This window comes from Actinobacillus ureae ATCC 25976 (assembly GCF_000188255.1).
Lineage (GTDB): Bacteria > Pseudomonadota > Gammaproteobacteria > Enterobacterales > Pasteurellaceae > Actinobacillus > Actinobacillus ureae.
Map to the genome: position 1 here is coordinate 1,275,747 of NZ_GL831080.1, position 57,671 is coordinate 1,333,417.

The following is a 57,671-nucleotide window of genomic DNA, read 5'->3' on the forward strand; positions in this document are numbered from 1 at the left end:
TTGTCTACTATGCCCTTTTTTTACGTACAATTTGCAAAAATAACCCCCAAAGCAAAACACTTTGGGGGTTTTTATTTAGTTTAGATTAAATATCTAACTGTGCATATAACGCATTGCTTTCGATAAAGTCACGACGAGGTTCGACTTCATCGCCCATTAAGGTGCTAAACAATTTGTCTGCTGCAATCGCATCGGTGATATTTACTTGTAACATCTTACGTGCCACCGGATCCATTGTGGTTTCCCATAATTGTTCCGGATTCATTTCACCTAATCCTTTATAGCGTTGAATAGTTAAACCTTTACGTGATTCACGTACTAACCAATCTAATGCTTCAGCAAAGCTGCTCACTTCTTGACGGCGTTCGCCACGCATTACATAAGCACTTGGTGATAATAAGTCATTTAACTGGTTGCCTAACGCGGTAATTTTTGCGTATTCGTTACTGCTGATAAAGTTAAAATCAAGACGATAAGTCGTATCCATACCGTGAGTCGTTACCACAATTTCCGGCTCATACACTTGACGCTCGGTATTGAAGAACACTTCACTACGGTAGAAACTACCACCGGTTTCTTTTTCCATTAACTTCGCCACAAACTGCTTATTCCAAGCGGTCACTTTTGCCTGATCTTTTGCAAATTCAGCCGAAAGCGCCGGGCTATAAATCAATTCGTTTAATAACGCAACCGGATAACGGCGGCTTAAGCGATCAAATAATTTTTGCACGCCATTATATTGTGAAATGAGGCTTTCAAGTGCCACACCGCTTAATGCTGGCGCACCTTCGATCACAAATAAACCTGCGCCTTCCAACGCAATATCAATCTCATATTGCGACATTTCATCATTATCTTGAATATAACGCTCTTGTTTGCCTTTCTTCACTTTATAAAGTGGCGGCTGAGCGATATAAATATAACCGTTCTCAATTAATTCCGGCATTTGACGGTAGAAGAAGGTTAATAGCAATGTGCGAATATGCGCACCATCCACGTCCGCATCGGTCATGATAATGATTTTGTGATAACGTAATTTCTCAATATTGTAATCATCACGACCAATACCTGTACCTAACGCCGTAATCAAGGTTGCGACTTCTTGTGAAGAAAGCATTTTGTCGAAACGTGCTTTTTCAACGTTTAAGATTTTACCTTTTAACGGCAGAATCGCTTGGTTTTTACGATCACGACCTTGTTTTGCCGAGCCACCCGCAGAGTCACCCTCCACTAAGTAAAGTTCTGATAACGCTGGGTCTTTTTCTTGGCAGTCCGCTAATTTACCCAGTAAACCGCCTAAATCCAACGCGCCTTTACGACGTGTCATTTCACGCGCTTTACGCGCTGCTTCACGCGCACGCGCCGCATCAATGATTTTGGTTACGATATTTTTCGCATCGTCCGGATTTTCCGCTAAGTACTCCGCTAACGCTTCGTTCATTGAACTTTCAACCGCGCCACGCACTTCCGATGAAACTAATTTATCTTTCGTTTGTGATGAGAATTTCGGATCCGGTACTTTTACCGAAATTACCGCCACTAAGCCTTCACGAGCATCGTCACCTGACGCATCAATGTTCGCATCCGCTTTCTTCACCACACCGCTGTTATCCATATAGTTTTTTAACGCACGGGTTAATGCACCACGGAAACCGGCTAAGTGCGTACCGCCATCACGTTGCGGAATATTGTTAGTAAAGCAGTAAACATTTTCGTTATAGCTGTCGTTCCACTGTAATGACACTTCAACACCGATGCCATCTTTCTCGGTTGAAAGATAGAACGGCGTGTTATGAATATGGGTTTTACCTTCGTTTAAATACTCAACGTACGCTTTAATACCGCCTTCATATTTGAAGTGTTCTTCTTTGCCATCACGCTCATCCACTAAACGGATCGACACGCCTGAGTTTAAGAAAGAAAGCTCACGTAAACGTTTTGACAGAATTTTATATTCGAATTCGGTTTTATTTTTGAAGATATCTAAGCTTGGCCAAAAACGCACCATCGTACCGGTTTTGTCGGTATCGCCAATGATTGTTAATGGCGCATCCGGCTCACCTAAGCTATAAAATTGCTCGTAAACATGACCTTCACGGCGAATGGTTAGCTGTAATTTTGATGAAAGCGCATTTACCACCGATACGCCCACACCGTGTAAACCACCCGATACTTTATATGAGTTATCGTCAAATTTACCGCCGGCATGCAATACCGTCATAATCACTTCCGCTGCAGATACACCTTCTTCCGGGTGAATACCAACCGGAATACCACGGCCGTCATCTTGTACAGAAACCGAATTATCTGAATGAATGGTTACAATAATATCTTTACAGTGTCCTGCTAACGCTTCATCGATCGCATTATCTACAACCTCAAACACCATATGGTGTAAACCTGTACCATCATCGGTATCACCGATATACATACCCGGACGTTTACGTACCGCATCTAAGCCACGTAAGACTTTAATGCTCGAAGAATCATAACTATTTGTTTGATTTTGTTCAGACATTCGTTATTCCTATACTTTATCAAATGGAAAAAGGCTCTATTTCTCATCAAAAAATTTAAAGCCAAAAAATTGTGGAGATTATAGCAGAAAAATGCGGAAAAGTATTGAAAACAAGCGGTTAAAAAACGGGAAAATTTTGTAAACCTAGCGAAAGAAAAGATTCGCTTGATGAATATAAAAGCGGCTAAATTTTCTGGTAAAAAGATCCGAAAATTTAACCGCTTGTATAAGCTACTACATTAGGCATAAATCCCGACTAAAATCGCTAAAAATACGCCTAAACCAAAATAGTGATTATTCAAAAATGCTTTAAAGCATTGTTCTCTGACTCGCTGCTTGGTCAGCCAACATTGATAACTAAACAAACAAGCACTCAAGCCAAGTACGACAAAATAGCCCCAGTGATATTCACTTATCCAGCCAAAAACAACTAACAGCACTAACGCAATAAATTGCAATAAGGCAATGATTTTATTGTCATATTGCGCAAATAAAATTGCCGTGGACTTTACTCCGATACGCAGATCATCATCACGATCAACCATTGCATATTGCGTATCGTAAGCGACTGTCCAGAAAATATTGGCAAAAAATAACAGCCAACATTCCAATGGCAACGATTCACTTACCGCGCCATACGCCATCGGAATTGCCCAACCGAACGCCATTCCCAGCACCACTTGCGGCAAATGAGTAAAGCGTTTCATAAACGGATAAATAATCGCTAACGCTACCGCAACAAACGACAATAAAAAAGTATATCGGTTAAGCAATAAATCCAAAACGAATGCGATACACAGTAATAACCCAAACAGTATTTTTGCTTCCATGGTCGTCACCCGTCCGGTAGCAAGCGGGCGCTGAGAAGTACGTTTTACTTCACCGTCAATATGACGATCGGCATAATCATTAATCACACAGCCTGCCGCTCGCATAACGATTACGCCTAATACAAAAATCACTAGCACAGACAAGGGTGGAACACCGCCGGCTGCAGCAAATAGCGCCCATAATGTCGGGTGAAGTAAAAGTAAAGTACCGATTGGCTTATCAAAACGCATTAATTGCGCATATGCCAGCCATTTATTCCGAGAAAAATGTTGTTGAAAAAAAATTGTCATTAATTACCGCAGATTTGTACTGCCACTTTGGTTGAGACTAATCGTTGTTGTAATTCTAGCGGTAACGGCAAATCTGTAAACAAATAATTTATTTCAGCAATATCGCCTAGGCGAACAATTGCACTGCGGCTGAATTTTGAATGATCGGTTACCAAAATTACTTGGCGCGAACTCTGCATTAATGCTCGCTTCACTTGTACTTCATGATAATCATAATCGAGCATTGAACCATCACTATCAATCGCACTAATGCCCAAAATGCCGAAATCTAAACGGAATTGGCTAATAAAATTCACGGTTGCTTCACCAATTAAACCGCCATCAGTCCGTAAATTACCGCCGGCTACCGTAATGTGAAAATCTTCCTTCTGCATTAAAATATGTGCCGCATTCAAATTATTGGTCACAATACGTAAATTTTGGTGAGATAACAATGCATAGGCTACCGCCTCAGAAGTAGTGCCGATATCTAAAAACAACGAAGTACCATTCGGGATCATTGCCGCTACGTGACGTGCAATTTCATTTTTTTGTTCTGAGAAAAACTGCTTACGTTCGCTATAATTGCTATTTTCACTATTAGACGGCATACCTGCACCACCGTGATGGCGGCGAATCAAATTCTTTTCGGATAATTCATTTAAGTCACGGCGAATCGTCTGGGAACTGACATTTAACTGAGCAACTAATTCTTCTGTACTGACATACCCTAACTGATTAACCAGTTCAATAATTTTATTGTGGCGAATAGATTGTTTCATTTGCTTATTCCTCCGCAAAGTTTTAAAAAAAATGACCGCTCACAAGCGGTCATTTTCAACTCAGATTTTACAATTTCTCAACAAGTTCTACCGCATAACCGATGTAGCTTGCCGGTGTCATTTCTTTTAAGCGGGCTTTTTCTTCTGCCGGAATCTCAAGTTTCTCAATAAACTCACGCATTGCGACTCCATCTACACGCTTACCACGAGTTAATTCCTTGAGTTTCTCGTATGGTTTTTCGATACCATAACGGCGCATTACGGTTTGAATCGGCTCTGCTAATACTTCCCAGTTTTGATTTAACTCATCACGTAAATGCTGCTCGTTAACTTCTAACTTACTTACGCCTTTTAAGGTTGCCGCATAAGCAATTAAACAGTAACCTAAACCGACACCTAAGTTACGCAATACAGTTGAGTCGGTTAAGTCACGCTGCCAACGAGAAATCGGTAATTTTTGACCTAAATGATTCATCACCGCATTCGCTAAGCCAAGGTTACCTTCCGAGTTTTCAAAGTCAATCGGGTTAACTTTGTGCGGCATAGTTGATGAACCGATTTCACCGGCAATCGTGCGTTGTTTGAAGTGATTTAACGCAATATAGCCCCACATATCACGGTCAAAATCAATCACGATCGTATTAAAACGTGCCACACAATCAAAGAATTCCGCAATGTAATCATGCGGTTCAATTTGCGTGGTGTACGGGTTCCAAGTTACGCCTAGCGATTCTACAAACTCTTGGCTGAACGTATGCCAATCCACATCAGGATAAGCCGATAAATGCGCATTATAGTTACCTACCGCACCATTGATTTTCGCAAGAATTTCTAAATTTTCGAGTTGTTTGTATTGGCGTTTGAGACGATATGCCACGTTTGCCATCTCTTTACCAATGGTTGTCGGGCTTGCCGGCTGACCGTGCGTACGAGAAAGTAACGGAATATGTTGATAACGTTTTGCAAGTTCTACTACCGCATCAATCACTTTTTTCCATTCCGGCAATAATACTTCTTCACGTGCCGTTTTTAGCATTAATGCATGTGAAGTATTGTTAATATCTTCCGAGGTACAAGCAAAATGAATAAATTCATTTACTGCTTGTAATTCAGGTAACGCTTCACATTTTTCTTTTAAGAAATATTCCACCGATTTTACGTCGTGGTTAGTGGTACGTTCAATCATTTTGATACGGTTTGCATCTTCAATTGAGAAATTTGCGACGATCTGATTTAAGTAATCGTTTGCTTTTTCAGAAAAAGCTGGAACTTCTTTGATTTGTGCCTGAGAAGCCAATTTTTGTAACCAACGAACCTCTACCGTCACACGGAATTTTAGTAAACCGAATTCACTAAAAATCGGACGTAATGCGGCAGCTTTGTCTTGGTAACGACCATCGATTGGGGATAATGCTGTTAAAGCGGTAAGTTCCATTGTTTTCTCCAAATAAATGTTCGGAACAGGTTCTCCATTACGGAGGACTTATTTAAATACTTTTGTAAAACTGTTGTGCTTGATTAAGAATCTTTCTACGGAAAAATAAAAATTGCCAGCGAGTTCCGCCTACTTGTTGCCATAAGATACCGGCACGAATACCGGCTAATAAACTTGCTCTGATTTTTTGCTGAATATCAGGGCGCACTAGGTAGTGTTGTAAACCTAATACGTGGATTTTTGAACCGAGCGGACTAATCACATCGCTGTAAATCGCCGCTAAATTCGCAATCATTTGATCCGCCATAATATCATTTTCATAGAGCGGTAATTGACGTTCAATTTGCTGTAAACGCTCTGCCAATTTTGCTTTGGCTTCAGGATTTTTATTTAGCTTTTGACTTAAGGCGAGGACGTTAATCCAATAACGACCAATTTCGGTATCCAATTTACCGTTTGGACTACCCATTTGCGCTTGAACTGTTTCCAAACCGGTTTTTAAGTGGCTAAGTTGATCGCCAAATACCGCTAATGTGGATTCTGGCTGAGTGACGAGTAGGCTTTTAATTGAATGGCTAAAAACATCGCGATCCGCACTGCCTCGGTGGGCAAATTGTTGAACTAAGCTAACCGCTTGGCAAACACCGGCGAAAGCGAGCGTAATATCGTGATAATTTGTAGACATAATAGACAATTATTTAAACCAACCAAAATTGGTTCTCAATATAACATTTTTTACATCTGTTTTGAATGGCAAAGCACAATTTATCTTGCTGAAAACAAAAAAGGAAATCTCGCTAAGATTTCCTTTTGCTAAAAATACTAGGTAATTTTCACAAATTCCGCCTTAAAATAGCCGATCGGTTGAGCCATTACTTCACGCCAATCAAGCTGAAAATAATGCCAATATATCGAACGGTAATACAGTTGCGGTACATCATGCCATGGTTTTATTTCACCGGTAAAATGGTAAACCAATGGCTCGCCATAAGCAATTGCGGGGTTATACATATGCATACATTGGTAATTATATGCCATAGGGAGCGCTTGCCATTGCTTACCAACTACTGCATTTAAAACATCTTGATCACCAAAACGTAGTGCCGATTGATGCTCGAGAGTAAAAGCAATTAATTTAGCTTCCATTCCCTTCCAATGCTCTGCATTGATATACAGAACCCCTGCATTAAAATAATCACCTTGCATAAATGGGTGGCTTGCAAGGTTCATCACATAAGGATCTCGTATAGCTAGCAGCATATTTTGCGAAAATGCTTCCATTTCAAACGGCTCCCCTAAATAGCCGTTAACAATTGTATCCGAATCCAAATATAACCACTTATTTCCGTTTCCATAAGGAAAGAGGCGTTCTATGTAGTAACATAGATAGGTACTGTTTGAAATATAGTCATTGCCTTTAAACGCTTGTAACATCTCTGCCGAAACATTTGCCAGTGTGACTTTAATTCCTCTCGCTCCCACAATTTGATTTAATTGCTCTACCCAAGTATGCGAGACCTGATCCGCATGCAACACAAAAATATTCATATTCTGGTGATGGGCAACCAGTGATTTTATCGTCACCTCCGCATGTACTAAATAATTGCTATCCGTTGCAAGTACAATATTCATATTTCACCTTAAATGAAGCGCCCGTTATCAATATGATAGCGCGTATCAAATTTATCTAAGCCATGTAGGCGGTGTGTAATCATCAATAACGTTCGATTTTGGCAATGAGTGAAAATAAGCGCCAAAATTTGTTGTTCGGTTTCTCGATCCAGTCCTTCGGTCGGTTCGTCTAATAACACAATTTCTGCTTGGCTTACTAATAAACGTGCTAAGCCTAAACGGCGTTGTTCACCACCGGAAAGCGGACGCCCGCCCTCACCTAGCCATAAATCCAACCCCTGTTCATCTAATAAATAGCTTAATCCAACTTGATCCAACACATTAGCTAATTGAGGATCTGTTGCTTGATCATTACCAAGTAACAAGTTATCACGTAAGCTGCTGTTAAAAATATGGACTCGCTGACTGAGTATCACAATATGCTGGCGTAAGCTTGATTCTGTATAATCGGCAATATTGCAAGAATTTAGCCAAATTTGACCGCTTGTCGGGCCATAGTTGCGATTAATCAGTTGGAAAATCGTACTCTTACCACTACCGGTTTTACCTAAAATCGCCACTTTTTGTCCGGCAAAGATCTCAAATGAGATATTCTGCAACACCGGCTCAACACGATTTGGATAAGCGAAGGTCACCGAGTCGAATTTAACAAGCGGTCGATTTTGATCCGTTTTTTGCCAATCGTTTTTATTGCCGAAATTCACCAATGGTTGCTGCTCGGTAATTTCATTTAAGCGTTCCGCTGCGGTAATCACTTGCCCTAAATGTAAAAATGCCAAGCCAATCGGCATTAAAATCTCTGCCGATGCCATCACACAAAATACCACAAGCGCAATTAACGCTTCGGGATAATCGGCAGAAGGAACATTAATTGCGGTGGAAGCTAAGTAAATCACCACACAAACCAATATACCGTTCGCAAAAGTCAATAAAGCATTGGATAAACCGGTTAACTGGCTTTCTTTACTTTGTGCATTGAGCCACTCTTTTTCCGTTTGATTCAGTTTATTACTTGCTTGAGCGACTACACCGAATAATAAAAACTCGGCGTGCATTTGGATCCATTCAATAAATTGACTGCGATAGTTTGCTCTAGCTTGAATCACTTTTGCGCCGGATTTTCGCCCTAAACGGTAAAACAAGGCTGGGAAAATCATTAATAAAGCGGTTAATGCGCCACAAATAATGAGCGCAAGCAATGGTGAAACAAAAGATAAACCGATGCCCATAAATGCAATCAGCATAATAGCACTGATAAATGGGGAAATCAGATTTAAATATAGCGTATCCAAAGTATCAACATCCGCCACTAAGCGATTGAGTAACTCGCTGTTTCTAAAGCGATTTAAACCGCTCGGGCTCAGCGGAATCAATTTACGGAATACGGTAACACGTAAATTCGCCAATACACGGAACGTAGCATCATGGGTGACTAAACGTTCAAAATAACGAGAAATGGTACGCCCAATTGCTAAGCCTCTTACCCCTGATGACGGATAAAAGAAATTAAACACGATTGCCGAACCAGCTAAAAAAGATGCCGATAAAAACCAACCGGATAAACTTAATAAACCAATGCTAGCGGTTAAACTGGTAATTGCTAACACAATACCTAGTAGCAAATGCCCCCAATGGGTACGATAAAGAGAAAGAAAAGGAAAAATTGATTTCATGTATCACCCATTAGTGTTGTTGTAATTCTGCAAAATAACCTTCTTTTTCGACCGCTTCAAAGCAACCTTTTTGCACAATTTCACCTTGTTTCATCACCCAAATTTCATCACATTGTTTGAGATCTTCAATACTGTGCGTGATCATCAAGGTGGTTTGTGTTTTGCTCAAATGCTGTAATGCGTTCAATACTTGTTGCTCAGATTGCATATCTAAACTCGCAGTCGGCTCATCTAACAGAAGCAATTTATACTCTCGCAATAATGCACGCGCAATTGCAATACGTTGCGCTTGTCCGCCAGAAATCCCGGCATTTGCATCTTGTACTTGGCTGTCTAAACCTAAGCGGTACACAAATTCATCCGCTTTTGATAAAGCTAACGCTTGTTCGAGTTGTGCTTCCGTTGCATTCGGATTACCCAATAAAATATTTTCTTTCAGCGATCCTTTAATCAGCTGCGGATTCTGCCCTACCCATGCGAGTTTTTGGCGATATTGCACTAAATTGAGCTCACGCAATTCCACGCCATTTACCGTAACCGAACCTTGATAAGGTAAGAAACCTAATAACATATTCATCAACGAAGTCTTGCCTGCACCGCTTTGTCCGACTAAAGCGATATGTTGGCGAGCAGCAAGAGTAAAGTTTAACGGTTTGGTTAACGCTTTGCCTTGTGGCGAAAGAATGACACAATCTTTTGCAACGATTTCAAGCGGTCGATTTGGCAAATCTTTTTGCAAATCGGTTTGTACTTGCGTTACTTGTTGATTTAAAAAAGATTCTATGCCATCTGCCGCACCGATTGCTGCTGCTTTATCATGATAAAACACGCCTAACTCACGCAGCGGTTGATAAAATTCCGGCGCTAACATTAAACAAAAGAAACCGATAAACAGGCTTACACCCGTTCCGTAATAACCGAAATCTAATTCACCTAAATAGATAAAACCGAAATAAACCGCCATCACTGCAATAGAAATGGCGGTAAAAAATTCCAATACTGCCGAGGAAAGAAACGCCATTTTCAGTACGTCCATCGTACTTAAACGAAACTCTTCGGTACTTTGATAAATTTGTTCGGTTTGCTTTTCCGTTTGACCAAATAAACGAATCGTTTCTAGGCCTCTTAGCTTATCTAAAAACTGACCGCTGATACGAGAAAGCACACTAATATTGCGTTGGTTCGCTTCCACCGCTTTAATGCCGGCTAACGCCATAAAGACCGGTAACAACGGTAAGGTTGCAAATAAAATAGCCCCTGCCGCCCAGTTAATTGGGAACACAAAACAGAGAATAATCATCGGCACTAACAACGATAAAAATTGCTGCGGCAGATAACGCGCGTAGAAATTATGTAAATTCTCCACTTGTTCTAACATTAATGTCGCCCAACTTCCCGCAGGCTTTTGTTGCATACTCATCGGCCCGATTTCAGCGAGTTTCGCCATAATCTGTTTACGTAAATGTAAACGCAATGTCTGCCCTACCTTAAAGCCTGTGCGCTCACGCAACCAAATTAGCAATGCACGTCCGCTAAAACAGGCAAGTAATAAGCCAAGCTCAAATAAGAAGGTTTGTGGGCTTTGATGCTCAATAATCATTTTATGTAGCATCTTTGCCAATAATGCCATTTGTCCGATCATTAATACGGCGCTTAGACTACCGAGCAAGACATTCAAGTACATCCATTTTTTAATGATTTTTTGCTGCCCTCTAAGCCATTTTTGCAACTGTTTTTGTCGTTGTTTTTCCATGTTTGTTCAATTTCTGTTTAATTTAGATAACACTTTGAATTAAATTGAATTTTAGCACGTTATCCGCCACTATTGGGCAGAATTTATAGAAAAAATAAGCGGTCTATTTTGCAAAAAAATTCACAAAATAGACCACTTGCTTACAAGTTTTGATGAAAATTATTCAAACATTTCATCAAATTCAAAACGATACATCAAATCCACCGCTTGATTTACACTTGATACCCATTGTAAATAAAGTCTTGGCGCTAAATTATAGCGTAGGGTTAATTCGGTAAGTGCTGCAAAAATACCTACCCCATATTTCACTTTAAATTTAGGGGTTAAACTCGCACTCACTTCTACTTTCGTGTTATCGCCAATACCGGCAGTTGTCACATTTAAATCATTCAGACCAAAGGTGCTGCCTACTGCGCCAACCGTTTTACTACTTTTCGATAAACTCATACCGATTAATGCCGCTGCCATAGAGTTACTCGAGCCGGTATCGCCACTATTGTCGAGCGATCGTCCGGTTAGCACGTATGAAAGCGTTTCATTCTGCGACATAGACGGTTCGGAAAACACTTTGACTTCAGGGCTATCGGCTAAACCAATTACTTTTACCCCTGCGGTAATACTTGGGTCTTCCATCGCTTCAGGGTTACGAATCGCTTCAATGTTTAGCGTAGGCTGTGACGGCAATCCAGCAAAGCTGATCACCCCTTTACGAATCAGTAGATCCTGTCCAAACGAAGCATAGCGACCGTTTTTCAAGTTTACTTGCCCGTATAAGCCTAATCCCTGTTTACCCTGACGTACTGCAATTGTGCCATTGATATGGCTTTTCAAACCATAAGCATTAATACTCACATCATTACCGATGTTGATATTAATATTTGACTTAATCGCCATACCGCTTGCAGTCTTTTGTGGAATTTGGCGTTGAGCTAACGGCACTTTTTGTTTTACAGAACCGTCCATAATCACTTCATCACTGCTCACACTCACCGCACTTTCCGGCAATGATTCAACCGCAATTCGAGCCCAAGGAATATCAATATTACCGCCTAAAATGAGTTCTATCGGCGTTGCTGTAACTTCAATATTCGGACTAAATTCTACTTTTGCCATATTCGGCACATTCACTCGGAAGCGGTTCGCTTGTGCATGTACTCTGGTTTTCCACGCATCTAAACGGCGCCAATCGGCATCACCGTCCAAACGCAATTCGCTTTCCGTAGTTTCCACACGGCCGGTAAGCGTTGAGGTTGCGCCATGGAAATTCAGCGCTAACTGACCACCGGTAACATCAAACGGCATAGCTGTCGCTTTAGCACGCAATTCGGTAAGATTTAAAGTTCCGTGTAATAATGGGGCTGTTACTGCGCCACCTACTGTAAGGCGTGCATTGATATTACCGTCAACCGCCTCACCACCACTTAATAACGGTTTGATCAACTTAAGCGTCAATTGATCAATTTGAATATTACCAGATAACTTACGAGCATTCGCCACATCATTCATCACTAAATCCGTACTAAGGCGACCGTTATTTTCTACCTTAATATCAGTTTTCAGCTTTAAATTATTATCCGCTAAAGTCGCATTCACGCTAACCGGTGCTAACATTGATGGAAAACTGTTACCACCCTCTAATTTTTGCACCAATTTTAATGCTTTTGAATCAAGCTCAACATTCACTTGTGGTTGTTTGTTTTTAAACCAAGCAGCATCACCCTTTGCGTTTACAATACCTGATAATTGCGTATTTTTATCTAAAAACTGCTGAACTGCTGCTAAATCAAATTGCTTAATTTCAAATGGCACTTTGCCTTCTTGTCCAGCATTAAATGCCTGTGGGAAACACAAATTAACGTTAGGATTGTGCCAACAATGAGCAGAAACATTCGCATTAATTTGCTTGTTATCGTAACTGATATTCACTGCTTGGTTAGTTTTAAATGACCCGAACTCTTTGCTATCAATCGCAACTTGGCTTAATTGACCTCGCCAAACTTGTTGCAAGCGGTCAAATTTTCCAGAAAGTTGCAAATTAGCACCGATAGGATTGCCTTTCGCGGTCAGTTTTAAACTATGATTAGCCTCACTGCCACTTGCCACAAGGCTCGCATTTTCCACTTTAACATCACCATAAGCTAACTGTGCTAGGCTGATATCCACATTACCTTGAATTGTTTTTTCCGTGGTTACCTTACCTTTTGCGATTAAGTTTTGCAGATTGAGCTGATCATAACTTAGGCTTTTAGCGGTTAAATCCAGATCTAAGTTAGGTTCAGCGACTTTGCCGGTCAACTTCACATTTCCTTGAATATTTGCCGCCAATTTAGGTAATAAACCGGTTAAATTCGGTGCATTAATTTGCGCAGAGAAATCCGATTTATCACTAAAGATCCCCTTAAGCGCAATATTATTTTCGCCATAAATCAGCGTTGCGGAAGGCACATCTAATAAGGTGTGATTATTTGATTTAATCTCACCTTTAAGTTGTAAATTTTTTTGCAACAGCGAACCGTTTAGATCTAAATTCGCAACTTCAACATGCCAATCTGAACCGTTTTCACCTCGCCCCACATAGCCTTTCGATTGCAAACCACCGGAAAGCACTGCCGCCCATTCCGGTGCAAGTGATTTGGTATTAAGCGTATTCAGCTCAGTTTTCGCATCCCATGCAACACCGTTTTCCCAATTTACATTCCCGTTTAGATTTGCTTTCCCTTCTAAAGCATTGAGCGCAAGTTGCTCAATATTAAATTGGGTCAGTTCACCCTGTCCTTTTAAATGCGCACGACTCGCCGGAATGCCCATCCCTGCCGCACTCACTTGCGTATCTAACAGATAATTGAGTAAATCACCGCGAAGCGATAGATCAATTTGCTCTAATTTCAGCGGTTCTTGACCCTTTTCCGGTATAAATGGATAAGAAATCGCATCACTGGTTAAATGCAGATTCAATGGTGTTTTCGGCTCGGCAAGCTGAACTTCACCCTTTAAATTTGCTTTCACTGCACCGCTTGTTTGAATATCCAGCGAGGTTTTACCGAATAATTCACCTTTTAGCTCTGCTTTTAGTTGACTCGCCGGAATTTTTAGATCCGCCAATAAAGGTGATTTTGCATTTACTGACCACTGAAGCGGATAATTTTCTGCGAGTGTTAACAAGCCACTGCCATTGACATTGCCTCGATCACTTTTCAATGATAATTGCGATAATTCGACCGATTGTTGATCCGCCTTGGCTTGTAATAAAAGCGATTCCACCTTCACAATAGATTGAGGTGTAATAAATTTTCCATCTTTATCTTTAACTTTCTGCTCAATGCGAATATTTTTGGCTTCCAATTGTGGAATTGCCGCATCTAAAGGCAATTTAATCGGTGCTTGTTTAGTCAATAACGGCTGCGCTAACTTCTCTTTAATTTTCGTCCAGTTAATGGTAGAAGCGGTCTGTTTTGCTGATTTTTTTGCAATTTCTTGTGCTTTTTCGACAGCTTGTTCCGCACTTGCCGGTGCAAGTGAAAGAGTTAAGCCGTCCAATTCTGTCGGTGCTAAATTCACCGCTCTACCTTTACCTGAAATGCCTGAATGGAAATGCGTTAAGGCAATATCCATCTCATCGACTTTAACTTGGATATTGTCTAAAGCAATCTTTTTAGCCGATATGCCTAACGGTAAATTCAATTCGGTAAAAGGCTCGCTTTGCTTATCCGATTGAGAAGGGGGTAATTTGGCAGTATCCACCACAGCGGTTGTATCCTTTAATGCGAGATTTTCGATACAGGTTTCTCGATCCAATAAACAACTAAAGCCAATATGTAAATCCGCTTGTCCGACAGAAACATCCACGCCATCCATTACAAATTTAGTATCGGATAAAGTTAATCCGTCTTGCAGGCTGCCTGTCACACTGCCAATAGTTAATGGTTCGAGAAATTTATCTGCCAGTTCAAAAGCGGTTCGTTGCCCTTTTCCCGTCATTAAAAACACAATAGAAATTAAAATTAGGTATAACAAACCACAACCGACATAATGAAACCAATGCCATTTGCGCTTTTTAATGGTTGTTTGTGTTTGTTGTTCCGATTGAACACTTTCTATTTGTTGCTTATGCTGTTCACTCATGGCAATCCCATTTATCCAATACAAATAAAGCGGATAAATTTATCCGCTTAAATCATTATAATTCTGAACCTAAACCAATATAAAATTGTACACCTTTGTCATTATTTGGTGCTCTTACCGGTGTAGCTAAATCAAATTTGATTGCACCGATTGGCGAAGCCCAACGTACACCAATCCCCGCACCGGAATGCAGATCTTTTGCTTTAAATTTATTCGATGCTAAGCCCGTATCATAAAATAGCGCAGCCCACCAATCCAGATAAACTTGGTATTGATATTCAACCGTTGCGGTAGCAAGGTGGGATGCACCGAGCAACTTACCGTTTTTAGGATCTCTCGGTGAAATATCCTTATAACCAAATCCACGTATACTCATATCACCACCGGCAAAATAACGTAATGCCGGAGGAATGCGAGTGAAGTCCTTTGAATGAATATAACCGACTTCACCACGTAAGAAGAAACGGTGATGATCAAAATAAGTTCTTACCCAAGCGCTCGATGCCTTCCAACTATAGAAATTTACATCGGAGGCTAATGCTTTCGCTCCCCAGTTAACTGTCAATTTTTGGCTATCGCCCCAAAGTGGGAAACGATTACCATCCGAACGAGTACGGTTTAATGAAGTGGTCGGATAAACTAACAGGGTACGATGAGACTCATTCGCTTGTGTAAATGAGTCGTAACGCGCTTTTACTCCAGCAGAAAAAGACCAGCCGGTTTCATGTGTCCAAAAGCGCTGAAAGCCTAATGTTGCAGCGGTTGACTTTGTATCATTTTGATCTTCGTTTTCTAATGCGCCTGAGAACTGATAATAATAATGGAGCGGATCTTCTCTTAACGGAATATTATAACCGAATTCAAAACGTTGCTCCGGCGCGGAAATATAGGTACGAGATTCAATACTGTGTCCACGGCTATTAATCCACGGCTTTTTCCAGTTTAACTGAAAACGAGGCCCCACATCGGTTGCGAAACCAATACCGACTTCCACGTCATTTTTCTTTTTAGGCTGAAATAGCACATTTAAATCAACTACTTTCTCTTTTTCATTTAAATGAGGCTCAACCAATACCGAGGTAAACCAATCGCTTGAAGAGTAATCCGAAGTCATTTGTGAAAGATCATTGGCATAATAAGGCTCACCGGACTTCACTTTTAAGATATTACGCAAATATTCTTCTTTAATTTGATTATAGGTAAACGTAATTTCGCCATAACGATAACGAATACCACTGTCATAACCTAAACGCCAATCCGCCGAATGTTCTTTCGGATAAATTTCTAAACGATGATACAACCAATGCCCGTCAAAATACCCTTTCTTAAACGCTAAGCTTTCAATATTACTTTTAAAGCCATCATATTGTTCATGGTCTAAATTCGTGTTTTTTTTCGGTACGGATTCAACTAATTTCGTAAAGTCTTCATCTTTACCTGCTTCGCCAATAATCCGAATATCCGTTTCGTCAATTTTTACTTTTTGACTATCAAGTTCAACATTTAACGTAAGTAAAGGTTTTTTACCTGCACGAGGCGTTTGAACAAATTGATATTGCGTATTGTAATAACCTTTTGCTCTCAAGGCCTTATCAACAGCAGTTTGCACCAGATATTGATGTCGCTCGGAACCATCCGCATACTCCTTTGCAATTTGCCCGAGGTATACCTTCACATTCGCCCAAGCATCTTTATCTTTTTTCTCAATACCTTTTACTTCAAGATCAACTAACGCTTCCTCTTTTTCCGAAGCCTCCGCATACTCAGCAGACTGTTCTTCAGGTGAATCAGCCTCAGAAACTTGCGGCTCAGTCGTTTCTGCTAAAGTAAATTGAGTAAAAGCAAGCAAACAGCTTGTCGTTAATAGACCTAATTTAAAATTCACTTCGTTATTATCCTAAACATTTAATCTTTCGGAATGCCTCTTAACAAAGGAACCGCATTAAACGGCGCAATTGAAGTCGGTGCCGGAGGATTATCAAATACCATAATTAATGTTCTTTCTGGTACTACCGTTTCATTTCGCCACAAGCTTCCCATGCTCACAAGTTGAATATCTTGAGGTAAATTAGCAATTCCTTGCTCAAGAACAGCAACGCTATTCTTTCTTGGGTGTCCAATTAAAATCGCACTACCGTGCTTACGAGCATATTCAATTGCGGCATTAAATTGGCGCTGAACATCACTTAGCGCATCACTGTCATCTAAAAATAAATTTCGTTCTAATGCTTTTACCCCGTATTCCCTTGCCACTTTAGCCGCCACACTCGGACCGGTTTTACTGTCTAGAAAGAACAACTGTTGCTGCGCCATCACTTTCATCAAATGACTCATCGTGGTTCTATCTGCCGTTGCTCCACTGCCCATATGGTTATTCAGCCCGATTGCATAAGGTACTTGATTACGTGCTGCCTGTATAAGCTGAGCAACTTTCACCTCACTAGCCCCAATCATCAATGCGCCCGACTCTATCGGTTGCTGCTTATTCTTCGGCTGCATCGGTAAATGAATCAGCACATCTCGTTTTTGCTCATAAGCTTTCTTTGCACGCGCTGTTGCGTAAGGCGCAACAGGAATAATAGCAACACTCACTTCTTTCGGCAATGCATAAATCGCGTTATCTTTTTTCATTCGATAACCGATATCATCAATCACAATCGCTAATTTTCCTGCATGGGCAAGCGGTGTAATTAGCAGTAAACTTTGCAAAAAAATCGCTAAAATAGACCGCTTATTTCCAAATAAATTCCACATTATTTCACCCAACCCATTGGATTTTTCGGATTTCCCTTGCGACGAATTTCAAAATACAGCGCTGAGCGATTTTGTCCGCCCGAATTACCAACACTCGCAATCTGCTGACCGGCTGAGACACGGCTGCCTTTACGAACGGAAACAGATTGGTTATATCCGTATAACGACATATCACCATTACCATGATCCACCACCACAACTTGCCCATAACCTTGTAGCCAGTCCGCCAAAATTACTCGCCCACCGGCAATTGCTCGTACCGGTGAGCCTGCGCTTGCTGCAATTACTACACCATGCCAAGTGACTTCGCCCATTTGACGAGAACCAAAACTATTCACCACTTTACCCGCCACCGGCATATTAAATTGTTTGTTCGGTGCACCTAAACCGCTACCGGCTCTAACTTGTTGTTTTTCTTGCTCGGTCGCCTTACGCTTCTCTTCATTATTTTTTTTCTGTTCTAATTTAGCAATTTCTTGTTTTTCTTGTCGTTCCGACTCTGCTGCAGCCTTAGCTAATTTATTACGTAATGCCGATTCATTACTTTTTAATGCTTCTAAACGACTTTCATCTTTTTCTAAAGTTTTATTGATTGAGAGTAAAGTTTTTTCACGTTCATTCTGAACTTTCTTTAAATCTTTTTCTTGTTTCTTTTGTTCTGTTAATTGTGTCTGTTGCCCTTTTTGTTGATCTCTTAGCTCATCACGACGATCTTTTAATTCCTTTTGGATACGTCTTAATTCATTAATTGCATCAATACGCACCCGATTAATATGTTCATAATAAGCCGTCATACGACCTGCATTTTTTGCATTCTCCGACATTAAATGTTCCAATACTGAAGGATGAATCCCTGAACGATAAGCCGAATCTAGTTGTTCTTTTAATTTCTCTTTTTGCTCTTTTTCTTGTTTTTCTAAACGTTGAATTTCTTGTTCTGTTCTTTTAATTGCTTGACGTGTTTCAGTTAAAGACATCTGTGTTTCCTTCAATTTATCAAGCACTTTTCCCATTTCAACTTCTTGTGTTTTTAATGTGGACTGAAGTGTATTACGCTTTTGGCGCTGTTCATTAATTTTGCTTTGTTGCTGCTTAATTTTTTGCTGAATATTTGACAATTCCGTAGCCATCACAGACGGAAAAGAAAAAGAGGCAACGCCCAAAAAGGTTAGCGTTAAATAAAGAGGTCGGAGCGCTTTCACAAAAATATACCTATATTCAAGAAACAATTGTCAATTACAAAATGGCTTATTCTAATAAAATATTTGAGTAAAATCAGCTTTTCTGTGCCTTTTGTAAAAAGAAATCATCTAACTATTTCAAAGTAAGCCGATTTTTGCTATAAATACCGCGTTTTCAAATCAACTTAAAAACATAGGAGTCTTTATGGAATTAGTATTTATTCGCCACGGTTTCAGTGAGTGGAATGCTAAAAACTTATTTACAGGTTGGCGTGATGTTAACTTAACAGAACGTGGTATTGAAGAAGCAAAAGCTGCAGGTCAAAAATTAAAAGCAGCTGGTTATGAGTTCGATATCGCTTTCACTTCTGTTTTAACTCGTGCAATCAAAACTTGTAACATCGTATTAGAAGAGTCTAATCAATTATGGATTCCACAAGTTAAAAACTGGCGTTTAAACGAGCGTCACTACGGTGCGTTACAAGGTTTAGACAAAAAAGCAACCGCTGAACAATACGGTGACGAACAAGTTCACATTTGGCGCCGTTCTTACGACATTTCTCCACCGGATTTAGATGCAGCAGATCCAAATTCTGCACATAACGACCGTCGTTATGCTCACTTACCAAAAGATGTGATTCCAAATGCAGAAAACCTCAAAATCACTTTAGAACGTGTTTTACCATTCTGGGAAGATCAAATTGCACCAGCATTATTATCTGGTAAGCGTGTACTTGTAACTGCACACGGTAACTCTCTTCGTGCACTAGCAAAACATATCATCGGTATTTCTGATGAAGAGATCATGGATTTCGAAATCCCTACCGGTCAACCGTTAGTATTAAAATTAGATGACAAATTAAATTTCGTAGAAAAATTCTACTTATAATTTAGTTTGTTACTCAAAACAAAAACGCTCGGGAAATCCCGAGCGTTTCTTTTTTTCAAAAACTTCTGTAAATTTAACCGCTTACCAAGCAAAGATTTGCTTAGCTAACTGGAAAGCGTATAGTACCAAACTTATCGCAACCACATACATAGTCACACCAGTAATAAAATCCAAGATTTGCCATGTCCTACGCTTTTCAAAATAAGGTGAAAGAAAACCTGCGCCATAACCCACGCCGAAAAACCATAAAAAAGAACAGCTTAGCGCTCCGGCAAGAAACTCCATTTTACCGATAAAGTCCACATTTCCACCGATTCCACCTAAAATCACCACCGTATCAATATAAACGTGTGGATTTAAAAAGGTAATCGCAAAAGTAATCATTAAAGCTTTTTTCAAACTTGTCGCATTTTCATTACTGGCTGTTAAGGCTTCACTACTCTTAAAAATACTAATAAACGAACGACTACCATAGGTAAATAGAAAAAATGCCCCGAGTAATGAAATGACTAAGCTTAAAGTAGGCAAATTCGCCACAATAGAACCTAGCCCTAACACACCTAATGTCATTAAAAATACATCACCTAAAAAGCAAAGTGATGCTACCCAAAAAACGTGTTGCTTTAAGATTCCTTGTTTAAGTAGAAAAGCGTTTTGTGCACCGATTGACACGATCAATCCGAAACAAACAATGAATCCCTGAATAAAAATTTCCATTTTTCCCTCAAATTAAGTCAATATGCAGTCAATTATACGCAAATTTTTACAAAAATGCGGTATAATCTCCCGAATTTTTTGTCCCTTTCTTAACGAATAGTATTTAGGAACCGATTATGTCTGAAACAATTGAAAACCAAGCTTGCATTGTCATTGCAATTGCCGGCGCTTCCGCTTCCGGAAAAAGCCTTATTGCATCAACTATCTATAAAGAATTAAAAGAAGAATTAGGTTCGGATGACATCGGTATAATTTCTGAAGATGCGTATTATAAAGACCAAACGCATTTAACCATGGATGAGCGTATCAAAACTAACTATGACCATCCTAACTCCATAGATCACCATTTACTGGTAGAACACTTACGTCAGCTCAAACAAGGTCAAGCGATTGAAATTCCGGAATACGACTACGCAGAACATAACCGTAAAACGACAACTAAACACTTTGCGCCGAAAAAAATTATTATTTTAGAAGGTATTTTGCTGTTAACCGACGAAGAGATTCGTAACGAAATCAACGTTTCTATTTTCGTGGATGCGCCGTTAGATATTTGTTTTATTCGCCGTTTACAGCGTGATTTGGTGGAACGTGGGCGTTCAATGGAATCGGTAATTACCCAATATCGTAAAACTGTGCGTCCAATGTTCTTACAATTTATTGAGCCGTCAAAACAGTATGCTGATATTATCGTACCGAAAGGCGGTAAAAACCGTATTGCGATCAATATCTTAAAAGCGCAAATTAAACAATTATTGGCGGTAAAAAAATAGGATAAACAACTATGCGTTTATGTGACACAGATATAGAACGTTATTTAGATGAAGGCAAAATTGCGATTGAGCCTCGTCCATCAAATGATAAAATCTCAGGGGCGACTGTTGATGTTCGCTTAGGTAATTCATTCCGTGTATTTCGTGAACACGCAACGCCTTATATTGATTTAAGCGGCCCTCGTGAACAAGTCACCGCCCAACTGAATAAAGTGATGAGCGATGAAATTATTATCGCTGATGGTGATGCGTTTTTCCTGCACCCTAGCGAACTCGCACTTGCGACGACATTAGAGTCGGTTACCTTACCGGATAATATTGTAGGCTGGCTAGACGGGCGCTCTTCTTTAGCTCGCTTAGGCTTGATGGTACACGTAACCGCCCACCGAATCGATCCGGGTTGGCACGGCAAAATCGTATTAGAATTTTTCAATGCTGGTAAATTGCCGCTTGCTTTACGCCCTAATATGGCAATCGGTGCATTAAGTTTCGAAGTGTTAAGCGACCATGCGGCAAAACCTTATAATACCCGTAAAGACGCAAAATATAAAAATCAACAAAGTGCGGTTTGTAGCCGTATCAATCAAGACGATTAATGCGATAAGCGGTCAAAATCTCCAATTTTTGCAAAAGATTAACGAAATTTAACCGTTTGTAAACTTATCAAGCATAAAAAAGAGATCCGAAGATCTCTTTTTTTATTATCGCTAGATTAGCTATTTAATGCTCTCAAAATGTCATCCACACGCTCTTTCGCATCACCGAATAACATTTGGGTATTTTCTTTAAAGAAAAGAGGGTTTTGAACGCCTGCGTAACCAACCGCCATTGAACGTTTGAATACGATAACGTTTTGTGCTTTCCACACTTCTAATACCGGCATACCTGCGATTGGGCTTGACGGATCATCTAATGCCGCTGGGTTTACCGTGTCATTTGCACCGATAACCAATACAACATCGGTTTCTTCGAAATCATCATTGATTTCATCCATTTCAAGCACGACATCGTAAGGTACTTTCGCTTCTGCAAGTAATACGTTCATATGACCCGGTAAACGACCCGCAACAGGGTGAATACCAAAGCGTACATTCACACCTTTCTCACGTAATTTCGCGGTAATTTCCGCAACCGGATATTGTGCTTGTGCCACTGCCATACCGTATCCCGGTGTGATGATCACAGAACTTGCATTTTTCAGCATTTCTGCCACTTCTTCTGCTGTTGTTTCACGGTGTTCGCCTTGTTCTTCATCACCTGAGCTTGCTTTAACTTCTGTACCGAAGCCACCTGCAATCACACTGATAAATGAACGGTTCATTGCTTTACACATGATGTAAGACAGAATCGCACCTGATGAACCGACTAACGCACCGGTTACAATGAGTAAGTCATTGCTTAACATAAAACCGGCTGCCGCTGCTGCCCAACCTGAATACGAGTTCAGCATTGAAACCACTACCGGCATATCCGCACCACCGATAGATGATACTAAGTGCCAACCGAATACTAATGCGATTACCGTCATAATCAACACAGGGAAAATATTGTGCGGATTATTTAGGAATACCACCATTAATAACGCAGAAACGATTAATGCCGCTAAGTTCCATTTGTGTTTGTGCGGGATATTTAATGCCGCCGAAGACACTTTACGACCGAATAGTTTGCCGCTTAATTTACCGAATGCTACTAATGAACCAGAGAAAGTCACCGCACCGATAAAGATACCAAGGAACACTTCAACGTTATGAATGTTAGCTAGTATTGCTTGTTCTGCGTGGAATGCCGCTAATGCAATTTCATCTAAATTTGCCGGCGGAATCGCATCTACGTGTAAACCGTAGCTGTTAAAACCAACTAATACCGCAGCTAAACCTACAAAGCTATGCAGAATCGCCACTAACTCCGGCATTTCCGTCATTTCAACTTTTAACGCTTTTTTGACACCGATAAAGCCACCGATTGCCATTGCGATTAAGATCCAAAGCGTGCCGTGTGATTGTGGACCGAAGATAGTTGCGACTAACGCAATCGCCATACCGGCAATACCGTACCAACAACCTGCTTTTGCCGTTTCGTGTTTAGAAAGTCCTGCTAAACTCATAATAAAGAGAATCGCAGCAATAATATATGCAGCTGTTACAAATCCAAAAGACATGAGTTTCTCCTTAACCTTTTCTAAACATTGCAAGCATACGTTGCGTGACTTTGAAACCACCGAAGATATTAATGCTTGCCACTAAAATCGCAATAAACGCAAGAATATCCACGAAGAAATTACCGGTCGGTTGCGCAATTTGTAATACCGCACCCACAATGATAATGCCCGAAACCGCATTGGTTACAGCCATTAATGGGGTGTGTAATGCGTGGCTGACGTTCCAAACCACATAATAACCCACCACACAGGCTAAGACGAATACAGTGAAGTGAGATAAGAATGCTGCCGGTGCAACAGAAGCTAACCATAAGAATAACGCACCGATACCTGCCATTACGCCGTATTTAATACGTGGATCAGTCAGTTTTTCTTCTTTTTTCTCAACCGGTGCCGCAGTCGCTTGTTTTTGCGGTTGAGCCGAAACTTGAATCGGCGGAGCCGGCCAAGTTAACTCGCCGTCACGAACTACAGTTACACCACGTAAAACCACATCTTCAAAATTGATATCAATTTGACCGTCTTTATTCGGTGCAAGTAACTTGAGTAAGTTAACTAAGTTTGTACCGTAAAGTTGTGAAGATTGGGTTGGTAAACGTGCTGGGAAATCCGTATAACCAATCACTTTTACTTGATTCTCGGTGATAACTACTTCGCCCGCTTTAGTGTAATCACAGTTACCGCCGGTTGCCGCCGCTAAGTCAACAATCACAGAACCCGGTTTCATTGAATCAACCATTTCTTTAGTGATTAAACGAGGTGCAGGTTTACCCGGAATCGCAGCCGTGGTGATAATAATATCCACTTCTTTTGCTTGTTCAGCATAAAGTTCCATCGCACGACGGTTAAACTCCTCCGACATCACTTTCGCATAACCGTCGCCTGAGCCACCTTCTTCTTCAAAATCGATTTCTAAGAAGTCTGCCCCCATAGATTTAACTTGTTCTTTTACTTCCGGACGTGAGTCAAACGCACGAACAATCGCACCTAAGCTGTTTGCCGCACCGATTGCCGCTAAACCGGCAACACCCGCACCGATAACCAGCACTTTCGCTGGAGGCACTTTACCTGCCGCAGTAATTTGACCGGTAAAGAAGCTACCGAAAGCATTAGCTGCTTCGATAACTGCTCGATAGCCTGAAATATTCGCCATTGAGCTTAACGCATCGAGCGCCTGTGCTCGAGAAATACGAGGCACTGCATCCATTGCTAACACATTGATCTTTTTAGCGGCCAATTTTTCCATTAATTGTGGATTTTGCGCTGGCCAAATAAAACTCACTAGCGTTGCGCCTTCTTTCATTAATGCAATTTCTGCTTCTGTCGGCGCATTTACTTTAAAAATAATGTCCGCATTCCAAATTTCTTGTTGAGAACCAACATTTGCACCCGCATTCAAAAATGCATTATCTTCAAAACTTGCTTTAAAGCCTGCACCGTTTTCTACGAGCACTTCAAAGCCAAGTTTTTTGATCTGTTCAACGGTTTTTGGCGTTGCCGCCACACGTGTTTCGCCGTCTAACAGCTCTCTTGGTACACCAATAAGCATAAAGACTCCTGTATGGTTAATGTTTATATATTTGCTAAAAATAGCCTATTTCAAAAAAATAGGACTAGGCGTAATGTACCATTAAATAAGTAGAATTTGTAAAAAAATTACGCCTCATAAATCAATTAATTGCAAATTCTCAGTTTGCGACAAATCTGTTAAAATCTAGCACAACAAAAATGTCACAAATAAAACAAAAATGAATAGCTTAGACCAAATCCAAATTATCCTAATTGAAACTTCCCTCCCCGCCAATATTGGCTCTGCCGCTCGTGCAATGAAAACGATGGGACTTTCCAATTTACGTTTAGTTTCCCCACTTAATCCGATTGACGAACAAGCCCAAGCCCTTGCTGCCGGTGCAAAAGATGTGCTGGATAACGCCCAAATTTTTGACTCATTTGAACAAGCGATTGCCGATTGCCAATTAGTGATCGGCACCAGTGCCAGATTACGCCATTTGCAAAATAGTCTAATTGAGCCGAGAGATTGCGGTAAATTGGCGGTTGAACGTGCCGAGCAAGGTAAAGTGGCGATTGTATTCGGTCGGGAACGAGTCGGACTAACAAATGAAGAATTACTAAAATGCCATTATCACTTAAACTTTCCGACCAATCCTGACTACGGTTCATTAAATTTAGCGATGGCGGTGCAATTGGCAAGTTACGAAGTGCGTATGGCATGGTTGGAGTTGCAAAAAAATCCGCAAATTCGACCGCTTGTTGAGGAAAAAGATTATCCGAATACTGAAGCTTTGGAACATTTCTTTAATCACACCGAGCGATTGTATAAACAATTAGGTTTTATCCGTAATGATGCGGTCATGCTCAAACTCCGCCGTTTATACCAACGTGCTGAACTTGAAACCAATGAACTGAATTTATTGCGAGGAATGCTGACTTCGGTTGAGAAGCAAATAGGAAATAAATAGCAAAAAGCCCCAAAGCATCCTTATAGATCTCTTGGGGCGTTTTCTTATTGTCTTGCCATTCTTAAGTTTTGCGGAATAGACTCAAAATTTGAACGGAACGGATTGATATCCAAACCGCCTCGACGGGTATAACGGGCATAGACCGTCAGTTTTTTCGGCTGTGCAAATTGCATAAGGTCGGTAAAAATACGCTCTACGCATTGTTCGTGGAACTCGTTATGCTCACGGAACGAGACTAAATAGCGTAATAATTTTTCTCGATTTAATTTTTTACCGACATAGTGAATTTGCACACTACCCCAGTCCGGTTGTGAAGTAATCAAACAATTTGATTTCAGCAAATGACTAACTAAGGTTTCTTCAACTACTTCGCCTTCTGCCACGCCTGCTAAATACTCGTTAGAAAATTCGTAACTGTTAATTTGAATATCCTGTTCATCAATGCACTCACCGGCAAAATCTACAATCGGTTGCTGGGTGTAGGTAGATAATTTGTAAACTTTTACCGAAACTTGATCGCTTGCACATTGACTTAAATCTTTCACCAATGTTTGTTCCACTTGTTCCAGTGAGGCAAATTTAGTTTGGTTAAAGCTGTTTAAATAGAGTTTAAAACTTTTTGACTCGATCAAATTTTCACTGCGAAAATCAATCGCTACATCGGCAATCGCCACTTGCGGTAAACCGTTTTCGTTTAACCAAGACAATTCATAACAGGTCCAAACATCCGCACCACGATCAAACGGTTGCTGTTCAGTAATCCCCAAACCGTCACGGTTTAATTTACGGGGAACAGGTTGCAAAAGCGTAGGATCATATTCGCTTTTATATTCGGTTTTTTGCCCTAATTTCAGGGCAGATAATGATTTATCGTTGTAGTTCATCTTTTTAAACTTTTGATTCTATAAAATAATTAATACATTGAAGTGATTACTTAATATAACGGACTAAATCCACTAAGCTGTCTAATACCAAATCGGCTTTCGCTTCGCCTTCTGCGGTAACTGCTTTACCGGTACGCACCAACACTTTGGTTTTCACACCAGCAGCTTCAGCGGCTAACAGATCTTCTAATTTATCGCCAACCATATACGACTGAGCCGGATCAATATCCAAATCGGCAATCGCTTGAGTAAACATTCCTGCTTTCGGTTTGCGACAATCGCAATCTTCTTTATATTCGCCTTTGCCTTCCGGATGATGCGGGCAATAATAGATACCATCTAACACAACGCCATAATCTTCATCAAGCGACCAATCCATCCATTCCGTTAATTGATTAAATTGTGCTTCGCTAAAATAACCGCGCGCAATACCGGATTGATTGGTGACCAATACTAAAAGATAGCCTTTATCCTGTAACTGCTTTAATGCTTTGCCGACACCCTCAATAAATTGGAAATCGTCAATTTGATGTACATAACCGTGATCAATATTGATCGTGCCATCACGATCTAAAAATATCGCTTTATTCGCCATTATTTCGTTCCTTTTACAAAATCGACTACCATTTGATGATGCTCACCGGTTTTGAATTTATCGAATACCTGTTCAATCACGCCCTGTTCATTCACTAAAAAGCTGATGCGGTGAATGCCGTCATAGGTTCTGCCCATAAATTTTTTCTCGCCCCATACACCGAATGCTTCGGCAACTTGGTGATCCGCATCAGACAATAGCGTGAAATTCAGTGCTTTTTTCTCGACAAATTGCGCTAATTTTTTCGGTAAGTCCGGGCTAATACCTAACACCACTACATTTAATTCCTCTAATTCCAACTTACTGTCACGCAAACCGCAAGCTTGTGTAGTGCAGCCTAGGGTTAAGGCTTTCGGATAAAAATAAACCAGCACTTTTTTACCAACAAATTGGCTAAGCGAAACCGGTTGTTCGTGCTGATCTAATAAAGTAAATTGAGGTGCTTGATCGCCTGCTTTAAGTGCATTCATTGTAAAAATTCCTAAAAAAAGACTGCTTGTATTCTACTACAAGCGGTCAAATCTTTGAATTTTTTTGCAAATTAACGTGGATAAAGTCGTTTTCCATGCATTATCGTGATAATAATGATGTTTTGTTCCGTCTCTTTATATACCACCCGATAACGCCTTGGATAAATTTCTCGCGTACCTTTTACTATTCCCTGTACGCCCATTTCAGGAAATTCCGCTAATAAATTAACCGATTTACGAATATAACCTATCACTTTTATTGCGCTTTCCAAACCGGCAAAATCAACAATATTATGTGCGATTTCAATTAAATTTCTTTGAGCTTGTGGCGTATAGATAATAGTTTTAGGCAACATCAGATAAATCAAATAAGGCTTTTATTACAGACTCATATACCTCATTCTCTGATAACCATTCTCCCCTTTCATATTCCAAAGATCCTTGTGCAACCGAAGTCTCAAGTTTTCTTATATATTCATCACTGACCTGATTAAAATCATTCTCTGCGACTACTCGGTAAATATTTTTCGAAACTTGTTCTCTTACTTCATCCTCTGAAAAACAACTCCCATTTTCAAATTCTGCATACGCCGTTTTAATCTTATCCTTGAGATATTGTTGATATTCTTCTCTCATACGACCTCCTGTTGTTTATTTATACAGAATGTAGTCTTTTGGTTAAAATTTGTCAAATTATTCTAAAAAACCTTCCAATAATTCATTTAAAAATAGCTTACCGTGCTGGGTGATTTGCCAATATTTTTCGGTTTCCGTGATGTAATTTTTGCTTAATGCCCAATCCAGCGTTGGACGCACAATTTCACGATCTAGTCCCGTATAAAACTCAAATTCTTGTTTCGGAGTCGCTTCGAATAAGCGGAGACGATTCATAAAAAATTCAAACGGACGATCAGCAAGCTCAATCAAATCTTGGCTGTAACGATACTCACCTCGCATATAGCCTTTCGGATGTTTGGTTTTGCTAAAACGGTAAATTTCACCAGTCGGATAACTAATCTTACCGTGCGCTCCACAACCAATTGCCAAATAGTCGCCAAAACGCCAATAATTGAGGTTATGACGGCATTGATAACCTTTTTTCGCATACGCCGAGGTTTCATACTGCTCATAGCCGGCAGCAGTGAGTAGCTGATGACCCTGCTCAAAAATATCCCATAGCTCATCGTCATCCGGTAAAGTCGGCTGGCGATAATAGAACATCGTGTTCGGCTCAATGGTTAATTGATACCATGACAAATGTGGTGGTGCGAGCGCAATCCCCTGTCGTAAATCGTCCAGTGCTTGCGCCACCGATTGATTCGGTAAGCCGTGCATTAAGTCGATATTAAAACTTTGCAAACCGGATTTTGCAGAATTTTGTGCAAAAATGACCGCTTGTTTTGCCTCATTCGAGTCGTGAATGCGTCCAAGTTTGAGCAGTTTTTCTGGCTCGAAACTTTGGATCCCCATCGAAATACGTGTTACACCGCCCTGTGCATAGCCAAGAAAACGTTCCGCTTCCGCCGTACCGGGATTCGCCTCTAGGGTAATTTCGATATGCTCTTCAAACGGAATACGCTTTTCGACTTCTGCCAACAGATAAGCAATCCCCTCTGCCGCAAACAGACTTGGTGTACCGCCGCCAATAAAAATCGAATGAATTTTACGCTCACCGATTGCCTCCTGATAAGCGGTTAAATCTTTCGATAAATCTGCAAGTAGATGTTGAATATATTCCGCTTCCGGAATCACACCTTTTTGCGCATGTGAATTGAAATCGCAGTACGGACATTTTTGTACACACCACGGAATATGGATATAAAGACTTAAGGGAGGAAGGGCTAAATTCACGTTCTAACTACTATCATTAAATAGAAATGATGATAACGAAAACTCTTCATGCTGAAAAGCAAAGTTTTCTGTGAGAGAGATCACAAATCTAATATTCTTACCTTTACCGTCGGAACTAAACTGTTATGATTAATTCAATCCATTTTTACAAATAAATTTGATAAATTCACTTCATAGAAGTTTGTAAAAAAGAATTTCCGTGATCGTTCGGCGAAAAGTTTTGCCGAACAATTTAATTATCCTACTACTAACGAGGTGTTTTATGGCTTCTCATTTTGATAATAGTGAATCTCGCCGCCATTTTATGAAACTCATGGCTGGAGTTGGGGCCGGTTTTGCGTTTTCCGGTACATTAGGCACTTTTTCAAATAGCGCTTTTGCTGCTACAGGTAAAAGTATTGAAGCGGGAATCGCTTATCCGATTTCTACTGGATTCGATCCTCTCACATCAAGTGGTGCATCATCATTAGCGGCTAATTTACATATTTTCGAAGGCTTAGTGGATTTACATCCGGCAACTCGCCAGCCTTATTTAGCTTTAGCGGCAAAAGAACCTGAACAGAAAGATGAGGTAACTTATCACATTACGTTACGTGAAGGTGCGACTTTCCACGATGGTAAACCAGTCACCACCGAAGATGTGGTTTACTCTTTCGAACGCGTATTAGATCCGGCTAAAGCCTCACTATTTGCCCAATTTATTCCGTTTATCGCTTCAGTAAAAGCGCTTGACGATAAAGTGGTTGAATTCAAATTAAAATATCCGTTTGCCTTATTTAAAGAACGTTTAACCATTGTCAAAATCGTACCGAAACATATCGTAGAAGCCGGTCAATCTGCGTTTGATGCTAAACCTATCGGCTCCGGCCCTTATAAATTTGTTTCCGCAACCAAAGATGACCGTATTGTCTTTGAAGCCAATATCGCTTATAACGGTATTTATCCGGCTAAAGTAGATAAAATGACCTGGTTCTTATTATCAGACGATGCAGCTCGTGTGACCGCACAAGAATCCGGACGCGTACAAGCGATTGAATCCGTGCCATATCTTGATGCGGAACGCCTAAAACGTAAAGGAAAAGTGGAATCGGTGCAATCATTCGGATTACTGTTCTTAATGTTTAACTGTGAAAAAGCACCGTTTGATAATCCGAAAGTACGCCAAGCGTTACATTATGGCTTAGATACACAAAAATTAATCGATATTGTGTTCTTAGGCAATGCCAAAGCAGCAAGTTCTTATGTCCAAGACACTCATCCTGATTATGTAAAAGCCGCCAGCCAATATGATTTTGATAAAGCGAAAGCCGAAGCGCTTCTAGCTGAAGCCGGTATAACCTCATTAACCTTCGAATTACTGGCAACTGACCACGCTTGGGTGAAAGAATGCGCGCCACTTATTCTTGAGTCTTGGAATGCGTTAAAAGGGGTAAAAGTCAGCCTGAAACACCTACAATCCGGTGCGCTTTATGGTGCTCATGTGGATAAAGGTGCATTTGAAGTGGTTATCGCACCGGGCGATCCGTCTGTGTTCGGTAATGACTTAGATTTATTACTCAGCTGGTGGTACCGTGGTGATGTTTGGCCGAAACGCCGTTTCCGTTGGGCGAATACACCGGAATATGCAGAAGTGCAAAAATTACTAGATGATGCCGTCCGCGCCAATACGTCACTTGATGCAAAAGCCGCATGGGAAAAAGCGATCAATATTATTGCACAACAAGTGCCGCTTTACCCGATTGTACACCGTAAATTACCGACCGCATGGAGCGATAAATCTCTCACCGGTTTCCAACCGTTACCGACCACGGGCTTATCGTTCCTTGGCGTAGAACGTAAATAACACTGACTTATTGCGGCAACGAGTGTTGCCGCCTTCCTCTTAGATTTAAGCGATTGGTAAAAAAATGCTTAAATTTAACCGCTTGTACCCTCTCTAATAAAAACGGAGAATAAAATGGAAATTGTACTTCGCCTTTTACTGCGCCGTTTAATGGCATTGCCTATCATGATTTTAGGTGTTACCGCCTTAGTTTTTTTAGTCTTACAATTCACCCCCGGCGATCCCGCCACAGTTGCCTTAGGTGAAAGTGCAACCGAAGCTGCCAAAGAGATCTATCGAGAACAACACGGTTTAAATGATCCGGTGATTGTTCAATATTTCCGTTTTCTCGGGAATTTGTTAGTACTGGATTTCGGTATGACTACGCCACCGGAACAGCCGATTATTAATATGATTGCCAAAGCATTTCCACTCACGCTACAGCTCACTTTTATCGGGGTATTTTTAGCAGCAATCGTCTCTTTTTCTTTAGGTATTCTTGCCGCACTTTATCGTGATCGTTGGATAGACCAAGTAATTCGCCTAGTTTCGGTTGCTGCGGTTGCCACACCGTCTTTCTGGCTTGGTATCTTATTGATTCAATACTTTTCTTTAAAACTGGATTGGTTACCGTCCGGCGGTTTTGTATCGTTCAGTGAGGATCCGAACGAGTATTTCCGTTCGATGATTTTACCGTCACTTGCGCTTGCCGTGCCGGTTTGTGCTTCATTAATTCGAGTCGTTCGTACTACGATGGTGGAAGAAATGGATAAAGATTACGTGCGTACCGCAATTGGTAACGGCGTGCCTTACTCGACCGTACTTCGTCACAATGTCTTACGAAACGCATTAATCACTCCGGTGACCGTACTTGGTTTACGAGTCGGCTATTTACTCGGCGGTGCGGTAGTGATTGAACAAATCTTCGATCTTCCGGGTATGGGTAAACTTATCTTTAACGGTATCGTGAACCACGACTTACACTTAGTGCAAGGTGTGGTGCTTACTATCGCCTTTACCTTCGTATTAGTTAATATCATTGTTGATATTCTCTATTTACTCATCAATCCAAAAATTCGGAGTCTATAATGTTTCGTCAAGGATTAGCCGCTCGACTAGCTAACAGTCGCGCTAGATTTAGAGCATTATCAACCAGTTCAAAAATTGCATTGATCTTCATTTTATTTGTGGCTTGCATTGCAATTTTAGCCCCGCTTGTCGCCCCGTATGATCCATTACAAACGCTTCGCCCGGTACAAGCACCAAGCGGTGACTATCTATTCGGTACAGACCGTTTAGGGCGTGATATTTTCTCTCGTATGGTTTGGGGGGCGAGAACTTCACTCTTTATCGGTTTAGGCGCGGTAGGTGTCGCCATCTTGTTTGGTGGGATTTTAGGTGCAACCGCCGCAACCGCAGACAAATTCGGTAACGAAGTGATCATGCGTTTAATGGATATTTTGATGGCATTCCCGGGCATTGCTCTTGCCGCAGTATTACTTGCGACCTTTGGTAACTCCGTTCCGGTGATTATCATTACGATAGCGGTCGTTTATACACCGCAACTTGCAAGGGTGGTACGTGCGAATGTCGTATCCCAATGGGAAGAAGATTATGTGCGTGCCGAACGCGTGTTAGGCGGTAGCCGTACTTATATTTTAGTTAAACACGTTATACGTAATACTGCCGCACCGGTGTTAGTGTTTGCCACGGTAATGGTGGCGGATGCCATCGTATTTGAAGCGTCTCTTTCATTCTTAGGTGCAGGTGTACAACCGCCATTCCCGTCTTGGGGCAATATCTTATCGGAAGGGCGTAACCTCGTCTTAAGCGGTTTTTGGTGGGCGACAACCTTTGCTGGTATTATGATTTTACTTACCGTATTAGCATTAAATATCTTGGCGGAAGGTTTAACCGATGCGTTAGTGAATCCAAAACTTAAAACATCACCAAAAACCAAAGAAGATGTCGCAAAACCGCTTTCTACCGATGTGCAAGAAGCGATGGCAGAAACGCTAGCCTTAAAACGTTATTTACTGAAATTACATGAAAAAGAAACCACTCGTACTGACCGTATGCAATTAAATGCCAATGCGAAACCGATTTTACAGGTGAAAAATTTATCAATTCGCTTCCCGAATCGTTACGGTGAAATTCCGCTGATTGATAACATCAGCTTTACCGTACATGAAGGCGAAACCATGGGCTTAGTAGGGGAATCCGGTTGTGGTAAATCAATCACCGCCTTCTCTATTATGGGTTTATTACCGAAAACCGCCCAGATCACCGGTGAAATCTTATTTACCGATCGTAGCGGTAAACAGCATGATTTACTTAAATCTGATCAATTAAATGAGCTTCGAGGTCATGAAATTTCAATGATTTACCAAGATGCGTTAAGTGCACTTAACCCGTCTATGCGAATCAAAGATCAAATGGCACAGTTAATTAGCCGTGGTGGAAAGCAAAGCGCAGAAACTTTATTGCAATGGGTAAAACTCGATCCGGAAAAAACGCTTAACCGTTATCCGCACGAGCTTTCAGGCGGACAGCGTCAGCGAGTCTTAATTGCCATGGCACTCGCTCGTGAGCCTAAATTATTAATCGCCGATGAACCGACCACTGCGCTCGATGTTGTAGTACAAGCCGAAGTGATCAAACTCTTAAATGAATTACGTGAAAAACTCGGTTTTGCGATGGTATTCGTCAGCCACGATCTCGCACTTGTGGCACAAATGGCACACCACATCACAGTAATGTATGCCGGTCAAGTAGTTGAAGCCGCACCGACTACACCGCTCTTAGCCAATCCGACCCACGAATATACCCGTGGTTTACTTGGTTCGGTTCTGTCAACCGAATTACGTGCCGAACGCTTATATCAAATTCCGGGTAGCGTACCGTCACCATTCGACTTTGCGAAAGGTGACCGCTTCGCCAGCCGTTCATTACGTCCGGAAGCGGATCCGGAGCAACATTTACAACTGGTTGCCACCGATGATCACCCGCAACATTTTTGGGCATCACATTTAGCAACACAAGAAAAACGCGTGGAGGGATAAAGCATGAGTATGAAAATATTAAAAGAACAACCGATTCTTGAATTATCCGATATTGTGATGCAATTTGCTTCTCGAGATGGGACTTTGTTTAATCCGAAAAAATTCACAGCAGTAGATAATGTCAGTTTATCGATCTATGCAGGGGAAACGGTCGGGTTAGTCGGTCAATCCGGCTGCGGTAAATCAACCTTAGCCAGTATTATGATCGGTTTGCAAAAACCGACTTCCGGCACGGTCAAATTTAACGGCTTACAAATGAAATACGGCAGCACCGAGGCCCGTAAACAGTTCGGTCGTCAAGTTTCAGTCATTTTCCAAGATCCGGCAACTGCTCTCAATCCTCGTATGCGAGTGTTGGATATTTTAAAAGATCCGATGGATATCCATAACGTATTGCAACCGCACGAACGAGAAAAACGAGTGTATGAATTACTCTCTCGAGTTGGTTTGCCTCGTTCCGCCGCTTTAGTCGAGCCGACACGTTTATCCGGTGGGCAAAAACAGCGGGTGGCAATCGCTAGAGCTTTAGCACTCAACCCGAAACTGATTGTTGCCGATGAACCGACTTCTGCACTTGACGTATCGGTACGGGCGCAAGTATTAAATTTACTTGCTGATCTTAAAAAAGAGCTGAATCTTGCAATGGTGTTTATCTCCCACGATTTACAAACAGTACATCAAGTTTCGGATCGCATTGTCGTGATGAACGGTGGAAAAGTGGTGGAAACCGGTAGTTCAAGCGAAGTATTTAATTCGCCGAAAGAAGAATACACTCGTACGCTGATTAATGCTGCACCGTCATTGTTATAATTTATCTCATGTTCAGGGCAGGTTTATCCTGCCCTTTTATCTATACTGATTATGCTCTCGATTCAAATTACTCAAACGATTTATACGGATTTACTTATTGTCGGTTCAGGTATCGCCGGGCTTGCTGCTGCGGTTGAAGCGGAACGACTTGGGCTGAAAACCACGTTAATCAGCAAAATGCCTATTGGTTCAGGTGCAAGTTTCTTTCCGTTAAAAGCCACATTGGGCATTCAAGTGACCGGTGAAAATGACTCGGAAAAATTCCAACAGGATATTGAACGTGTCGGTAAAGGCAGAACCAACCCGAAAGTAGTCAAAGCCTATATCGAAGATTCGCCCCAAGCGATTGAATTACTCGAACAAATCGGCTTTAAGCCTTGGCTACGCAACGACAATCGCCCAGCCTGTTTCGCTGAGTATCCCCGCCCTATTTATCTAATCAATAATTGGCGAGAAGCCGCTCAACGGGCAAAACAAATTCTTGGCAACCAATCTACCGACGTTTATGAACAAGCGACCTTACTGCATATTGTTACCGAACAAAATCAAGTGCAAGGAGCGGTATTTAGCCTGAATACAAGCGGTCAAATTTGCTATATTTTTTGCAAAACTAACCAAATCATTTTAGCAAGCGGTGGCATTGCCGGCTTGTATAAAGACAATCTTTATCCGGCGGATATTATCGGCTCTACGCATTTCATTGCTCAACAAGCCGGTGCAAAATTGACCAATCTCGCCTTTATTCAATTTATTCCCTCTTTTGTCGAACCGAAATATAAAGTGCTATTTGGCGAACATACGCTGAAATACGTCACTAAAATTACTGATGAAAACGGGCAAGATCTGTTTCCGCATTTAAGCGAAACACAATTTCAACAGATGATGTTAGCCCGTAGCCATTATGCACCGTTTAGTGTGGATTTCCCTTGTGTCGAATTTGATTTGGTGATGATGAAGCATTTATTGACTAACCCGCAACAAAAAGGCATTTACCTGCACTATAGCCCTGAGCTTTATCAAGATAAACAAGAGTTTTATACGGTTTATCTTAACTGGTTACGCCAAGAAGTCGGGATAGATTTGGTTAAAGATAAGATTGCGATTGCACCGTTTGCACACAGCTGTAACGGTGGAATTGAGATTGATAAATATGGAAAATCTTGTGTCGTCGGATTATGTGCGATTGGTGAAATAGCCCATTGTATTGAGGGAGCAAACCGCTTAGGTGGCAATTCGGTCGGTGGTGGCGTAGTATTCGCCAAACGGGCTGTGGCACAAGCGGTCAAAAATTTGCAAAAAATTACCAAAATTCAACCGCTTGCAAATACTGAAACTTATCGTTTACAGACTGAAAAAGTGCTTAATCAGTTAAACAATCCAAACGGCGATAATTCCCTGCTTGCCAGTGAAGTACTCAAACAAATTCGTGAACAAATGGCTCGTTTTGCTAATGTGTATCGCACCAAAGCCAACTTAACCTTACTGTTGAACGAACTTCAACAGCTCGAAAATCGTTTTAATCCGATTGCTCATCATCAGCAACAAGGCATCGAAATCTTTTATGCACTAAAAACCGCACAGCTTGTCGTTTCGCAGATGCTAAACGAACCGCACAGTTTAGGCGCACATTACTTAGCCGATGAGCAGTAAAACAAAATACAAAAATAAAGGGCAAGATTTTATCTTGCCCTTTTGATCATCCGTTTAATGATTATTTGCCCCAAACTTCTTCGCTGATTTCACGAATAAAGTTCAGTTTTGCCCATTGTTGTTCTTCCGTCAGAATATTACCTTCTTCGGTTGACGCAAAGCCACATTGAGGACTTAAACAAAGCTGGTTGATGTTCACATATTGTGCAGCTTCTTGGATACGAGTAATCACTTCATCACGATTTTCTAATTGACCGTCTTTTGAAGTAATTAAACCTAATACTACTTGCTGATCTTTGATAAAACGTAATGGTTTGAAATCACCCGAACGATCGGAATCATACTCTAAGAAGAAACCGTCAATTCGGCACGTACCGAATAAAGTTTCCGCCACCGGTTCATAACCACCTGCTGAGAACCATGTTGAACGGAAGTTACCACGGCAAATATGCATCGTAATGGCAATATCATCCGCCGGTTTCGCATCAACGATTTTATTAACCATATACACGTAATCTTTGGCAATTTGGTCTAAATCTAAACCACGTGCTTTATAGGCTGCACGCTTGTCCTCGGCACAAAATTCGCCCCAGCTGGTATCATCTAATTGTAAATTACGGCAACCTAATTTATAGAACACGTTCATCGCTTTGATATACGCATCGGCAATATCGTCTAACAATAGCTGGTTGTTATTTTCATAACGTGCAATCGGCTGATAATCCTCCGCACGTACATTGGTAATTAAATGTAACATTGATGGCGAAGGAATCGTGAATTTCACTTCCGTTTCACCGGCAATTTTTTGTAACGAACGAAAATGTTCTACAAACGGATGTGATTCCGAAAAATCCACTTTATCGACAATCTTAATGGTTTTCGGACGTACGCTGTGGTGTTTAAATTGTACCGAGAACTTCTCTGCGTCTACTTCCTGAATACCGTCTAATGCGGCTAAGAAATCCATATGCCAGAACGTACGGCGAAATTCGCCATCAGTTACCGCATGTAAGCCTACTGCTTTTTGATGTTCAACTAATTTTGCAATTTCCGCATCTTCTACTTGGGTTAAATCTGCACAAGAAATATCGCCACATGAACATTGCTGACGAGCTTGTTTAATCGGATCCGTACGTAAAAAACTACCAACAATATCAAAACGGTAAGGCGCAGAAGTACGTTGCGTTGCAGTAGGGAATAATTGATACATTGTGTTTCCTTGTAATCATTAAAATATAAACTTCACTAAATTCTAACAAATTTTATTTTTTAATCATCTGAAAAAATTTTGAGATGATTATGAATAATATTCATATTGCGTTTAATGTGTCGTGACCTAACAAGCGGTCAAATTTGCATAAAAATTTGCAAATCATCCCTTGATTATTCCGCTAATGTGACGGAATAAAACGAAGTGTAACCAAACGGGCTTTGTACAAAACCTTGCACACGCTTACTAACCGGCACATAGTTAATTGCATGCGCAATCGGAATTATCGGTGTATTTTTTTGGAAAATTTCGACCGCTTGTTGATATAACTGCTGACGTTCAGTGGCATTTTGCGTTTGTACCACTTTTTGTAATAAGCCGTCAAATTCGTTATCCGTCCAACGGGAATAATTGGTGCCCGGAATATTTTCTTTGCTTAATAGCGGAAACAGAAAGTTGTCCGGATCACCGTTACGGCTTGTCCAGCCGTAAGTGCCAGCTGAAAATTCGCCTTCACGGGTTCGTTTATTAAAATCCGCCCATTCGTGGCTGACTAATTTCGCTTTTACCCCAATTTTCGCCCAATCTGCTTGAATAATTTCTGCAGTACGTCTTGGATTCGGATTTGACGGGCGCACCACCGGTTGTACCCAGATTTCGGTTTCAAAACCGTTCGGATAACCTGCTTCTGCCAATAGTTTTTTCGCTTTTGCCAAATCAAATTCATACTGAGCTAAGTTTTCATTATAGCCAAGCACTGAATTTGGGAACGGATTAGTCGCCACCGTACCGCCGCCTTGGAACACCGTATCGACAATCGCTTTTTTATCGGTAGCGTGTTGTAGTGCTTGGCGCACCTTCACATTATCTAATGCTGCTTTTTTGGTGTTTAATCCAAGATATGCCAGATTTAAACCTTCACGCTCAAATAAAGTCACTTTCTGATCCTGTTTCATTTGTGCAATATCAGCGATATTTGGGAAATCAATTACATCACACTCACCGGCTTTCAATTTAGCATAACGTGTACCAGCATCGGGTGTAATCGCAAAAATGAGCCGCTCAAACTTTGCTTTACCCTGCCAATAATTCGGATTAGCTTTATAACGTACCGCTTGGTCAGTTTGATAAACCTGAAATTCAAACGGTCCCGTACCAATCGGCTGTTGATCCAATAATTCCGGCTTGCCTTCCGCTAATAATTTATCCGCATATTCTTTTGAATAAATCGATAAGAAATCAATTGCCACTGTTGTAAGAAACAGACTATTCGGCTGATTTAGTGTCATTTTCACCGTATGTTCATCCACTTTCTCAACCGATTTTAAAATTTTCGGCAGCTTCATCCATTGATAATAGAAATAAGTGCCGCCGGAAACATTGTAGTAAGGGTGACTTTTATCCGCCTGACGCTGAAACGAAAATACCACATCATCCGCATTTAAGTTGCGACTTGGGGTAAATAACTTGTTACTGTGAAACGATACGTCTTTACGTAGATGGAAAGTGTAAGTTAAACCGTCTTCGCTCACTTCCCACTTTTCCGCCAAACTTGGCTCGACCTCAATTTTGCCGGCTTTAAATGCAAATAAACGATCATAAAGATATGCCTTTTCATTACGATTTCTTACCTCGTCATGAAAACGGAATGATTTTAAAAGCCTTCGAAGGTGACACGTTATTATTCGAAAAAACGTTCTATTCTATCGGTGGCGGTTTTATTGTTGATGATGAAAACTTTGATAACCAAGCCAACAATACTGTATCTGTGCCGTTCCCTTATAAAAATGCAGAAGACTTACTCAAGCACTGTAAAGAACAAGGTTTACCGCTTTCCAGTTTAGTGTGGAAAAACGAAGCGGCCCTGCGCCCTAAGCAAGAAATCTCAGATTATCTGGCAAAAATTTGGAAAACGATGGAAGACTGTATCCAACACGGTTTACATACGGAAGGTTTATTACCCGGCCCATTAAAAGTAGTACGCCGTGCACCGTCTTTACGCAGAACATTAGAAGCAACCGGCAAATTTAATACTGACCCAATGCAAATTATTGGTTGGGTAAATATGTTTGCGCTTGCGGTGAATGAAGAAAATGCGGCAGGCGGATGTGTTGTCACTGCGCCGACTAACTGTGCTTGCGGTATTGTGCCAGCAGTATTAGCTTACTATCAGCAATTTATCGCACCGCTTAATCAAGAAACGATTGAGCGTTATTTACTAGCTTGTAGCGTTGTCGGTACACTGTACAAAATGAATGCATCTATTTCTGGTGCGGAAGTAGGCTGTCAGGGCGAAGTTGGTGTAGCTTGTTCGATGGCAGCAGCCGGTTTAACCGAAATTATGGGCGGAAGTCCGGATCAAGTTTGTATCGCGGCTGAAATCGCAATGGAACACAACCTTGGCTTAACCTGTGACCCTGTAGGCGGTCAAGTGCAAGTACCTTGTATCGAACGTAATGCGATTGCTTCGGTTAAGGCGATCAATGCAAGTCGTATGGCTTTACGTCTTACCTCACAACCTCGAGTGACTTTAGATAAAGTGATCGAAACAATGTACGAAACCGGTAAAGATATGAATGCTAAATACCGTGAAACTTCAACCGGCGATTTAGCAATTAAAATTTTACCTTGTGACTAAGCATTGTATTTGACAACAAGTGATTAACCACTTATGATTTGAAGAACTGAGTGGTTCAACCGCTCAGTTGAGTTATTTATTATTAGTAAGCTGGCAGGCTCAAGGCTAACAAGAAAATAACTAGGATAATGTATTTAAACATTTGGTTATCCTCTTCAAAGTTGGTGGGATTAAAGGTCGCCACCAGCTCGTTTTAGCTTTATTGCTAAAACACGTAAATTATAGTAAAGACTGTATGTTTTTACAACCAACAAAAAACCTCGAATATCATTATTCGAGGTTTTGTTTTTTTAGCTATTCTACTTTTGAGCCTTTCAACAATTTTCGTATCCAAGTACGATTTGGGCTAAGTACATGCCAAATATCTTCGCTAATTGGTAACGGTTCATCACAGATCAAACTCGCCAGCATTTCGCCTAATAGCGGTACGGTGGTTAAACCCCGCGAGGCTAAGCCATTTACCATATATAAATTTGCAAAATTTTCCGCATTTTCAACCGCTTGTTTACGGCGTAGCTGATTATACAAATTCTGATATTGTACTTTTTGAGCGCTAAAATTCGGCAATTGTCCAACCATCGGCACACGATCTCGCAGTGCTGCTCTCACCCCTTGTTTGGCTAAATTTTGCGAAAGATCGATATTGCCCGTCCAATCACAAGCGGTCAAATTTTGCTGAAGTTTTGCTACATTCTCGTGATGTTCTTCCAAAGAGAAATGTGTTTCGGCATTATCACGCACATGGCTGGCACCAATACAATGGGTATTCGCTTTAGAAACCGGCGTCAAATAACCGTCATAACACACCACACATTTTAGCTGTTGTAAAGCCGGTGTGGTCGGAATCTGGCTCACTTGCCCACGCACTGGATACAGCGGAATCCCTTGAGCTTGCTGGAATTGCGTGATAGTATGTCCATTTGCCAACACTAAAATCTGATGACTGAACGTTTCACCATTGTGCTGCCAATGCCACTTTCCTTCACTAAATTGCGGATCTTTCACTTCGTGATTTAGCACAATCTGTAATCCTTTCGTTTCTAAATAAGCAAACGTACCCTGTACAAATTGTATCGGTGATAACCAACCGCTTTGCGGCATAAATGCACCGCCGTTCGGCACTTTAAGCCCAATTTTTTCGCTTAACTCAGCTGCATCACATAGCTTAAACAAACTATCATCATTGGTTTGCAAAGCCATTTTTTCCAATTTCTTCGCCGTTTTATCGTTATAGGCATATAACGCCACACCGGTTAAAGCGTGTTCAAATGCGACAATCGGTTCAATTTGCGCCAAACGTTGCAACGCATAATCGAAACAATGCACATAAAAACGGATATTACGCTCGTCATCGTCACTCAGTTGAGGGTAAATCGCGCCTTGCAAATTGCCGGAAGCATTTTGTGCTAGAGCATTGTCTTTACAATAAAGCGTGACTTTTTTGCCTTTTTCAAGCAGTGATAACGCGACAAACAAACTGGCGACACCGCCACCGACAATCGCAATATCCTCTGCTTCTGTTTGTGGCTCGCTATAAAAATACGGATAATTTACCGGTATAGTTTCGCTTTGTTGCGTTTTTTCGCCCCATAGCATTTCTCGTTTTTTGCCAAAGCCTTTGCGTTTTTTGACCTCAAATCCGACCGCTTGTAAGCCCTTTCTCACTGCACTTGCAGCAGTAAAGGTCGCAAAGCTACCGCTATTTTTCGTTAAACGAAACATTTGGCGATAAAGCGTTTCATTCCACATTTCCGGATTTTTATCCGGTGAAAAACCGTCTAAAAACCACGCATCAATTCGATTGCTATATAAATCACCTAATTGCGGTAAGTTCTCCAACATATCGCCGAACCATACATCAAGATAGATTTGCTCAAAATGATAACGCTGACAACCGGTTTGGCGAGGTTGCCAACAAGCGGTCATTTTCTGCGAAAGTTTTGCAAATTGTGGGTAGTAGGTGTGAACGGTCGCCAATTGCTCAGAAGTGAGGGGAAATTTTTCAAACGAAATAAAATATAAACGCTTAAGTTTACTATTGGGGAACTCACTTAAAAACTGCTGAAATTTATCGGCAACAGCTAAAAAATTCAGTCCGGTACCAAAACCGGTTTCGGCAATCACAAAAGATTCGGCATTGTGTGTTTGCCATTTTTGCCAAAGCTGATTACCTTCTTGGAAAACATAATAGCTTTCTTCAAGACCGTCTTGGGTGGAGAAGTAAATATCGTCGAATTGTTCGGAAACGGGGGTATTATTTGAATTGAAAGAAAGAGATGCAAAACTGAGTTTGTTCATAACATTTACCACAAAATAGACAGAAAGCACGGAAGTTACTGATAACATTCTGTGCTTTCCGTGCTTTTCCGCAGTAACAGATTAGAAGATATTGTAAGCGAAAACTACGATCATACCTAATGCCGCTACAACAGTCATCATTGAATAACCTAAAGTACCCATATTGTCCTCTCTTTGTTAAACATTATTGATCAAAGCCTATCACACTTCTTAGACTTTGAGAATTTTCTCTGCACAAGCGGTGATTTTTGCTAAATCTTTTACGCCTTTATGTTGTTCTACACCGGAATTGAGATCGACACCTAAACAACCTTGCGCGAGTGCCTGCTCGATATTTTCAACCGAAATCCCACCGGCAAGCATTGCTTTTTGTTTTAATTCGCTTGGAATTAGCTGCCAATTAAATACTTTGCCAGTACCACCTTGCTGCGTACCGTTTTTGCTATCAAGAATATAACGTGCCACTAACGGATTATCGTGATACTCAACCGTTTCCGCTTGAAGATCTACCGGAATTGCCTGCCAGATTTGCGTTTTTCCAGCTAATTTTGCTGAAAGCTCAGCAATGTAGGCCTCATCTTCCGAACCGTGTAATTGTACCACATATAACTCAAGCTGTTTTGCTATTTTTTCGACAAATTCGACCGCTTGATTTTGGAATACGCCGACATAACGCAATGGTGCATTCACCACTAATTCCTGCGCTTGACGTAATGATAACTGACGAGGCGAATTTTCAGCAAAAATCAATCCGCCATATAAAAAGCCGTTTTCATACACCGCTTTTGCATCTTGTGGGCGAGTTAACCCGCATACTTTATTTTCACCGAAAATCACTAAACGTACCGCATTATTTAAATCCGTACTGCCCATCAAACTGCTACCGATCAAAAATGCGTGTGCAAATGGTTTGATGGCTTTCACTTGCATATGATCATAAATACCTGATTCTGAAATCAAACGGACATCTGCCGGAATTTGATTCTTATATTTTTCCACTAAACGCACAATGCGATTCATATCCACCGTCAGCGTATGCAAATCACGGTTATTCACGCCAATCACTTTTGCGCCCAATGCTAGCGCTCGCTCAAATTCTTGCTCAGTACTGGTTTCGGTTAAAACGCCCATACCTAAAGAATGTGCTAAGTCCGCCAATCTGCGATAAGTTTCGTCATCTAATACCGAAAGCATCAGCAAAATTGCATCGGCATTTGAATAACGAGCCAAATACACCTGATACGGTGAAATCATAAAATCTTTGCATAAAATCGGTTGCGTTGTTTGGCGTTTGACTTGATCGATATAACGAAAATCACCTTGGAAATATTGTTCGTCGGTCAGCACAGAAATGACGGAAGCATAATGTTTATAGACTTGTGCAATCGCATCCAAATCAAACTCGGCACGAATTAATCCCTTGGACGGCGAGGCTTTTTTACATTCCAAAATATAAGCAGGCACTTGATGAGAAGCTGTCGCTAATGCCGCATAAAAATCTCGATCAGCAGTAACAATTTGCTGTTGGAATTGTGAAAGTGGAAATGTTTTTTGTTTGTTTTCGACCCAAACGACCTTATCTTGTACGATTTTTTGCAGAATAGTTGGCTGATTTTGCATATTTTCTCTTTTTATTATGAATTGGTGGATAACACAGATAATGGTAGAATACGGCACTTATTTTGATTTATCAATAAATTCACTATGCTTATTACCAAACTTCATAAAATGCGTACTTTGCTTGATAAGCATCGCCCCCTTAATATCGCTATAATGAAAAACATTCAAGCGGATTTAATGCTGAAATATAATCAGCAATCCAATGCGATAGAAGGAAATACATTAGATATTTTTGAAACTCGTGTGCTACTTGAAAGCGGTATTACCGCTAACGGTAAACCATTTAAAGATCATTTAGATATTATTAACCACCAAGAGGCGATTGATTATTTAACCGATCTCATAAAAGAAAATGCACCGCTGACAGAAGTGACAATAAAAAATTTCCACTATTTGTTACTACAAAAAACTGATAACGCTCAAGAAGCCGGGCAATATCGCAATATACCGGTAGCCATTAACGGTGCGGAACATCAACCGCCACAACCTTTTTTAGTTCATCCGCAAATGGAAAAATTAATGCATTGGAACCAAGAAAATCTCAATATATTGGAACCGATAGAACGCATTGCGATGCTACATAACAAATTTGTGGCAATTCACCCTTTTATTGATGGTAATGGACGTACTGGACGTTTATTGATGAATTTAGAATTAATGAAAGCCGGTTTCCAAGTGACGATTTTAAAAGCGGAGAATCGAGCTGACTATTATCGTGCATTGGCGTTAGGTGATTTAGGCAATTATCAACCGATCACCGAATTTATCGCAAAAGCCGTTTATGAAACAATGGAACGCACCTTAAACCTTATTTACCCAAACTGGATTAACGAACTCAATTAAATATGAAAACAAAAGTTAGACAACATTTAACCGATTTAGAAATTGCATTACGCACACATAAGCAATGGGATGCGGTTGCACCTAGTTTGGAAGATTTAGCGAATGATCAACCGTTTTGTATCGGAACGCTTAGCCCAACTCAATGGTTACAATGGATTTTTATTCCTCGGATGCACGCACTTTTAGACGCTGGTGCGGATTTACCCCGCAACTTTTCGATTACGCCCTACTTGGAAGAAGCCCTAAAAGACGAAAGCTATTTAAAAGCGATTCATCAGCCAGTGTTATTGATTGAATTATTATTAAAGGACTAAATGGAACTGGAAATTTTATACCGTGATGATGAACTGATTGCGATTAATAAACCGGCTGGAATGTTAGTTCACCGTTCATGGCTAGATAAACACGAAACGCAGTTTGCAATGCAAACCTTGCGTGATCAAATCGGTCAACATGTTTTCCCGATTCATCGCTTAGATCGCCCCACTTCAGGTGTTTTATTATTTGCACTGAATAGTGAAATGGCTCGTTTAATGAGCGAGCAATTTGAACAGCATCAAATGGAAAAAGGCTATTTGGCGGTAGTGCGAGGCTATCTGCTCGACAAAGGCGAGATCGATTATCCGCTAAAAGTGATTTTAGACAAGATTGCCGATAAGTTTTCTCAACCGAAAGAAGCACAACAAGCGGTCACTTTTTCCCAAAATCTTGCAAGTGTCGAAATGCCTTATCCGGCAGGCAAACACCAAACGGCACGTTACAGTTTGGTTGAATTATTACCGAAAACTGGGCGTAAACATCAATTGCGCCGCCATATGAAGCATTTATTTCATCCAATTATGGGCGATACAAAATACGGTGACTTACACCAAAATCGTACTCTAACTGAGAAAACCGGTTGCGACCGATTAATGCTACATTCGCATTTTTTGAAATTTACGCATCCGAAAACAGCGCAAAAAATCGAAATTTTTGCACCGCTTGATGAACAATGGCAAAATTTATTTATTACATTTAACTGGAACTTCCCAAATTTTTTTCAATCTGATAAGAGCAAATATGGATAACGCATTACTTTCTTTAACACACGAGCGGCAACAAGCTGCTGTCGAACAAATTCAAGAACTGATGACACAAGGCGTGAGCAGCGGCGAAGCGATTCAAATTATTGCTAATCGTCTAAGAGAAGCACATCAGAAAAGTACATCGGAGAACAATTCATGAAAAAATTATTTGCACTTGCGCTCACGGCTGTGAGCGTTTCAAGCTATGCGGAAACCAAACCGGCAGTTAACACTCAACCAATGCTCAGAATGCAAGTTTTAGATATGAGCAGTAACGTGCCAAACCCAGTGGCGAACAATCAGCTTTCACTCAGCAAAAAACACCAACTTTGTTGGGTTGCATTTAATATGCCATTTAAAGCATCTAACCAAGTGGTTGAAGTTTTACAAGCCCCTTCAACCTTAAAAGTAACGTCTGAAGACGGTAATGTAGTTTCAACATCTGATCAACAAACTCACCGCATTACTACATTATAAAAAAGTTCGAATAACGAACGCTTAGATAAATGTTGGGGCTTTGAAAAGACTGACCCAACGGGGAAATATAGCCTCACGATTCAAGTGAACGATGTAGTATTCCCTCCACAACCGTTTGAAGTTGTAAAATAAACTAAACGCCACTTAATGTAGTGGCGTTCTTTTTTAGTTTTTAGCTAAACGTTGTTCGATTTTCGCTAGATTTTCTTCAAAATAAGTTTTACCAGTTAAATATTGTTGCGCCTCCGCCCAACTGTTTAGTTGCAAACCTGCCAATTGATTAAAATAATCCAATACTTCTAAATCTTGTTCAACGGTACGAATATAATCCGCTAATTGTTGCAGTAAGTCCTCACCGGAACTACTCTCGATCTCTTTGGTAATTTGTTGCTTAAATTTAACCGCTTGCCCAACCAAATAGCCTCGCTGCGCTTTGCTTAAATTACTAAACCACATACCGTCTTTACGTGGCATTTGCATTAATAACAACAAGATATCATTTAGGCTGCCGCTTTTAAGTTCCAACTCTAATTCACAAATCGCTTCCTCGCCAAAACCATTTTTAATCATACCTTGATCCAATGCCACTTCAATTTGCGATTGATTGCACTGTACTAACCACTTACGGCGAGTAAAATCGGTACTAAAAGTCGGCGTAAGTTGCTGCGCAATTTGTTCCGCTTGCGGGATTTGCAAATTAAAGTGTGAATTTAACCGCTTGAAATCCGGCTGATTGCTGTCTAACGGCAAATTATATTCCGGACGAATATGCAGACCATCGACAATTTCACCTTTAGTTTTTAAAGTCATCTCGTATTTTTGATTATGGTTACGCACACGTAATCCCATTTTTTGCTGAGCAAAAAACTGCTCCGGCGTATCAAAATAAGTGTTCCCTAATATATCGGTCGCTTGCGACAAAACATTTTGTTGCGTAAACCAATCCGCCAATACTTCTACATTCTCCGCTTTTAGCATGATTTTTAGTTCGATTTCATTTTCCATTAAGGTATCCCATTTATTTAGTTGTATAATTAATTTTATTTTAACAATTTACAGCATATTCGAGAAATGTTTAACAAAATCCAAAGTAAACTGCACAAATTTGTGCAACGTGGTTTAGATAATCATCTTCGCCTTGCCGTGACCGGTTTAAGTCGTAGCGGCAAAACCGCCTTTATTACCAGTTTTGTCGATCAGCTATTGCATATCAATAAAGACAGCCATGCACACGTCAATTTATTTGGTGCAGCACGCAATGGGCAAATTATCTCGGTGAAACGAGTTGAACAAGGCAATTTAACCATTCCTCGTTTTGAATACGATAAAAACCGTCAATGTTTGGAAAATGATCCGCCGGTATGGGCGCCTTCCACAACCGGTATCAGCGAAATTCGCTTAGCGATCCGCTACCAACGTCAAGACGGTTTAATCAAACATTTAAAAGAAACCGGTACGCTCTACTTGGATATTTTCGATTATCCGGGCGAATGGTTGTTGGACTTACCGCTACTCTCGCAGTCTTTCAAACAATGGTCGCAAGCACAGCAATTAGTACATAAAGGCAAGCGTGCGGAACTGGCACAGCCTTGGTTACAAGTGGTCAAAAAATTAGATCTTTTTGCCAAAGCGGACGAAAACCAACTTGCCGAATTAAGCGAGATTTATACCACTTATTTATTGGAATGTAAGCAAGCCGGTATGCAATATATTCAGCCTGGACGATTTGTCTTACCGACTGAAAATTCAAAAGGTGCGCCGGTTTTTCAATTCTTCCCGTTATTAGATTCAAGCGAAACCGATTGGGAAAAACTGGAAACCGCACCGGCAAACAGTACATTTCAAATGCTGAAAAAGCGTTATACGCAATATCAGCAAAAGATTGTCAAACCGTTTTATGAAGACTATTTTTCGCAATTTGACCGCCAAGTGATTCTTGCCGATTGTTTAACGCCGTTAAACCTCAGCTTAGAGGCATTTTTAGAAATGAAAATCGGCTTGCAACAATTATTCAAGCATTTTCATTACGGCAACCGTTCGCTGTTTCGTCGCCTGTTTTCATCCAATATCGATAAGCTATTATTTGTCGCAACCAAAGCAGATCATATCACCAGCGATCAGCTACCAAATTTAGAAAGCTTGATGCGCCAGTTAGTGCAAGAAGGCGGACGACACGCTGCTTTTGATGGTATTGAAACCGGCTATCACTCAATTTCGGCGATCCGAGCGACCGATCCCGTGGTTGTTACCCAAAACGGTACGCAAATTAAAGCGATTCGAGGCATTCGTTCGACCGATAAAAAACAAGTCACGCTCTACCCTGGCACAGTGCCGAGCCGTTTGCCCAATACAAATTATTGGCAGTTTAACCGCTTTGAGTTCGACCAATTCGAGCCTAAACCGCTCGCCTACGGCGAACCTATTCCCCATTTGCGTATGGATGCAGTATTACAATTCTTATTGGCGGATATGTTGGAATAAACCAATTCCGTTTAGAATAAAAAAGCACATAGCTAACTGAATAGATATGTGCTTTCTAATTGCTAATTACTTTTTACTTCGCTTGTAAACTAACCATCCTATCGGTATCCCAATAAGTCCCAATCCAAAATTTTTCCAATCATAACTAAAGATCTCATGTCCTGGGTAGCAAAAAGTAATAATAGAAAACTGTACTAAATGAATAAAAATACCCGTGAAATAGATATAAAGCACTAAAGAAAGCTTTATTTTCCACCATTGTAACTGTTTTCTACAAGCTAAAAATAGATAAATAACAAATATCCAAGTTATAAATGACACAGAAATATACTGACCAAAAACCGCTAAGAATAGATAGTATGTCGCAAAATATAAATATAGAAAGAGCGAATAGAAAAGCCAAATAATCCCCAAAATCATACTTTTATCCTTTAAGTTTATAAAACGCTGTAAGCTCGATGAATTGAATAAGTGTTAAAAAAGCTATACTCGCTATAGTATATATAAAAACATTTGCTCAAAATGCGAACAACACCGCAATTTAGGATAATTCTTATCCATTATGTAAAATTTTTCGCAAATTTAACCGCTTGTTGCTTGATTTTAAACGGTTACTGTTCACTGTTAGGCGGCTTTGCGGTAGAATCTTATAAATTTTTCTCAATCTTTTTAAATTATGGCAAAAAAACCAAAAGTAGCTTCGAATACGATTGCACTAAATAAACGTGCTCGTCACGAATATTTTATCGAAGAAGAAATTGAAGCCGGCTTAGAATTACAAGGCTGGGAAGTAAAATCGCTGCGTGCCGGTAAGGCGAATATCGGCGATAGTTACGTGACATTTCGTAACGGCGAAGCATTTCTATTCGGTGCAACCATTACCCCATTGAATATGGCTTCCACTCACATTGTTTGTGACCCAGCTCGTACCCGTAAATTGTTATTGAATAAACGTGAGCTGGATTCGCTATTCGGTAAAGTAAATCGAGACGGCATGACGGTTGTGGCATTATCGCTCTACTGGAAAAATGCGTGGGCGAAAGTGAAAGTCGGCGTAGCAAAAGGTAAAAAACTACACGATAAACGTGAAGACATTAAAGACCGTGAATGGCAAGTAGCAAAACAACGTATTATGAAAAACGCAAATCGTGGCTAATTTCAAAACTACGGATAACAGCAAGCACGGAAAAAGCGGTCAAATTTGACCCGTTTTTTACATCTCCGAGCCATCTGTGCCGTCCGTAGTCACAATTAAAAATTAAGGAATAAAAAATGATCGACCAAAATCTTCTTCGTACTAATTTAGACGATGTTGCAAATGCGCTTAAAGTTAAACGTGGTTTTACCCTTGATGTAGAGCGTGTGAAAACATTGGAAGAACAACGCAAAACACTTCAAGTAAAAACCGAAACTCTACAAGCAGAACGTAACACACGTTCGAAAAACATCGGTGTGGCAAAAGCACGTGGCGAAGATATTTCTGCATTATTAGCGGAAGTAGATAACATGGGTAACGAATTAAATGAAGCGAAAGTCGCTTTAGACCAAGTACAAGCAGAAATTCGTGAGTTACTCTTATCTGTGCCGAACTTACCAGCTGACGAAGTGCCGCTAGGTAAAGACGACACCGAAAACTTAGAAGTATCACGTTGGGGCGAACCTCGTCAATTTGATTTTGAAGTCAAAGATCACGTGGCATTAGGTGAAGCGTTAAACGGTTTAGATTTTGCTGCCGGCGTAAAATTAACTGCTAGCCGTTTTGTCGTGATGAAAGGCAAACTTGCTCGTCTACACCGTGCTTTATCACAATTTATGTTAGATCTTCACACTGAACAACACGGCTATGTCGAAACAAACGTACCGTTCTTAGTCAACCACGATACATTATTCGGTACCGGTCAATTACCAAAATTCGGCGAAGATTTATTCCATACTCAACCATTAACAGGTCAAGATCCGAACGAAACACAACGTCCGTTTAGCTTAATTCCAACCGCAGAAGTACCGGTAACTAACTTAGTACGTGACGAAATCATTGATGAAGATACATTACCATTACGCTGTACCGCACATACACCGTGTTTCCGTTCTGAAGCCGGTTCTTACGGTCGTGATACACGTGGTTTAATCCGTATGCACCAATTTGAAAAAGTAGAAATGGTACAAATCGTTGCTCCGGAAAAATCAATGGAAGCATTAGAAGAATTAACCGGTCATGCTGAAAAAGTATTACAACTTTTAGGCTTACCATACCGTAAAGTTTTATTATGTACCGGTGATATGGGCTTCGGGTCGGCAAAAACTTATGATTTAGAAGTTTGGTTACCGGCACAAAATACTTACCGTGAGATTTCTTCTTGCTCAAATATGTGGGATTTCCAAGCTCGTCGTATGTCTGCGCGTTGCAAAGCAAAAGGCGATAAGAAAACTCGCTTAGTTCACACCTTAAACGGCTCAGGTTTAGCGGTGGGTCGTACTTTAGTTGCAGTACTTGAAAACTACCAAAACGCTGACGGCTCGATCACTGTTCCAGAAGTATTACGTCCATATATGGGCGGAGTGGAAGCGATTACGGCTTAATCGCTCTACTGAAATAAACACAAGCGGTCTGAATTTGTTAATTTTTTGCAAATTCAGACCGCTTATTTTTTTATTGTTACATTACAGCATAAACAACGCTAAAAATAATGTTGCTAAAATCATACCCGGTGCGGTACGTTTTACCATTTCGATCGGACTGACCATCGCAAGCCCCGTACGAACAATCGTTACCCCAGCAATCGGTGACATTGTACGACCGATAGCACCAGCAATCGCTGCCGCCATCCCTAAATTCACATGGGTATAGCCTAATTCCACTGCATGAGGTGTTACTGCAGTATTAAACGCAATTGCCGCCGCATCACCCGAGCCGGTGACAATTCCCATTAAAAATGGCCCGATAGTTGCTCCCCAACGTACAAATTCATTTGAATGTTTAAGGAATTCAATTGCCGAATCCACTGCACCGGTTGCTTTTAGGCCGGAGACAAACACACTTGCGGCAATAATAATACCAAGAACATTAGCATACAAATTCCCCATACCGTTGAAAAATTCTTCGGTAATTTTGACCGGCGAAATACGAGTGACGATAATTGCATAAATCGCACCGATTAACATCGCTTGCGGCACCCCCATTTGGGTCCATTCTAAGCCCGGTGTCTTTTGTAATTCCGTACCGCCAATAACAAGAATAATTAACGGTAATAACGGTGCAAGTGAATATAACGGATTAACGCCGCTAAATTTATTTTCTGCATTTTGTTGTTCAGCTAAATAGGCTTTACGGTGTTCCTCACCATAATCTTTCAAAATAATTGCCATGACCGTCAAAGCAATCGCTCCGATAACACCGGCAATCGTTGTATAAGGTGCATGGGCTAAATTCACTTCGGTAATGGTTAAATTTGACATTTCACTTAACATTGCCGAATGAGAAGAACCCGGACTCATCATTGAACCAAACGTACCGGCTAGAATTGCCGCCCCTGTGGTTGCCGGACGTACACCTGCGCTTTTTAATACTGGAATTAAAGTTGCCCCTACCGCTGCCGCACAGCCCGCTGCGGATGGAATTGCAATATTGATAAAGAAAGTCAGAATCGTTGCAATCGGAATCAAAAAGAATTTCAAACCGCTTAACAGTTTAGTAAGCAAATGCACCAAATGCGTATCGCATTGGGTATATTTCATCACATAGGGCAAAACCCATACTGGCACAAATCGCCATAATCAGACCGCTTGAAGTCATTGATTTAGCAAAAGCATCTAATGCTCCCATCGGATTAAGCGTTACAACCGACATAATCAAACCGATACCGATTAGCACGGTTCTTGTTTCATATTTTTTTATCAGTAGGTAAACTGTGACTAAAATGCCGATAATGGCAACAAAAGGTTTAAGTTCATCCATAACAAATTCCTTAGTAATTAAATGTTGAATTAACTGCTTTTCTGACAAGCTGCATTTTTTCACTAAAACAGAGAATATCTTGCTCACCGAGTACGGTCGTTTGTTCACCTTGAATATGTAATGCTGTCCCTTCCGGCAAGGCATAAACCTTAGCTTGAGGGTTAACAACCAAAAATTCTTCTAAACGTTCTTCTCGACTTTCTCCGTTATGTCCTTGCATTTTGCCGGAAATAAAATGCGGGTTGATTTGGTGAGGGAAGAGATTTAATGCGTTAAAAGAAGGTGGGTAAGTGATTGGTATATCATTAGTGGTCATAATCGAGCTGCCTGCGACATTCGCACCGGCACTCCAACCGAAATAAGGTGTACCACGATTTACTTTGGATCGGATAACCTCCAGTAAATTGTGTTCATACATTTGCTTCAATAAGCAGAAAGTATTACCGCCACCAACGGCAATCACATCCGCCTGTTCGATAAGATCACGATGTTGTTTACCTCGATGTACCGATACGATTTCAACCTCTAAAGATTGTAAGGCGTTTTTTACGGTTGCTTCATATTCATCAAACGAACGACGTACGCCTGCATAAGGAACAAAAGCAACTTTCTTACCCTTATAATCAGCTAAAAATTGTGCCAGCCAAGGCAAAGTATGCACTAAATAAGCTGTTTCTTTATATTTTGAACCGCTCATCAACAGCATATTTTTCATATGTGATTCTCCTTTTGCTAGATCTCTTGCCTCATTATCTTGTGATAGAAATAAAAAGCAAAAATAAGATATTACTTTTTTGACGCTTATCACAAAATGACTTGAGATTTCGTTATGTAAATAATTTTTTGTATAAAAAACACACCTCACAAAAAGTTCTGTAAAGTTACATAAATTAATTGATTTAAATCAATATTTATAATATAAAAACAAGATAGACTTTTATCGCTGTCAAGGCGGAGGTCTTACCTTAAGGAAGTAAAATAATTTTAATTTATACCTCCTGCGCCAAAAACTGAGAAATTCCGACTTAATAAATATAATTATTTCCATTGTTTTTGGCGCTTATTTTATTTTTTTAGCTTATATAGGAATTAATAATGCTTTCACTTATTTTGTTTGTCGGAACATTTTGGTACGCGTGGTACTATGTTTCTCAATCACTACAAACAAAAGGTAAAAATAAACTTATTAGTCATGCTTGTGGTGGTTTATTTGGGTTTTGTATGGCAAGTTTGTCGTTATTTACAAGCGGACCGGAAAAATCTGAGTCTGAAAATCCGCAGATTCTACCAACCGTTCCTCGCGCTATGGTGTATACACCGACATCGGCACAATCTCTTATTCAAGAAAACCCAACTCAAGCCTATTTAAGTAATAGCTTTGCAACTCCGTTACCTAAAATGAAAGAAACGGAAGATGAAGCCCATATCACAATTCGGTCATCCTATTCTCCAAAACATCTAGAAAAAATTAATAAAGAGCAGTTTGTTTCTCGTTTAGCTGCACATAGTTCAGAGAAGGTCAGACAAAAAGAACAATACTCAAAATATGAAAAAACAAAAGAAAAATAACAAAAAAGTTCTCCGTTCAAAACCACCTAAAATATTAAAAAAAACAAGAAAAAGAAATAAATATTCGCCTTTCTAGCGTAATAAATATCTTTTACGTCATTATAGTTTAGATAGAGACCATGATGGTGTCCCTTGTGAGAATTTATGCGGCTAATTAGCTTTTATCATTAGAAAACATAACATAAATTATTGGGAACTTTTCTCATTAATTTGTTGTTAAAAAATAAGCATAGTGCATTTTCTATGTCGAAAAAAACCGCTATCTCTTCAATAAATTTATTACCGCATTATGAAGATGTTATTTCTATTCACCTATACTTATAGGAAATTTCAATGTGTTAGTTCTTGATTTTATGTTTTTAGGTGCGCTGAGCTACTGTATCTATTTAACAATAAGCCATTAAATAATTTCTGCTTTCGAATGTTTTGCCTAAAGCAGAATATTACGAAATCAAAAATTAATAAGACAATGCCTTTTTGGTTTTCCTAAAAGGCATTATTTTTATACAAACTTGCAAAAAATCCCTAAAATCCTACCGCTTTCCATTCAAAAAAAGGCATTTTTACGGTATGCTAGACCTAGACGCAATTTTTTTCGATAAGTTTTAAAGGTCAAAATTTATGCAACAACAATATAACCCAAGTGCAATTGAGCCTAAAGTTCAGCAATTCTGGGCAGAAAATAAAGTTTTTAAAGCGGTTAAAGATGTAACAAAAGAGAAATACTATTGCCTTTCAATGTTGCCGTATCCATCAGGTAAATTGCATATGGGCCACGTGCGTAACTACACAATCGGTGATGTGGTTTCTCGTTATCAACGTATGATCGGTAAAAACGTATTACAACCAATGGGTTGGGACGCTTTCGGTTTACCGGCAGAAGGTGCTGCAGTAAAAAATAACACTGCACCGGCAAAATGGACTTATGAAAACATTGAGTATATGAAAGGTCAGCTTAAAATGTTGGGCTTTTCTTACGACTGGGATCGTGAAGTAACCACTTGCCGTCCGGAATACTATAAGTGGGAACAATGGTTCTTCACTAAACTTTATAAAAAAGGTTTAGTGTATAAAAAAACCTCAACAGTAAACTGGTGTCCGAATGATGAAACCGTGCTTGCAAACGAGCAAGTTCACGAAGGTTGCTGTTGGCGTTGCGATACGCCTGTGGAACAGCGTGAAATCCCACAATGGTTTATCAAAATTACAGACTACGCAGAAGAATTATTAAATCACTTAGATAATCTTCCGCAATGGCCTGATCAAGTAAAAACAATGCAACGTAACTGGATCGGTCGTTCTGAAGGGGTTGAAATTACCTTCAAAATCGCCGGTTCAAATGCTGAATTACCGGTTTACACTACTCGTCCGGATACGTTCTTCGGCGTAAGCTATGTAGCGGTTGCTGCAGCTCACCCATTAGCCGAAATGGCAGCAGAAAATAATCCAGCACTAGCTGAATTTATTCGTGAAGCAAAAAACACCAAAGTTGCCGAAGCAGAATTAGCAACAATGGAGAAAAAAGGTATGGCGACAGGCCTGTTCGCTATCCACCCACTAACAGGTAAAGAAGTACCGGTTTGGGTTGCTAACTTCGTATTAATGCACTACGGTACCGGTGCGGTAATGGCCGTACCAGCTCACGATGAACGTGATTTTGAATTTGCAAAAAAATACGATTTGCAAATTAATCAAGTAATTCAACCGCTTGACGGTGCTGAATGGGACTTCTCAAAAGCGGCTTACACCGAACACGGCAAGCTCATCAATTCAATGGAATTTGACGGCTTGGACTTCAACGGTGCATTCAATGCGATTGCCGATAAATTAGAAGCAATGGGCGTAGGTAAACGCCAAGTAAACTTCCGTCTGCGTGACTGGGGTGTGTCTCGTCAGCGTTACTGGGGTGCTCCAATCCCAATGATGACTACTGAAGACGGCGAAGTGGTTACCGTACCGATGCAAGATTTACCGGTAATTCTGCCTGAAGATGTGGTAATGAACGGCGTACAAAGCCCGATTAAAGCTGATCCTGAGTGGGCAAAAACCACTTACAACGGCAAACCTGCGTTAAAAGAAACCGATACATTCGATACCTTTATGGAATCATCTTGGTATTACGCACGTTATACTTGCCCACAATATCATGAAGGTATGTTAGATTCGGATGAAGCGAATTACTGGTTACCAGTAGATCAATATATCGGTGGTATAGAGCACGCAACCATGCACTTGCTCTACTTCCGTTTCTTCCACAAATTGTTGCGTGATGTGGGTATTTTAAATTCTGACGAACCAGTAACTAAACTTTTATGCCAAGGTATGGTGCTTGCGGATGCGTTCTACTACACTAGCCCGACTAACGAGCGTATTTGGGTTAGCCCAACACAAGTGACGTTAGA

General features: G+C 40.5%; 46 protein-coding genes and 3 pseudogenes (1 of these 49 only partly in view). 21 read left to right on the top strand and 28 right to left on the bottom strand.

Annotated features, from left to right (window positions below; all coding sequences use genetic code 11):
• Nucleotides 1-85: 85 nt before the first annotated feature.
• The 12 genes from gyrB to envC form a co-directional block, all read right to left on the bottom strand.
• Nucleotides 86-2,518 (bottom strand): DNA topoisomerase (ATP-hydrolyzing) subunit B, encoded by a 2,433-nt coding sequence (gene gyrB / locus HMPREF0027_RS05995; RefSeq protein WP_005623019.1) that lies wholly within the window; start codon nt 2,516-2,518, stop codon nt 86-88.
• A 239-nt stretch (nt 2,519-2,757) separates the two neighbouring features.
• Nucleotides 2,758-3,639, bottom strand: a complete 882-nt coding sequence (ubiA, locus tag HMPREF0027_RS06000) for a 4-hydroxybenzoate octaprenyltransferase (protein ID WP_005623022.1) — start codon at nt 3,637-3,639, stop codon at nt 2,758-2,760.
• Nucleotides 3,639-4,400 carry a DeoR/GlpR family transcriptional regulator gene (locus HMPREF0027_RS06005; RefSeq protein WP_005623026.1) on the bottom strand — a complete coding sequence of 254 codons (762 nt, stop codon included), beginning with the start codon at nt 4,398-4,400 and terminating at the stop codon, nt 3,639-3,641. Before HMPREF0027_RS06005 ends, ubiA begins: the two co-directional genes overlap by 1 nt.
• Before the next feature lie 67 nt (nt 4,401-4,467).
• Nucleotides 4,468-5,835 carry an adenylosuccinate lyase gene (purB, locus tag HMPREF0027_RS06010; RefSeq protein ID WP_005623029.1) on the bottom strand — a complete coding sequence of 456 codons (1,368 nt, stop codon included), beginning with the start codon at nt 5,833-5,835 and terminating at the stop codon, nt 4,468-4,470.
• Between the two features lie 52 nt (nt 5,836-5,887).
• Entirely contained in the window at nt 5,888-6,520 is a 633-nt protein-coding gene (gene hflD, locus HMPREF0027_RS06015) for a high frequency lysogenization protein HflD (RefSeq protein ID WP_005623032.1), read from the bottom strand.
• Nucleotides 6,521-6,657: 137 nt separating this feature from the next.
• Nucleotides 6,658-7,467, bottom strand: a complete 810-nt coding sequence (locus tag HMPREF0027_RS06020; RefSeq protein ID WP_005623035.1) for a glycosyltransferase family 8 protein — start codon at nt 7,465-7,467, stop codon at nt 6,658-6,660.
• 8 nt (nt 7,468-7,475) lie between these two features.
• Nucleotides 7,476-9,140, bottom strand: a complete 1,665-nt coding sequence (gene cydC / locus HMPREF0027_RS06025; RefSeq protein WP_005623039.1) for a heme ABC transporter ATP-binding protein/permease CydC — start codon at nt 9,138-9,140, stop codon at nt 7,476-7,478.
• 10 nt (nt 9,141-9,150) lie between these two features.
• Nucleotides 9,151-10,893 carry a heme ABC transporter permease/ATP-binding protein CydD gene (gene cydD / locus HMPREF0027_RS06030; protein WP_005623042.1) on the bottom strand — a complete coding sequence of 581 codons (1,743 nt, stop codon included), beginning with the start codon at nt 10,891-10,893 and terminating at the stop codon, nt 9,151-9,153.
• A gap of 159 nt (nt 10,894-11,052) precedes the next feature.
• Nucleotides 11,053-15,015, bottom strand: coding sequence for an autotransporter assembly complex protein TamB (gene tamB, locus HMPREF0027_RS06035; protein WP_005623045.1), 3,963 nt, complete (start codon nt 15,013-15,015; stop codon nt 11,053-11,055).
• Between the two features lie 55 nt (nt 15,016-15,070).
• Nucleotides 15,071-16,900, bottom strand: coding sequence for an autotransporter assembly complex protein TamA (gene tamA / locus HMPREF0027_RS06040; RefSeq protein WP_005623048.1), 1,830 nt, complete (start codon nt 16,898-16,900; stop codon nt 15,071-15,073).
• A 20-nt stretch (nt 16,901-16,920) separates the two neighbouring features.
• Entirely contained in the window at nt 16,921-17,769 is an 849-nt protein-coding gene (locus tag HMPREF0027_RS06045; protein ID WP_005623052.1) for a divergent polysaccharide deacetylase family protein, read from the bottom strand.
• Nucleotides 17,769-18,971: a murein hydrolase activator EnvC gene (gene envC / locus HMPREF0027_RS06050; RefSeq protein ID WP_005623055.1), complete on the bottom strand. Its 1,203-nt coding sequence runs from the start codon at nt 18,969-18,971 to the stop codon at nt 17,769-17,771. Before envC ends, HMPREF0027_RS06045 begins: the two co-directional genes overlap by 1 nt.
• A gap of 184 nt (nt 18,972-19,155) precedes the next feature.
• On the opposite strand from envC, the gene HMPREF0027_RS06055 reads away from it, so the two are divergent.
• Entirely contained in the window at nt 19,156-19,839 is a 684-nt protein-coding gene (locus tag HMPREF0027_RS06055) for a 2,3-diphosphoglycerate-dependent phosphoglycerate mutase (RefSeq protein WP_005623059.1), read from the top strand.
• 81 nt (nt 19,840-19,920) lie between these two features.
• Here HMPREF0027_RS06055 and HMPREF0027_RS06060 read toward each other — a convergent pair whose 3' ends face one another.
• Nucleotides 19,921-20,556, bottom strand: a complete 636-nt coding sequence (locus HMPREF0027_RS06060) for a LysE/ArgO family amino acid transporter (RefSeq protein ID WP_005623062.1) — start codon at nt 20,554-20,556, stop codon at nt 19,921-19,923.
• 116 nt (nt 20,557-20,672) lie between these two features.
• Here HMPREF0027_RS06060 and udk point away from each other — a divergent pair, with 116 nt between their 5' ends.
• Both udk and dcd read left to right on the top strand, forming a co-directional pair.
• On the top strand, nt 20,673-21,329 hold the full coding sequence (gene udk / locus HMPREF0027_RS06065) for a uridine kinase (protein WP_005623065.1): 657 nt from the start codon (nt 20,673-20,675) through the stop codon (nt 21,327-21,329).
• Nucleotides 21,330-21,340: 11 nt separating this feature from the next.
• The gene (gene dcd / locus HMPREF0027_RS06070; protein WP_005623067.1) at nt 21,341-21,925 is read left to right on the top strand and encodes a dCTP deaminase; all 585 of its coding nucleotides are present in this window, start codon (nt 21,341-21,343) and stop codon (nt 21,923-21,925) included.
• A gap of 116 nt (nt 21,926-22,041) precedes the next feature.
• Here dcd and pntB read toward each other — a convergent pair whose 3' ends face one another.
• A complete protein-coding gene (pntB, locus tag HMPREF0027_RS06075; RefSeq protein ID WP_044024324.1) occupies nt 22,042-23,490 on the bottom strand; it encodes a Re/Si-specific NAD(P)(+) transhydrogenase subunit beta in 1,449 nt (482 codons plus the stop codon).
• A gap of 10 nt (nt 23,491-23,500) precedes the next feature.
• Nucleotides 23,501-25,039 carry a Re/Si-specific NAD(P)(+) transhydrogenase subunit alpha gene (gene pntA / locus HMPREF0027_RS06080; RefSeq protein WP_005623072.1) on the bottom strand — a complete coding sequence of 513 codons (1,539 nt, stop codon included), beginning with the start codon at nt 25,037-25,039 and terminating at the stop codon, nt 23,501-23,503.
• A 199-nt stretch (nt 25,040-25,238) separates the two neighbouring features.
• Between pntA and trmJ the strand changes: the two genes are divergently transcribed.
• Nucleotides 25,239-25,970, top strand: coding sequence for a tRNA (cytosine(32)/uridine(32)-2'-O)-methyltransferase TrmJ (gene trmJ, locus HMPREF0027_RS06085; RefSeq protein WP_005623074.1), 732 nt, complete (start codon nt 25,239-25,241; stop codon nt 25,968-25,970).
• Nucleotides 25,971-26,014: 44 nt separating this feature from the next.
• Here trmJ and queF read toward each other — a convergent pair whose 3' ends face one another.
• The 6 genes from queF to hemW all read right to left on the bottom strand — a co-directional run bounded on the left by queF (nt 26,015) and on the right by hemW (nt 29,770).
• On the bottom strand, nt 26,015-26,854 hold the full coding sequence (gene queF / locus HMPREF0027_RS06090) for an NADPH-dependent 7-cyano-7-deazaguanine reductase QueF (protein ID WP_005623076.1): 840 nt from the start codon (nt 26,852-26,854) through the stop codon (nt 26,015-26,017).
• Between the two features lie 46 nt (nt 26,855-26,900).
• A complete protein-coding gene (gene gmhB / locus HMPREF0027_RS06095) occupies nt 26,901-27,449 on the bottom strand; it encodes a D-glycero-beta-D-manno-heptose 1,7-bisphosphate 7-phosphatase (protein WP_005623079.1) in 549 nt (182 codons plus the stop codon).
• Nucleotides 27,449-27,919, bottom strand: coding sequence for a thioredoxin-dependent thiol peroxidase (gene bcp, locus HMPREF0027_RS06100; protein WP_005623082.1), 471 nt, complete (start codon nt 27,917-27,919; stop codon nt 27,449-27,451). The genes gmhB and bcp overlap by 1 nt, the downstream gene beginning before the upstream one ends.
• A 71-nt stretch (nt 27,920-27,990) precedes the next feature.
• On the bottom strand, nt 27,991-28,275 hold the full coding sequence (locus tag HMPREF0027_RS06105; protein ID WP_005623084.1) for a type II toxin-antitoxin system RelE/ParE family toxin: 285 nt from the start codon (nt 28,273-28,275) through the stop codon (nt 27,991-27,993).
• Nucleotides 28,265-28,555, bottom strand: coding sequence for a hypothetical protein (locus tag HMPREF0027_RS06110; protein ID WP_005623086.1), 291 nt, complete (start codon nt 28,553-28,555; stop codon nt 28,265-28,267). Before HMPREF0027_RS06110 ends, HMPREF0027_RS06105 begins: the two co-directional genes overlap by 11 nt.
• Nucleotides 28,556-28,612: 57 nt before the next feature.
• On the bottom strand, nt 28,613-29,770 hold the full coding sequence (hemW, locus tag HMPREF0027_RS06115; RefSeq protein WP_044024325.1) for a radical SAM family heme chaperone HemW: 1,158 nt from the start codon (nt 29,768-29,770) through the stop codon (nt 28,613-28,615).
• Between the two features lie 262 nt (nt 29,771-30,032).
• On the opposite strand from hemW, the gene HMPREF0027_RS06120 reads away from it, so the two are divergent.
• The 5 genes from HMPREF0027_RS06120 (at nt 30,033) to HMPREF0027_RS06140 (ending at nt 37,114) form a co-directional block, all read left to right on the top strand.
• Nucleotides 30,033-31,613, top strand: a complete 1,581-nt coding sequence (locus HMPREF0027_RS06120) for an ABC transporter substrate-binding protein (RefSeq protein ID WP_005623090.1) — start codon at nt 30,033-30,035, stop codon at nt 31,611-31,613.
• A 114-nt stretch (nt 31,614-31,727) separates the two neighbouring features.
• The gene (locus tag HMPREF0027_RS06125; RefSeq protein WP_005623092.1) at nt 31,728-32,681 is read left to right on the top strand and encodes an ABC transporter permease; all 954 of its coding nucleotides are present in this window, start codon (nt 31,728-31,730) and stop codon (nt 32,679-32,681) included.
• Entirely contained in the window at nt 32,681-34,654 is a 1,974-nt protein-coding gene (locus tag HMPREF0027_RS06130) for a dipeptide/oligopeptide/nickel ABC transporter permease/ATP-binding protein (protein WP_005623094.1), read from the top strand. The genes HMPREF0027_RS06125 and HMPREF0027_RS06130 overlap by 1 nt, the downstream gene beginning before the upstream one ends.
• Before the next feature lie 3 nt (nt 34,655-34,657).
• Entirely contained in the window at nt 34,658-35,464 is an 807-nt protein-coding gene (locus HMPREF0027_RS06135) for an ABC transporter ATP-binding protein (protein WP_005623096.1), read from the top strand.
• A gap of 51 nt (nt 35,465-35,515) precedes the next feature.
• Entirely contained in the window at nt 35,516-37,114 is a 1,599-nt protein-coding gene (locus HMPREF0027_RS06140) for an FAD-binding protein (protein WP_005623097.1), read from the top strand.
• Nucleotides 37,115-37,175: 61 nt separating this feature from the next.
• Here HMPREF0027_RS06140 and HMPREF0027_RS06145 read toward each other — a convergent pair whose 3' ends face one another.
• Together HMPREF0027_RS06145 and HMPREF0027_RS06150 are read right to left on the bottom strand one after the other, a co-directional pair.
• Complete coding sequence (locus HMPREF0027_RS06145; RefSeq protein ID WP_005623099.1) at nt 37,176-38,324, bottom strand: 5-methyltetrahydropteroyltriglutamate--homocysteine S-methyltransferase; 1,149 nt, start codon at nt 38,322-38,324, stop codon at nt 37,176-37,178.
• Nucleotides 38,325-38,497: 173 nt separating this feature from the next.
• Nucleotides 38,498-39,892: an ABC transporter substrate-binding protein gene (locus HMPREF0027_RS06150; RefSeq protein WP_155812103.1), complete on the bottom strand. Its 1,395-nt coding sequence runs from the start codon at nt 39,890-39,892 to the stop codon at nt 38,498-38,500.
• A 29-nt stretch (nt 39,893-39,921) separates the two neighbouring features.
• Between HMPREF0027_RS06150 and HMPREF0027_RS06155 the strand changes: the two are divergent.
• Nucleotides 39,922-40,962: pseudogene (locus HMPREF0027_RS06155) on the top strand (L-serine ammonia-lyase); the annotation flags it as partial.
• Nucleotides 40,963-41,256: 294 nt separating this feature from the next.
• Here HMPREF0027_RS06155 and mnmC read toward each other — a convergent pair.
• Together mnmC and trpCF are read right to left on the bottom strand one after the other, a co-directional pair.
• Nucleotides 41,257-43,260, bottom strand: a complete 2,004-nt coding sequence (gene mnmC / locus HMPREF0027_RS06160; RefSeq protein WP_044024451.1) for a bifunctional tRNA (5-methylaminomethyl-2-thiouridine)(34)-methyltransferase MnmC2/FAD-dependent 5-carboxymethylaminomethyl-2-thiouridine(34) oxidoreductase MnmC1 — start codon at nt 43,258-43,260, stop codon at nt 41,257-41,259.
• 210 nt (nt 43,261-43,470) lie between these two features.
• Nucleotides 43,471-44,880, bottom strand: coding sequence for a bifunctional indole-3-glycerol-phosphate synthase TrpC/phosphoribosylanthranilate isomerase TrpF (gene trpCF / locus HMPREF0027_RS06165; RefSeq protein WP_005623106.1), 1,410 nt, complete (start codon nt 44,878-44,880; stop codon nt 43,471-43,473).
• 153 nt (nt 44,881-45,033) lie between these two features.
• Here trpCF and HMPREF0027_RS06170 point away from each other — a divergent pair, with 153 nt between their 5' ends.
• From HMPREF0027_RS06170 to HMPREF0027_RS06185, 5 genes are read left to right on the top strand one after another with little or no spacing between them, the layout of a single operon-like run.
• Nucleotides 45,034-45,723: a Fic family protein gene (locus tag HMPREF0027_RS06170; protein ID WP_208853662.1), complete on the top strand. Its 690-nt coding sequence runs from the start codon at nt 45,034-45,036 to the stop codon at nt 45,721-45,723.
• Between the two features lie 2 nt (nt 45,724-45,725).
• Complete coding sequence (locus HMPREF0027_RS06175; RefSeq protein WP_005623108.1) at nt 45,726-46,037, top strand: YqcC family protein; 312 nt, start codon at nt 45,726-45,728, stop codon at nt 46,035-46,037.
• Nucleotides 46,038-46,790 carry a tRNA pseudouridine(65) synthase TruC gene (truC, locus tag HMPREF0027_RS06180; protein ID WP_005623109.1) on the top strand — a complete coding sequence of 251 codons (753 nt, stop codon included), beginning with the start codon at nt 46,038-46,040 and terminating at the stop codon, nt 46,788-46,790.
• On the top strand, nt 46,783-46,947 hold the full coding sequence (locus HMPREF0027_RS11725) for a YoaH family protein (protein ID WP_005623110.1): 165 nt from the start codon (nt 46,783-46,785) through the stop codon (nt 46,945-46,947). Before truC ends, HMPREF0027_RS11725 begins: the two co-directional genes overlap by 8 nt.
• On the top strand, nt 46,944-47,264 hold the full coding sequence (locus tag HMPREF0027_RS06185) for a hypothetical protein (RefSeq protein ID WP_005623111.1): 321 nt from the start codon (nt 46,944-46,946) through the stop codon (nt 47,262-47,264). Before HMPREF0027_RS11725 ends, HMPREF0027_RS06185 begins: the two co-directional genes overlap by 4 nt.
• Nucleotides 47,265-47,429: 165 nt before the next feature.
• Here HMPREF0027_RS06185 and HMPREF0027_RS06190 read toward each other — a convergent pair whose 3' ends face one another.
• Complete coding sequence (locus HMPREF0027_RS06190) at nt 47,430-48,269, bottom strand: CYTH domain-containing protein (RefSeq protein ID WP_005623112.1); 840 nt, start codon at nt 48,267-48,269, stop codon at nt 47,430-47,432.
• Nucleotides 48,270-48,335: 66 nt separating this feature from the next.
• On the opposite strand from HMPREF0027_RS06190, the gene HMPREF0027_RS06195 reads away from it, so the two are divergent.
• The 3 genes from HMPREF0027_RS06195 to serS all read left to right on the top strand — a co-directional run bounded on the left by HMPREF0027_RS06195 (nt 48,336) and on the right by serS (nt 52,325).
• Nucleotides 48,336-49,745, top strand: coding sequence for a YcjX family GTP-binding protein (locus HMPREF0027_RS06195; protein WP_005623113.1), 1,410 nt, complete (start codon nt 48,336-48,338; stop codon nt 49,743-49,745).
• A 676-nt stretch (nt 49,746-50,421) separates the two neighbouring features.
• Nucleotides 50,422-50,901 carry an SsrA-binding protein SmpB gene (gene smpB / locus HMPREF0027_RS06205; protein ID WP_005623117.1) on the top strand — a complete coding sequence of 160 codons (480 nt, stop codon included), beginning with the start codon at nt 50,422-50,424 and terminating at the stop codon, nt 50,899-50,901.
• A 116-nt stretch (nt 50,902-51,017) separates the two neighbouring features.
• Complete coding sequence (gene serS / locus HMPREF0027_RS06210; protein ID WP_005623120.1) at nt 51,018-52,325, top strand: serine--tRNA ligase; 1,308 nt, start codon at nt 51,018-51,020, stop codon at nt 52,323-52,325.
• A gap of 81 nt (nt 52,326-52,406) precedes the next feature.
• On the opposite strand, the pseudogene dcuC reads toward serS, so the two are convergent.
• Both dcuC and pepE read right to left on the bottom strand, forming a co-directional pair.
• Nucleotides 52,407-53,700, bottom strand: a pseudogene (dcuC, locus tag HMPREF0027_RS06215) (C4-dicarboxylate transporter DcuC).
• 10 nt (nt 53,701-53,710) lie between these two features.
• Nucleotides 53,711-54,415, bottom strand: coding sequence for a dipeptidase PepE (gene pepE / locus HMPREF0027_RS06220; protein WP_044024326.1), 705 nt, complete (start codon nt 54,413-54,415; stop codon nt 53,711-53,713).
• 380 nt (nt 54,416-54,795) lie between these two features.
• On the opposite strand from pepE, the gene HMPREF0027_RS06225 reads away from it, so the two are divergent.
• The 3 genes and pseudogenes from HMPREF0027_RS06225 to leuS form a co-directional block, all read left to right on the top strand.
• A complete protein-coding gene (locus HMPREF0027_RS06225) occupies nt 54,796-55,269 on the top strand; it encodes a hypothetical protein (RefSeq protein ID WP_005623128.1) in 474 nt (157 codons plus the stop codon).
• Nucleotides 55,270-55,369: 100 nt separating this feature from the next.
• Nucleotides 55,370-55,423, top strand: a pseudogene (locus HMPREF0027_RS13155) (excalibur calcium-binding domain-containing protein); the annotation flags it as partial.
• Between the two features lie 467 nt (nt 55,424-55,890).
• Nucleotides 55,891-57,671, top strand: the 5' portion of a protein-coding gene (leuS, locus tag HMPREF0027_RS06230) for a leucine--tRNA ligase (protein ID WP_005623131.1). It continues 805 nt past the right edge of the window; only the first 1,781 of its 2,586 coding nucleotides appear in the window; the start codon lies at nt 55,891-55,893; the stop codon falls past the right edge of the window.

What these genes read in the sequence shown, in the direction of transcription:
- udk (WP_005623065.1), top strand. Translation starts at nt 20,673, where the DNA reads ATGTCTGAAACAATTGAAAACCAAGCTTGCATTGTCATTGCAATTGCC.
- HMPREF0027_RS06125 (WP_005623092.1), top strand. Translation starts at nt 31,728, where the DNA reads ATGGAAATTGTACTTCGCCTTTTACTGCGCCGTTTAATGGCATTGCCT.
- trpCF (WP_005623106.1), bottom strand. Translation starts at nt 44,880, where the DNA reads ATGCAAAATCAGCCAACTATTCTGCAAAAAATCGTACAAGATAAGGTC.
- HMPREF0027_RS06135 (WP_005623096.1), top strand. Translation starts at nt 34,658, where the DNA reads ATGAGTATGAAAATATTAAAAGAACAACCGATTCTTGAATTATCCGAT.
- cydC (WP_005623039.1), bottom strand. Translation starts at nt 9,140, where the DNA reads ATGAAATCAATTTTTCCTTTTCTTTCTCTTTATCGTACCCATTGGGGG.
- HMPREF0027_RS11725 (WP_005623110.1), top strand. Translation starts at nt 46,783, where the DNA reads ATGGATAACGCATTACTTTCTTTAACACACGAGCGGCAACAAGCTGCT.
- HMPREF0027_RS06185 (WP_005623111.1), top strand. Translation starts at nt 46,944, where the DNA reads ATGAAAAAATTATTTGCACTTGCGCTCACGGCTGTGAGCGTTTCAAGC.
- serS (WP_005623120.1), top strand. Translation starts at nt 51,018, where the DNA reads ATGATCGACCAAAATCTTCTTCGTACTAATTTAGACGATGTTGCAAAT.
- pepE (WP_044024326.1), bottom strand. Translation starts at nt 54,415, where the DNA reads ATGAAAAATATGCTGTTGATGAGCGGTTCAAAATATAAAGAAACAGCT.
- tamB (WP_005623045.1), bottom strand. Translation starts at nt 15,015, where the DNA reads ATGAGTGAACAGCATAAGCAACAAATAGAAAGTGTTCAATCGGAACAA.
- HMPREF0027_RS06060 (WP_005623062.1), bottom strand. Translation starts at nt 20,556, where the DNA reads ATGGAAATTTTTATTCAGGGATTCATTGTTTGTTTCGGATTGATCGTG.
- hflD (WP_005623032.1), bottom strand. Translation starts at nt 6,520, where the DNA reads ATGTCTACAAATTATCACGATATTACGCTCGCTTTCGCCGGTGTTTGC.
- ubiA (WP_005623022.1), bottom strand. Translation starts at nt 3,639, where the DNA reads ATGACAATTTTTTTTCAACAACATTTTTCTCGGAATAAATGGCTGGCA.
- pntA (WP_005623072.1), bottom strand. Translation starts at nt 25,039, where the DNA reads ATGCTTATTGGTGTACCAAGAGAGCTGTTAGACGGCGAAACACGTGTG.
- smpB (WP_005623117.1), top strand. Translation starts at nt 50,422, where the DNA reads ATGGCAAAAAAACCAAAAGTAGCTTCGAATACGATTGCACTAAATAAA.
- HMPREF0027_RS06110 (WP_005623086.1), bottom strand. Translation starts at nt 28,555, where the DNA reads ATGAGAGAAGAATATCAACAATATCTCAAGGATAAGATTAAAACGGCG.
- HMPREF0027_RS06005 (WP_005623026.1), bottom strand. Translation starts at nt 4,400, where the DNA reads ATGAAACAATCTATTCGCCACAATAAAATTATTGAACTGGTTAATCAG.
- truC (WP_005623109.1), top strand. Translation starts at nt 46,038, where the DNA reads ATGGAACTGGAAATTTTATACCGTGATGATGAACTGATTGCGATTAAT.
- purB (WP_005623029.1), bottom strand. Translation starts at nt 5,835, where the DNA reads ATGGAACTTACCGCTTTAACAGCATTATCCCCAATCGATGGTCGTTAC.
- HMPREF0027_RS06145 (WP_005623099.1), bottom strand. Translation starts at nt 38,324, where the DNA reads ATGTATCAATTATTCCCTACTGCAACGCAACGTACTTCTGCGCCTTAC.
- cydD (WP_005623042.1), bottom strand. Translation starts at nt 10,893, where the DNA reads ATGGAAAAACAACGACAAAAACAGTTGCAAAAATGGCTTAGAGGGCAG.
- gyrB (WP_005623019.1), bottom strand. Translation starts at nt 2,518, where the DNA reads ATGTCTGAACAAAATCAAACAAATAGTTATGATTCTTCGAGCATTAAA.
- dcd (WP_005623067.1), top strand. Translation starts at nt 21,341, where the DNA reads ATGCGTTTATGTGACACAGATATAGAACGTTATTTAGATGAAGGCAAA.
- HMPREF0027_RS06130 (WP_005623094.1), top strand. Translation starts at nt 32,681, where the DNA reads ATGTTTCGTCAAGGATTAGCCGCTCGACTAGCTAACAGTCGCGCTAGA.
- HMPREF0027_RS06225 (WP_005623128.1), top strand. Translation starts at nt 54,796, where the DNA reads ATGCTTTCACTTATTTTGTTTGTCGGAACATTTTGGTACGCGTGGTAC.
- mnmC (WP_044024451.1), bottom strand. Translation starts at nt 43,260, where the DNA reads ATGAACAAACTCAGTTTTGCATCTCTTTCTTTCAATTCAAATAATACC.
- HMPREF0027_RS06020 (WP_005623035.1), bottom strand. Translation starts at nt 7,467, where the DNA reads ATGAATATTGTACTTGCAACGGATAGCAATTATTTAGTACATGCGGAG.
- queF (WP_005623076.1), bottom strand. Translation starts at nt 26,854, where the DNA reads ATGAACTACAACGATAAATCATTATCTGCCCTGAAATTAGGGCAAAAA.
- HMPREF0027_RS06175 (WP_005623108.1), top strand. Translation starts at nt 45,726, where the DNA reads ATGAAAACAAAAGTTAGACAACATTTAACCGATTTAGAAATTGCATTA.
- HMPREF0027_RS06140 (WP_005623097.1), top strand. Translation starts at nt 35,516, where the DNA reads ATGCTCTCGATTCAAATTACTCAAACGATTTATACGGATTTACTTATT.
- trmJ (WP_005623074.1), top strand. Translation starts at nt 25,239, where the DNA reads ATGAATAGCTTAGACCAAATCCAAATTATCCTAATTGAAACTTCCCTC.
- HMPREF0027_RS06045 (WP_005623052.1), bottom strand. Translation starts at nt 17,769, where the DNA reads ATGTGGAATTTATTTGGAAATAAGCGGTCTATTTTAGCGATTTTTTTG.
- HMPREF0027_RS06195 (WP_005623113.1), top strand. Translation starts at nt 48,336, where the DNA reads ATGTTTAACAAAATCCAAAGTAAACTGCACAAATTTGTGCAACGTGGT.
- gmhB (WP_005623079.1), bottom strand. Translation starts at nt 27,449, where the DNA reads ATGGCGAATAAAGCGATATTTTTAGATCGTGATGGCACGATCAATATT.
- pntB (WP_044024324.1), bottom strand. Translation starts at nt 23,490, where the DNA reads ATGTCTTTTGGATTTGTAACAGCTGCATATATTATTGCTGCGATTCTC.
- HMPREF0027_RS06105 (WP_005623084.1), bottom strand. Translation starts at nt 28,275, where the DNA reads ATGTTGCCTAAAACTATTATCTATACGCCACAAGCTCAAAGAAATTTA.
- HMPREF0027_RS06055 (WP_005623059.1), top strand. Translation starts at nt 19,156, where the DNA reads ATGGAATTAGTATTTATTCGCCACGGTTTCAGTGAGTGGAATGCTAAA.
- bcp (WP_005623082.1), bottom strand. Translation starts at nt 27,919, where the DNA reads ATGAATGCACTTAAAGCAGGCGATCAAGCACCTCAATTTACTTTATTA.
- HMPREF0027_RS06190 (WP_005623112.1), bottom strand. Translation starts at nt 48,269, where the DNA reads ATGGAAAATGAAATCGAACTAAAAATCATGCTAAAAGCGGAGAATGTA.
- HMPREF0027_RS06120 (WP_005623090.1), top strand. Translation starts at nt 30,033, where the DNA reads ATGGCTTCTCATTTTGATAATAGTGAATCTCGCCGCCATTTTATGAAA.
- HMPREF0027_RS06170 (WP_208853662.1), top strand. Translation starts at nt 45,034, where the DNA reads ATGAAAAACATTCAAGCGGATTTAATGCTGAAATATAATCAGCAATCC.